The 42113-nt window shown below is 62.1% G+C and carries 35 protein-coding genes; 3 read left to right on the forward strand and 32 right to left on the reverse strand.

Annotated elements, in window-relative coordinates:
* Positions 1-156 precede the first annotated feature (156 nt).
* Both AWB68_RS24690 and putA read right to left on the reverse strand, forming a co-directional pair.
* Positions 157-1305 (reverse strand): branched-chain amino acid ABC transporter substrate-binding protein, encoded by a 1149-nt coding sequence (locus tag AWB68_RS24690; RefSeq protein WP_087646976.1) that lies wholly within the window; start codon positions 1303-1305, stop codon positions 157-159.
* Between the two features lie 91 nt (positions 1306-1396).
* The gene (gene putA / locus AWB68_RS24695; protein WP_087646977.1) at positions 1397-5347 is read right to left on the reverse strand and encodes a trifunctional transcriptional regulator/proline dehydrogenase/L-glutamate gamma-semialdehyde dehydrogenase; all 3951 of its coding nucleotides are present in this window, start codon (positions 5345-5347) and stop codon (positions 1397-1399) included.
* Positions 5348-5646: 299 nt separating this feature from the next.
* Between putA and AWB68_RS48330 the strand changes: the two genes are divergently transcribed.
* On the forward strand, positions 5647-5805 hold the full coding sequence (locus AWB68_RS48330; protein ID WP_160110058.1) for a hypothetical protein: 159 nt from the start codon (positions 5647-5649) through the stop codon (positions 5803-5805).
* 22 nt (positions 5806-5827) lie between these two features.
* Here AWB68_RS48330 and AWB68_RS24700 read toward each other — a convergent pair whose 3' ends face one another.
* Positions 5828-8071, reverse strand: a complete 2244-nt coding sequence (locus AWB68_RS24700; protein ID WP_087647005.1) for a primosomal protein N' — start codon at positions 8069-8071, stop codon at positions 5828-5830.
* A gap of 454 nt (positions 8072-8525) precedes the next feature.
* Entirely contained in the window at positions 8526-9620 is a 1095-nt protein-coding gene (hemE, locus tag AWB68_RS24705) for a uroporphyrinogen decarboxylase (RefSeq protein WP_087646978.1), read from the reverse strand.
* A 167-nt stretch (positions 9621-9787) separates the two neighbouring features.
* Here hemE and AWB68_RS24710 point away from each other — a divergent pair, with 167 nt between their 5' ends.
* Entirely contained in the window at positions 9788-10603 is an 816-nt protein-coding gene (locus AWB68_RS24710; RefSeq protein WP_087646979.1) for a transporter substrate-binding domain-containing protein, read from the forward strand.
* A gap of 16 nt (positions 10604-10619) precedes the next feature.
* Here AWB68_RS24710 and AWB68_RS24715 read toward each other — a convergent pair whose 3' ends face one another.
* From AWB68_RS24715 to AWB68_RS24815, 21 genes are all read right to left on the reverse strand, one after another.
* Positions 10620-11567: an alpha/beta hydrolase gene (locus tag AWB68_RS24715; protein WP_087646980.1), complete on the reverse strand. Its 948-nt coding sequence runs from the start codon at positions 11565-11567 to the stop codon at positions 10620-10622.
* 631 nt (positions 11568-12198) lie between these two features.
* On the reverse strand, positions 12199-13938 hold the full coding sequence (locus AWB68_RS24720) for an AMP-binding protein (RefSeq protein WP_087647006.1): 1740 nt from the start codon (positions 13936-13938) through the stop codon (positions 12199-12201).
* 260 nt (positions 13939-14198) lie between these two features.
* Entirely contained in the window at positions 14199-14624 is a 426-nt protein-coding gene (locus tag AWB68_RS24725; protein WP_087646981.1) for a F0F1 ATP synthase subunit epsilon, read from the reverse strand.
* An 88-nt stretch (positions 14625-14712) separates the two neighbouring features.
* On the reverse strand, positions 14713-16107 hold the full coding sequence (atpD, locus tag AWB68_RS24730) for a F0F1 ATP synthase subunit beta (RefSeq protein WP_087646982.1): 1395 nt from the start codon (positions 16105-16107) through the stop codon (positions 14713-14715).
* A 42-nt stretch (positions 16108-16149) separates the two neighbouring features.
* Complete coding sequence (gene atpG, locus AWB68_RS24735) at positions 16150-17040, reverse strand: F0F1 ATP synthase subunit gamma (protein ID WP_087646983.1); 891 nt, start codon at positions 17038-17040, stop codon at positions 16150-16152.
* A gap of 149 nt (positions 17041-17189) precedes the next feature.
* Positions 17190-18731 (reverse strand): F0F1 ATP synthase subunit alpha, encoded by a 1542-nt coding sequence (atpA, locus tag AWB68_RS24740; RefSeq protein ID WP_087646984.1) that lies wholly within the window; start codon positions 18729-18731, stop codon positions 17190-17192.
* Between the two features lie 47 nt (positions 18732-18778).
* Positions 18779-19318: a F0F1 ATP synthase subunit delta gene (locus AWB68_RS24745; RefSeq protein ID WP_087646985.1), complete on the reverse strand. Its 540-nt coding sequence runs from the start codon at positions 19316-19318 to the stop codon at positions 18779-18781.
* Positions 19319-19320: 2 nt separating this feature from the next.
* Entirely contained in the window at positions 19321-19791 is a 471-nt protein-coding gene (locus AWB68_RS24750) for a F0F1 ATP synthase subunit B (RefSeq protein ID WP_087646986.1), read from the reverse strand.
* A gap of 137 nt (positions 19792-19928) precedes the next feature.
* A complete protein-coding gene (atpE, locus tag AWB68_RS24755; protein ID WP_007180033.1) occupies positions 19929-20198 on the reverse strand; it encodes a F0F1 ATP synthase subunit C in 270 nt (89 codons plus the stop codon).
* Between the two features lie 91 nt (positions 20199-20289).
* A complete protein-coding gene (gene atpB, locus AWB68_RS24760) occupies positions 20290-21141 on the reverse strand; it encodes a F0F1 ATP synthase subunit A (protein WP_087646987.1) in 852 nt (283 codons plus the stop codon).
* 199 nt (positions 21142-21340) lie between these two features.
* Positions 21341-21895: an ATP synthase subunit I gene (locus tag AWB68_RS24765; protein ID WP_087646988.1), complete on the reverse strand. Its 555-nt coding sequence runs from the start codon at positions 21893-21895 to the stop codon at positions 21341-21343.
* Positions 21896-22127: 232 nt separating this feature from the next.
* The gene (locus AWB68_RS24770; protein WP_087646989.1) at positions 22128-23267 is read right to left on the reverse strand and encodes an SLC13 family permease; all 1140 of its coding nucleotides are present in this window, start codon (positions 23265-23267) and stop codon (positions 22128-22130) included.
* Between the two features lie 5 nt (positions 23268-23272).
* Positions 23273-24169: a ParB/RepB/Spo0J family partition protein gene (locus AWB68_RS24775; RefSeq protein ID WP_087646990.1), complete on the reverse strand. Its 897-nt coding sequence runs from the start codon at positions 24167-24169 to the stop codon at positions 23273-23275.
* A 48-nt stretch (positions 24170-24217) separates the two neighbouring features.
* Positions 24218-24988: a ParA family protein gene (locus AWB68_RS24780; RefSeq protein ID WP_087646991.1), complete on the reverse strand. Its 771-nt coding sequence runs from the start codon at positions 24986-24988 to the stop codon at positions 24218-24220.
* 84 nt (positions 24989-25072) lie between these two features.
* Positions 25073-25756 carry a 16S rRNA (guanine(527)-N(7))-methyltransferase RsmG gene (gene rsmG / locus AWB68_RS24785; protein ID WP_087646992.1) on the reverse strand — a complete coding sequence of 228 codons (684 nt, stop codon included), beginning with the start codon at positions 25754-25756 and terminating at the stop codon, positions 25073-25075.
* Positions 25753-27714, reverse strand: a complete 1962-nt coding sequence (mnmG, locus tag AWB68_RS24790; protein ID WP_087646993.1) for a tRNA uridine-5-carboxymethylaminomethyl(34) synthesis enzyme MnmG — start codon at positions 27712-27714, stop codon at positions 25753-25755. Before mnmG ends, rsmG begins: the two co-directional genes overlap by 4 nt.
* A 154-nt stretch (positions 27715-27868) precedes the next feature.
* The gene (locus AWB68_RS24795) at positions 27869-28615 is read right to left on the reverse strand and encodes an ABC transporter ATP-binding protein (protein ID WP_087646994.1); all 747 of its coding nucleotides are present in this window, start codon (positions 28613-28615) and stop codon (positions 27869-27871) included.
* Between the two features lies 1 nt (position 28616).
* On the reverse strand, positions 28617-30401 hold the full coding sequence (locus AWB68_RS24800; RefSeq protein ID WP_087646995.1) for a branched-chain amino acid ABC transporter ATP-binding protein/permease: 1785 nt from the start codon (positions 30399-30401) through the stop codon (positions 28617-28619).
* Between the two features lie 4 nt (positions 30402-30405).
* Complete coding sequence (locus AWB68_RS24805; RefSeq protein WP_087646996.1) at positions 30406-31461, reverse strand: branched-chain amino acid ABC transporter permease; 1056 nt, start codon at positions 31459-31461, stop codon at positions 30406-30408.
* A gap of 130 nt (positions 31462-31591) precedes the next feature.
* Complete coding sequence (locus tag AWB68_RS24810; protein ID WP_087646997.1) at positions 31592-32764, reverse strand: ABC transporter substrate-binding protein; 1173 nt, start codon at positions 32762-32764, stop codon at positions 31592-31594.
* Between the two features lie 278 nt (positions 32765-33042).
* Positions 33043-34206: an ABC transporter substrate-binding protein gene (locus tag AWB68_RS24815; RefSeq protein WP_087646998.1), complete on the reverse strand. Its 1164-nt coding sequence runs from the start codon at positions 34204-34206 to the stop codon at positions 33043-33045.
* 120 nt (positions 34207-34326) lie between these two features.
* On the opposite strand from AWB68_RS24815, the gene AWB68_RS46815 reads away from it, so the two are divergent.
* Positions 34327-34713, forward strand: a complete 387-nt coding sequence (locus tag AWB68_RS46815) for a hypothetical protein (RefSeq protein ID WP_125483027.1) — start codon at positions 34327-34329, stop codon at positions 34711-34713.
* Here AWB68_RS46815 and AWB68_RS24820 read toward each other — a convergent pair.
* The 7 genes from AWB68_RS24820 to AWB68_RS24850 form a co-directional block, all read right to left on the reverse strand.
* A complete protein-coding gene (locus tag AWB68_RS24820) occupies positions 34710-35681 on the reverse strand; it encodes a branched-chain amino acid ABC transporter permease (RefSeq protein ID WP_200828786.1) in 972 nt (323 codons plus the stop codon). The two genes, AWB68_RS46815 and AWB68_RS24820, sit on opposite strands and share 4 nt — an antisense overlap.
* Positions 35681-36565, reverse strand: a complete 885-nt coding sequence (locus AWB68_RS24825; protein WP_087647000.1) for a branched-chain amino acid ABC transporter permease — start codon at positions 36563-36565, stop codon at positions 35681-35683. The genes AWB68_RS24820 and AWB68_RS24825 overlap by 1 nt, the downstream gene beginning before the upstream one ends.
* Positions 36566-36664: 99 nt before the next feature.
* Complete coding sequence (locus AWB68_RS24830; protein ID WP_087647001.1) at positions 36665-37885, reverse strand: ABC transporter substrate-binding protein; 1221 nt, start codon at positions 37883-37885, stop codon at positions 36665-36667.
* Between the two features lie 95 nt (positions 37886-37980).
* Positions 37981-38742, reverse strand: coding sequence for an ABC transporter ATP-binding protein (locus AWB68_RS24835; RefSeq protein WP_087647002.1), 762 nt, complete (start codon positions 38740-38742; stop codon positions 37981-37983).
* Positions 38739-39518, reverse strand: coding sequence for an ABC transporter ATP-binding protein (locus AWB68_RS24840; protein ID WP_087647003.1), 780 nt, complete (start codon positions 39516-39518; stop codon positions 38739-38741). Before AWB68_RS24840 ends, AWB68_RS24835 begins: the two co-directional genes overlap by 4 nt.
* A gap of 366 nt (positions 39519-39884) precedes the next feature.
* On the reverse strand, positions 39885-41561 hold the full coding sequence (locus tag AWB68_RS24845; protein WP_087647004.1) for a GMC family oxidoreductase: 1677 nt from the start codon (positions 41559-41561) through the stop codon (positions 39885-39887).
* 291 nt (positions 41562-41852) lie between these two features.
* Positions 41853-42113: aldehyde dehydrogenase family protein (locus AWB68_RS24850; protein WP_125483028.1), on the reverse strand; the 261-nt coding region annotated here is incomplete at its 5' end.

Raw genomic sequence — 42113 nt, forward strand, 5'->3', positions numbered from 1 at the left:
GCATCGCTCCGAAAAGTTAACAGCTCGGCGCAACGTTTACAACCACTTCCCGCACCAAAATTAAAATGCCGTCCAGTACTTAACTGAACGGCATTACCCGTAAAAACGGGGCCTTTTCTTTCAAGCGATCGAACGTAAAACGGAAAGCAAAACCGCTTACTTGCCGCCTACGCTTTGCAGCGTCGTCCACTTGCCGCCGACGACCTTGTACAGCGTGATGCCGCCGTTCTTCAGGTCGCCCTTCTGGTCGTACGCCAGCTTCGACGTCGTCACGCCCGGCATGTCGGTCTTCGCGAGGAACGGCAGGTACTTGGCCGGATCGGTCGAGTTCGCCTTCTTCATCGCATTGAACATCGCCATTGCGCCGTCGTAGGCGTACGGCGAGTACGTCTGCACGTCTTCGTTGAAGCGCTTCTTGTACTTCGCCGCGTAGTCCGCGCCGCCCGGCATCTGGTCCATCGGCAGGCCCGCGAGCGATGCGACGGTGCCGTCGGCTGCGTCGCCGGCGATCTTCACGAACGTGTCGGTCTTGACCATTTCGCCCGCCATCAACGGCGCGCGGAGGCCGAGCGTCTTCATCTGGCGGACCATCGGAGCGGCTTGCGAATCGGCGCCGCCGTAGTACACGAGGTCCGGATTCGACGACTTGATCTTGGTCAGAATCGCCTTGAAGTCGACGGCCTTGTCGTTCGTGTATTCACGATCGACGATCGTGCCGCCTGACGCCTTCGCCGCCTTTTCGAACTGGTCGGCGAGACCCTGGCCGTAGGCCGTGCGGTCATCGACGATCGCGATCTTCTTGACCTTCAGGTTCTTCACCGCGAACTCGCCCGCGACCGAACCTTGCTGCGTGTCCGACGTCATCATGCGGAACGTGGTCTTGTAGCCTTGCGTCGTGTACTCAGGCGCCGTTGCCATCGCGATCTCGGGGATGCCGGCGTTCGCGTAGATGCGCGAGGCGGGAATCGTCGTGCCCGAGTTGAAGTGGCCGAGCATGCCCTTGATGCCGTCGTCCACCAGCTTTTGCGCGACGGTCGTACCCGTGCGCGGGTCGGCCTGGTCGTCGGCTGCGTTCAGCACGATGCGAACCGGCTTGCCGCCGATCACCGGCTTCGTCGCGTTGAAGTCTTCGACGGCGAGCGTGATGCCGTTCTCGAAGTCCTTGCCGTAGTGGGCCTGCGCGCCCGTCATCGGCGCGGCGAAACCCACCTTCACGTCTTCTACCTGCTGCGCAACTGCGGTCCCCGCGAGCGACAGGCCGGCAACCGCCATCGCCGCCGCCAGCTTGTTCATCGTGTACGTCATAGCTTCTCCTCTAGTACCAGTGTGGATGGCAGCCTGTGCCGGGGTCGCCGTGCCCGCTGCCGTTTGCTTGAATCGAGCGCTCGAGGGTTGCTCAACCGATCGTCATCAAATTCGCATTGCCGCCCGCCGCCGCCGTGTTGACGCTCACCGAGCGTTCCGTCAGCAGCCGTTCGAGCGCGTAGTCTTCGCTGCCGTCGTGACTGCCGTCGGCGAACGTGCCCGCCGCTACGCCCTGCACCGATACGATCGGCCCCGGGCGTTTCGCGACTTCCTTCACCAGCGACAGCAGTTCGTCGCTGTCGCCTTCGAACAGCACGGCATCGAACGTGGCCGTTGCATCGCCGGTCTTGCGTGCGCTCGCATGCGCCTTGAGCGATGCCGGCAGCGACGCTACTAGTTGCTCGCCCGCCGCGCCGGAAAACAGCGCCGTGTTGCCGGTGGCGAGCACCGCCGCGAATTGCGCGCGCGCGCCGCTCGCCGTCGATGCCACGCACAGCACCGCGCCGCGTGCGCCAAGCGTGTACGTGTTGCGCTCGCCGGTCGGGCCGGGCAACACAGCGGTCGCGCCTGCGAGCACGTGCTGCAGATAGCCGTCGCAACGCGCCGCCGTCTGCGGATCACGCTCAGCGATCGACCAGTCGCGCAATGCGGTCAACGCGGCCGCCGGCTGGTCCTTCGATTCGGCCTGATCGACCACCAGCGCACTCGCGAGCGACTTCGGCAGGCCGGTCGGACGTTTCGCCAGCAGGCGCTGCAAATAGAGCGCGCCGCCCGCCTTCGGTCCCGTGCCCGACAAGCCTTCGCCGCCGAACGGCTGCACGCCGACCACCGCGCCGATCACGTTCCGGTTCACGTAGATGTTGCCGACGTGAGCGCGGGAAATCACGTGCGCGATGGTTTCATCGATACGCGTATGGATGCCGAGCGTGAGCCCGTAACCCGTCGTCCTGATCTGGTCGAGGAGTTTATCAAGCGACGCGCGACGATAGCGCACCACATGCAGCACCGGACCAAACACTTCGCGCTTCAGTTCGTCGATGGAATCGAGTTCGATCAGCGTCGGCGGCACGAACGTGCCTTGCGTGCAGCCTTCCGGCAGCGGCAATTGCACGACCTTGCGGCCCTTCTCGCGCATCGACGCGACGTGCGCATCGATGCCGCGCCTGGCGTCGGCGTCGATCACCGGGCCGACGTCCGTCGACAGGCGATCGGGATTGCCCACCGTGAGCTGCTTCATCGCGCCGGTCAGCATTTCGAGCGTGCGGTCGGCGACATCGTCCTGCAGACAGAGAACGCGCAACGCGGAACACCGTTGACCGGCCGAATCGAACGACGACTGCATGACGTCCGCAACCACTTGTTCAGCCAGCGCCGACGAATCGACGATCATCGCGTTTTGCCCGCCCGTTTCGGCGATCAGCGGAATCGGCCGGCCGTCCGGGTCGAGGCGCTCGGAGAGCGTCTTGTTGATCAGGCGTGCGACTTCGGTCGAACCGGTGAACATCACGGCGCGCGTGCGCGGATCGGCGACCAGCGCCGCGCCGACCGTCTCGCCGTTGCCCGGCAGCAATTGCACCGCGCCCGACGGCACGCCGGCTTCACGCAGGATGCGCACGGCTTGCGCCGCGATCAGCGGCGTCTGCTCGGCCGGCTTCGCGAGCACCGGATTACCGGCGGCGAGCGCTGCGGCAACCTGGCCCATGAAGATCGCCAGTGGGAAATTCCACGGGCTGATGCACACCACCGGACCCAGCGGACGATGCGTGTCGTTCGAGAATTCGCCGCGAATCTGCGCCGAGTAGTAGCGCAGGAAATCGATCGCTTCGCGGATCTCCGACACCGCGTTCGCCAGCGACTTGCCCGCTTCACGCACGACGAGGCCCATCAGCGTATGCATCTGCGCTTCGAGCAGGTCGGCGGCGCGGGCGAGGCAGTCGGCGCGATCGCCGACGGGCGTCGCCTGCCAGATTGGCGCTGCGGCAACGGCGTGCGCGATCGCGGCGCTCACCTGTTCCGGCGATGCCTCGACCACCGTGCCGACCACGTCGCGCAGATCGGCCGGATTGCGGACGTCGCGCGGCGCGCCGTTGCCGGCGAGCTCAGCCGACCCGTCGCCTTCGAGCATCGGGACCGCGCGCCACGGATTGTTCGCGCTCGCGAGCAACGCCGACGACAGCGACGCCAGCCGATGCTCGTTCGACAGGTCGAAGCCCATCGAATTGAGACGTTCGTTGCCGTACAACTGGCGCGGCAACGGGATCTTCGCGTGTGGCGCGCCGAGCGGCGTGAGCTTCGAGGCTTCGTCGATCGGGTCCTGCACCAGTTCGCTGACGGGAATGGTTTCGTCGGCGATACGGTTGACGAACGACGTGTTCGCGCCGTTTTCGAGCAAGCGCCGCACGAGATACGCGAGCAGCGTCTCATGCGTGCCGACCGGCGCATACACGCGACACGGCCGGTTCAGCTTGTCGCGCCCGGTGACTTCCTCGTAGAGCGGCTCGCCCATGCCGTGCAGGCACTGGAACTCGTACTGGCCGGGATAGTAGTTCTGGCCCGCGAGGTGATAGATCGCCGAGAGCGTGTACGCGTTGTGCGTCGCGAATTGCGGATAGACGGCATCCGGCGCGCCGAGCAGTTTCTTCGCGCAGGCGACGTAGGAAATGTCCGTGTAGATCTTGCGCGTGTAGACCGGATAGCCTTCGAGGCCATCGACTTGCGCGCGCTTGATCTCCGAATCCCAGTAGGCGCCCTTCACGAGCCGGATCATCAAACGATGGCGGCTGCGGCGCGCGAGATCGATGAGATAGTCGATCACGAACGGGCAGCGCTTTTGATAAGCCTGCACCACGAAGCCGATGCCGTTCCAGCCCGCGAGTTCGGGGTCGAAGCAAAGCGCTTCGAGCAGGTCGAGCGAGATTTCCAGACGGTCCGCTTCTTCCGCGTCGATGTTCAGGCCGATGTCGTAGCGGCGTGCAAGCTGCGCGAGCGAACGCACGCGCGGCAGCAGTTCCGTCATCGCGCGTTCCTGCTGCGAGCGCGAATAACGCGGATGCAGCGCCGAAAGCTTGATCGAGATGCCCGGGCCTTCGTAGATGCCGCGCCCGGCCGCCGCCTTGCCGATCGCGTGGATCGCCTGCTCGTACGACGCGTAGTAGCGCTGCGCGTCTTCTTCGGTCGTCGCCGCTTCGCCGAGCATGTCGTAGGAATAGCGGAAGCCGCGCGCCTCGAACTTGCGGCTGTTCGCCAGCGCTTCGGAAATCGTCTCGCCGGTGACGAACTGCTCGCCCATCAGGCGCATCGCCATGTCGACGCCCTTCCTGATTAGCGGCTCGCCGCCGCGTCCGATCAAACGCGTCAACGCCGACGACAGCCCCGTCTCGCTGTTCGTCGTCACGAGCTTGCCGGTGATCATCAGGCCCCAGGTCGCGGCGTTCACGAACAGCGACGGCGCCTGGCCCATGTGCGAGCGCCAGTCGCCCTTGCTGATCTTGTCGCGGATGAGCGCGTCGCGGGTTGCGCGATCGGGGATGCGCAACAGCGCTTCGGCGAGGCACATCAGCGCGACGCCTTCCTGGCTGGAGAGCGAGAACTCGTGGATCAGCCCTTCGACGCCGCCGCCCGTGTGCTTCGCGCGCAACGATTCGACGAGCGTCGTCGCCAGCGCTTGCGCTTCGGTGGCGATGCTCGCGGGCAGGCGCGCCTGGCCGACGAGAAACGGCACGCACTCCGGCTCGGGACGCCGGTAGGCGGCGGTGATCGCCGCGCGCAGCACCGATTGCGGCTGCACGTTCTGCGCGAAATCGAGGAATGGATGCGCGGCGCCGTCTTCGTCGCTTTCGACGGGTGGCACTTCGCCCAGCTCCGCCGTCCCGTTCGCGCCCGACAGCTCGGGCGGCAACTGGCCGTGCTCGATACGCTCCAGATACGCGAAGATCGCCTGCTTGATGAGCCAGTGGGGAGTGCGCTCCAGACGCGTCGCGGCATCTTTCAGCCGGGAGCGCAGCAGATCGTCGACTTTGACACCAAGAGTAGTGCTCGCCATATTTCCTTCGTTTGGCCGCGGGGAATCGGCCGATGACTAAAAAGTTGGCGAATCGTACTCCGTCGCAAAAAAAGGTGCAACCTACTTTTCAAGATGGTTGCACCTCTTTGGGGCCCTTATCCCGCAAGGCTTTGACGGATACGGGCAGTGACCGGAGATGGCGTCGTTCGCCTAGTATTTTCCCTAGTCTCGATATTCTGGGCATTGCCCTAATCAAAACCGGTTTTCCCGCCGATATAACTGCCATGCGCGCCGGGTCGGCAAGCGCGAGAAAACAGCGGTTTCGGGGAGAAACGGATATGAGCACGTGGATGGTTGTCGGCTGCATCTGGGCGATGTGTGCGGTTTGCGCCGTGCTGTTCATTCGCGGTGCGAAGCCCCACATCGACCGCAGCAAGGACGACGCGCATGAGCCGTCGCACGCACCGGCCGATGAAGCGACGCGCGAGAACGTCTGATCGATGAGACGCGCCGCGCGCTTCAGATATCCAGCGGATCGACTTCGACGGCCCAGCGCAACACGCCCTTCAGGCTGCGCAGCGCCGGTTGCCACGCGCGAAGGGCCGTCTGCAGGGCCGCGCGCGACGCGCATTCCAGCAGCAACTGCGCACGGTGCACGTTGAACACCTTGACGACGGTGAGCGGCACGGCGTCATAGACCGTGACCCGATCCGCGCCCGGCAGCGGCGCGAGTGCGGCCGCCGCCTGCTGCAAGAACGCCAGCGCCGCCTCCAGCGTGCGCCCTTCCGCTCGCAACAGCGCCTGATAGACGAACGGCGGCAACTGCGCGTCGCGCCGTTCCGCCAGCGTCGAATTGGCGAAGCCGACGTAGTCGTGCCGCGCGAGCGCGTGATACAGCGCGTGGCGCGGATAACGCGTCTGGATCATCACTTCGCCGGGCAAGCCGGAGCGTCCGGCCCGGCCGCTCACCTGCATCAACTGCGCGAAAAGCCGTTCGCTCGCCCGGAAATCGTGGGAAAAGAGCGCGGTATCGGCGTTCAGCACGCCGACCAGCGTCACGCGCTGGAAATCGTGCCCTTTCGCGATCATCTGCGTGCCGACCAGAATATCCACCTCGCCCGCGTGGACGTCCGAAAACAACGCCTGCGCGCTGCCTTTGCGGCGCGTGCTGTCGGCATCGATGCGCAGCACGCGCGCACCGGGCACCGCGCTCGCGAGGGTCTCCTCGACGCGCTGCGTGCCGCGTCCCATCGGCGCGATGTCGACGTTGCCGCAATCCGGACACGACTTCGGAATCCGCGATTCCCAGCCGCAATGGTGACAACGCAAGGTCCGCTCGGGCTTGTGCAGCACGACATACGCGCTGCAACGCGGACAGCCAGCGACCCAGCCGCAGGCATCGCACGACAGGATCGGCGCGTAGCCACGCCGGTTCAGGAATACGAGGCTCTGCTCGCTCCGTTCGAGGCGCGCTTTCAGCGCCGTGACGAGCGGCCCCGACAAGCCTTCGATCGATGCCCGGCCCCGCCTGCGCTCCTCTTCGAGGTCGATGAGCTTGACGCTCGGCAGCACCGCGTCGGCGACGGCGCGGCGCGACAGCGTCAAGCGCGTGTAGCGGCCCTGGTCGGCCTGCCACCAGCTTTCGAGCGACGGCGTCGCCGAGCCGAGCACGACCGGAATGGCAAGTTGCTTCGCCCGGTAGATCGCGAGATCGCGGGCGGAATAGCGCAGCCCTTCCTGCTGCTTGTAAGCGGGATCGTGCTCCTCGTCGACGACGATCAGCGCCAGCTTCGGCAACGACGCCAGGATCGCGAGCCGCGTACCGAGCACGATCCGCGCGCGGCCGGTATGCGCGGCGAGCCAGTTGCGCACGCGTTCGCCTTCCGCGAGTCCGCTGTGCATCGTGACGATCGCGTTTTCGGGAAGCGCGGCAAAGCGCGTGCGGAACGCGGCCTCGAATTGCGGCGTCAGGTTGATTTCCGGCACCAGCACGAGCGCCTGGGCATCCGGCCGCGCGTTGAGCAAACCGGCGAGCGCGTGCAGATAGACCTCGGTCTTGCCGCTACCCGTCACGCCGTGAAGCAGGAACGGCGCGAAATCCCGCGCGGCGGTGATCGAATCGACGGCTTGCTGCTGCTCCGGCGTGAGATGGGGGAGCAACGCGTCGTCGGTCAGTGCCGGCGGTTGCGCCAGATCCGGCGTCTCGGGACCCGTTTCAAGCGCGACCCAGCCCAGCGACCGCCATTCATCGAGCGTCGCGCTCGCCTTCGGATGCAGCGCGCGGGCCTCGGCGGCGGCGAGCGCCGGTTGCGCCGCGAGTGCATCGGCGAGCCGGCGCAGCGCGCTCGCGCGTGCCGGAAGCGCATCGGGCAGCGCGGCGCGTCCCGCCGGCAGCAACCGGTATCGTTCCTCGGGCGCGAACAGCCGCGCCCAGCGTGACGGATCGCGCAGTGCCTGCGGCAGCGCGGGCAGCGCGACTTCGCCCAACCCCCGCTGGTAATACTCTGCTGCAAATGCGGCGAGCGCGCGCCATTCGTCAGAAAGCGGTGCACACGAATCGCAGATTGCAGCGACTGCGCGCAGTTTGTCGGCCGGGACATCGCTTTGCGATGTGACTTCGCAGATCAGGCCCACCACGTCGCGGCGTCCGAACGGCACGCGCACGAGTAACCCCGGCGCCGGGACGGGCGCGAGTTCGTATCGATAGTCGAAGAGCGTCGGCAGCGGATGATCGAGTGCCACACGGACAAAAACTGCATTCATCCGCTGCGCCGCCCGCATCGACCAGCAGCACGGCACCTCGACGACAGCACAAGGCTTTCCGCGGCGCACTTAAAGTGAATCATCACAATCGGCGCTAAGTTCAGGATTATTTTTGAGATTTCGCGGCTTTCCACAGGCCTGTGGATAACTTTGTTGAGAACTCTAGTTGACAGTTCGAAAAAGAGGCACGCCCGGTCTCTTCGCACGCTCGCCCACATTTCGGGTACATGGCTAAATTTTTGTTTTAATTCAAGCACTTGGCCGACACATAGCCGGCCTTTATTGGGACTTTTTCGCCATACGTCTGATGGCGCGCCGCAACGTAAAAAATGTGCATAAGTCAAGCCTTGACAATCCCGGAATAGCTGAGCGGTGGGCGTTCGAGGCGCGCTCGGACGGCTACGTCCAAACCGTCGCGCCGGCCAGTTGTGCTGCGTCGCAGCACGCAAGCGGCTTATGCGTTGCCCTTCGCGCGGATCGCGCGGCTATGCCGATGCACTTCGTCGACCAGTTCGGCGACGTGCTCCGGTTGCGTGAACTGCGAGATGCCGTGGCCGAGGTTGAAAACATGCCCGGGGAAGTTGCCGTAGCTGTCGAGCACGGCGCGCGCTTCCATCCGGATCGCCGATGGCGGCGCAAACAGCACGCTCGGGTCGATATTGCCCTGCAAGGCCACGCGATCCCCGACTTTCGCCCGCGCCGCACCGAGGTTGACGGTCCAGTCGAGGCCGACCGCGTCGACACCGATCGACGCGATCTGTTCCAGCCACAATCCGCCGCCCTTCGTGAACGTGATGACGGGTACGCGAGCGCCGTCGTGCTCGCGCTTCAGCCCGGCGACTACCTTCGCGATGTAGTCGAGCGAGAAACGCTGGTAGGCGCCGTCGGCGAGCGCGCCGCCCCAGGTGTCGAAAATCATCACCGCTTGCGCGCCCGCTTCGATCTGCGCGTTCAGATATGCGATCACCGCTTGCGCGTTGATGTCGAGAATGCGGTGCATCAGGTCCGGCCGCGAGTAAGCCATCGACTTGACCGTGCGATGATCGTCCGAGCCGCCGCCTTCGACCATGTAGCACGCGAGCGTCCACGGACTGCCGGAAAAACCGATCAGCGGCACTTTCTGACGACCTTCGCCGTCGGTGAGCGCGCGGCGGATCTGCGTGACGGCGTCGGTGACATAGCGCAGCGTCGCGTCGATGTCCGGCACCGCCAGCCGCGCGACGTCCGCTTCGGTACGCACCGTGCGCTCGAAACGCGGACCTTCACCCTGCACGAAATTCAGGCCGAGCCCCATCGCGTCGGGGATGGTCAGGATGTCGGAAAACAGGATGGCGGCGTCGAGCGGAAAGCGCTCGAGCGGTTGCAGCGTGACTTCGGTCGCGTAATCGGGATTCTTCGCGAGGCCCAGGAAGCTTCCCGCGCGAGTGCGCGTGGCGTTGTACTCGGGCAGGTATCGGCCCGCCTGACGCATCAGCCAGATCGGCGTGTAGTCGGTGGGCTGACGCAGGAGCGCGCGCAGGAAGGTGTCGTTGAGAAGGGTATGGGCCACGTCGCTCGGTGCTGAAGGCAAAGGATCATTCTACCGGAGCGGCATCGGCTTTTTACGCGCGACGCAGCGCGAGAACCGGGCGCACGTGCCTTCGGGAACGCGTGCATTGTTCAAATGCGGCGAGGCTCGCTATGATCGACGGCCGTACCCATCGAACAAGAAAATTCATGAGAACCCTTATCGCCAGTCTCGCCGCGATCGCGGCAATTTCCTCGGCCAACGGCGCTCAGGCGCAGACGGTTCAGGCCGGCACCGTTTCGGGCGCGGCCGCTGCTCCGACGCCGTCGCGCCTCGACGAGGTGCTCGCGCGCCATACGCTGCGCGTCTGCACGACGGGCGATTACAAGCCGTACAGCTTCCTCAAGCCGGACGGACAATTCGAAGGCATCGACATCGATCTCGCCGGCAGTCTCGCCAAATCGCTCGGCGTGAAGGCGGAATACGTGAAAACGTCGTGGTCGAACCTGATGAACGACTTCGTCGCGAAGTGCGACGTCGCGGTCGGCGGTGTGTCGACCACGCTGGATCGCCAGAAGCGCGCGTTCTTCACGGAGCCGTACATGGTCGACGGCAAGACGCCGATCGTGCGCTGCGACGACGTCGACAAGTATCAGACCGTCGCGCAGATCGACCAGCCGAACGTGCGGACGATCGTGAACCCGGGCGGCACCAACGAGCGCTTCGCGAAGCAATACTTCACGCACGCGCAACTGATCGAATACCCGGACAACGTGACGATCTTCAAGCAGATTCTCGACGGCCATGCCGACGTGATGGTCACCGACGCCTCCGAAACGCTGCTCCAGCAGAAGCTCAATCCGGGCCTGTGCTCGGTGCACCCGGACAGGCCGTTCCAGTTCGGCGAAAAGGCGTATCTCGTGCCGCGCGGCGACGTGACGTTCCAGCAATACGTCGACCAATGGTTGCACCTGGCGCGATCGACCGGCGAGTTCCAGGCGGTCGTCGACAAGTGGCTGAAGTGAGGTTCGCCGTGCCGGGCTAGCGCAGCATTTCGCCGACGCGCACCGCCGCGCGCTTCATCCACGCGGCTGCCGCCGGCGAGTGCGCCTGGATCCGGCCAAAGCCGTGGGTCATGTCGTGCGCGTCGATCAGTTCGACGCGGCCGCCGTTGCTTTCCAGAAAGCGCGCGAGTTCGAAGGCGTCGTCGTAGAGCGGATCGTGCGCGGCCGCGACGATCAGCGCGGGCGACGGCGTCCGCTCATACGGTTCGGCGAGCGGAAACGCGCGGATGTCGTCGGCTGCGGGTCCGGCGCCCGAGAGGAAATGGCTCCAGTACCACTTCATTTCGTCGTTCGTCAGGCCGGGGCCGGCCGCGTTGGCGATACAGCTCGCGCTTTCGAACTGCCGGCGCATCACCGGATAGAGCAGCAGTTGCGCGCTGACGAGACCCGCAACGCGTTCATTGGCGCCGCGCGCGGCGACCGCCGCGAGATGCGCGCCCGCGCTGTCGCCGCCGACTGCGAGCCGGCCCGTCGCGAAGCCCAGCCGCGACCGATGCTCGGCGAACCACAGCAGCGCATCGAGCGCGTCTTCGCACGGCGCCGGAAACGGATGCTCGGGCGCAAGCCGGTAGTCGACGCTCGCGACGGCACAATTCGCATCGATGGCAAGACGCTCGGCGAGTGCGTCATGCGTGTCGAGATCGCCGACGACCCATCCGCCGCCGTGGAAGTACACGAGCAAGGGCAGCGCCCCGTTCGTTCCTTTCGATGCCACCGGACGATAAATCCGCGCGCCGAGTTCGCGCCCTTTTAGCGGTGCCGTCGTCTCCGTGACGATCACGTCCGACCCGCGCGGCCGTGCAAACGCTTGCGCCATATCGTGGAAACGCTGACGGACGGCCTGTGCGTCGGCGTCGGCGGGAAGGGGTGGAAACGCCTCCGCTGATGCGCGGTAATAGCTCAGAAGGTCTGCGTCGATGGTCACTTTTATCTCCGGAAAATTTTGCGCCGTGGTCGATTTATTCCCTTCCCTCGCAAAATGCTTTTCGATTTCATTGGGAACAGGCGTTCTATTTTCCCGAAAATCTAGAGTATTTTCACTAGGCGTTAAAGCAGCGATCGGCGGATTAGTCCCAATCGGTCGATAATAAACACCGCGTGCCAAACAATTTATCTTCAAAAATACGATAAAAGCCGCTCGGAAATTTCTCGCTTACCCCAAGCGACGCTCGTTACAACCTGAAACACTTTGTTACGGCGACTCGGGATCAATTCGCCCACAATCTGTTCAAACGGTTTCAACACGGATGTGTTGGGTGCGGTGTGTAAGCAGATACCACGCGCCTGATAGTCGGCACTAGCCGAAACCCTTATCTGGGACATCTTTGCTGGGGTCGTTCTTCGGTGCGCACGCGTATCGAAGTTGTTCCCACCTTTGGTCTCCTCGCGCTAACCCCGTAGCGTGTGGTTTTTAGCGGGCTCCAGGCCCGCTTTTTTTTCGCCCGGACAAACGTTTGCGCGATCTGAGAAACAGATCGCATAATCGTTTCTTCGATAGAAACAAACGGGAGAACCTGCTGCGTTCTCCCGTGTCGTCCCGTGTCGCGGCACTCAATTCACGCCGTTTTCGCTTCCGACACCTTCAATTCCTCGATCATCCGCGCGCGCATGACGAACTTCTGCGCCTTGCCGGTAACCGTCATCGGCAATTCGTCGACGAAACGGATATAGCGGGGGATTTTGTAATGCGCGATCTGCCCCTGGCAGAATTCGCGGATTTCCTCGGCAGAAGCCTGCTCGCCCGGCCGCAGCACGATCCACGCGCACACTTCCTCGCCGTACTTCTGGTCGGGTACGCCGAACACCTGCACCGACTGCACCTTCGGATGCCGGAACAGGAATTCCTCGATTTCGCGCGGATAGACGTTCTCGCCGCCGCGAATCAGCATGTCCTTCAGGCGGCCGACAATGTTGCAATGCCCTTCGGCGTCGATGGTTGCGAGGTCGCCGGTATGCATCCAGCCGTCGACGATCGACTCGCGGGTCTTTTCCTCATCGTCCCAGTAGCCCTTCATCACGGAGTAGCCGCGCGTACACAATTCGCCCGTCTCGCCGACCGGCACCACCTCGCCGAGCGGATCGATGACCTTCACTTCGAGATGCGGTTGAATGCGGCCGACCGTCGTGGTGCGCTTGTCGAGCGGGTCCGTGGTCGCGCTCTGGAACGACACCGGGCTGGTTTCCGTCATCCCGTAGGCGATCGTGATTTCCCGCAGATTCATCGTCGACACGACGCGCTTCATCGTCTCGATCGGGCACGGCGAGCCGGCCATGATGCCCGTGCGCAACCGGCTCAGATCGTACTTCGCGAAGTCGGGGTGGTCGAGTTCGGCGATGAACATCGTCGGCACGCCGTGCAGCGCCGTGCAGCGCTCTTCGTGGACAGCGGCGAGCGTCGCGGCGGGATCGAAGGCTTCGCCGGGGAAGACCATCGCGCAGCCCGTCGAGACGCACGCGAGCACCGCCAGCACCATGCCGAAGCAGTGATAGAGCGGCACCGGGATGCAAAGCGAGTCGTTCTCGCTCAGGCGCATCGCCATCGCGATGTAGCGCGCGTTGTTCACGACGTTGTGATGCGTGAGGGTCGCGCCTTTCGGATTGCCGGTCGTGCCGCTCGTGAACTGAATGTTGATCGCGTCGCGAGCGTCGAGCGTGGCTTCGAGCGCGTCGAGTTTTGCCGTGTCCCCTGTGTCCAATTGCTCGCGACCGCGCGCCATGACATCGCCGAAGTTGAGCATGCCGGGCGTTTTCGCGTCGCCCATGCGGATCAGCGTGCGCAGCTCCGGGAGCCGCGCTGCGTGGAGTGCGTTCGGCTCGGCATCCGCAAGTTCGGGCGCGAGCGTCTGCAGCATCTCCAGATATTTCGAGGTCTTGAACTGCTCCGCCGCGATCAGCGCCTTGCAGCCGACCTTGTTCAACGCATATTCGAGTTCGGCCAGCCGATAAGCCGGATTGATGTTGACGAGCACAGCGCCGATCCGCGCGGTGGCGAACTGCGTCAGCAACCATTCGGACCGGTTCGGCGACCAGATGCCGACGCGATCGCCGGCCTCCACACCCAGCGCGAGCAGCCCGCTCGCGAGAACGTCGACTTCATCGGCGAACTCTCGCCACGTCCAGCGGACATTCTGCTCGCGAAACGTGACCGCGGGACGGTCCGGAAACTGGGCGACCGTGCCGAGAAAAAAGCGCGAGATGGTGGCGTCGCTCAAGGGAATGTCGGTCGAGCCGCGGACGTAGGAAATACCGTCGCGTGGTTCGATTTGAGCGCCGGCTTGCGTCGGTTGAATTGCCATCGATGTCTCCGCCATGGAATTTCCGCCCGGATTGCAGGCGATTTGGAAGCCTATTCTGCACGGTAAGAGTAAGCGGCGGCATTGGTGTTACCCGCAACGGCTTTAGATGCTTGAAGCCCGACGCGCATTAAATCAGGGCTTCGGGCGCGCATCGCGACGGGCCGCATATCGGTTACGCAGATTTGCGCGGGTGTTTCGAATGCCCAAATAAAAAAGCAGCCCGGAGGCTGCTTTCTTATTTATGCCGTTGACGCCGACAGTCAGTGCTGCGCGCGAAGCTTCCGCAAACGCTGGATCGCCGCGATTTGAGCCGTCGCATAAGCCAGTTCCGCTTGCGCGGTGGCGTATTCGAGGTTCGAATCCGTGTTTTGCAGCGCCTCTTCTGCACGCTTCTTCGCTTGCTCGGCTTTCGCTTCGTCGAGATCCGCGCCGCGGATCGCCGTATCGGCGAGCACGGTCACGACGCCCGGCTGGATTTCAAGAATCCCGCCTGCGACGAACACGAACTCTTCCGAGCCGTCTTCCGTCTCGATGCGCACCGCGCCCGGACGAATGCGCGTGATGAGCGGCGTGTGGCCCGGCAGAATGCCGAGTTCACCCGCTTCGCCTGGCAGCGCGACGAACTTCGCCTGGCCCGAGAAGATCTGCTCTTCCGCGCTGACGACGTCTACTTTGATGGTTGCCATATCGACTCCTGTCGTCCCATGCAAGGCTGGGTGAGCGTAGTTCGAGGACGCCGGCACGCGCCAGCGTCCGTTTCATTACACCCGACCGTTACTGAATCTTCTTGGCCTTTTCGAAGGCTTCGTCGATCGTGCCGACCATGTAGAACGCCTGCTCCGGCAGATGATCGCACTCGCCTTCGACGATCATCTTGAAGCCGCGGATCGTTTCCTTCAGCGGCACGTACTTGCCCGGCGAGCCCGTGAACACTTCAGCGACGTGGAACGGCTGCGACAGGAAACGCTGGATGCGGCGAGCGCGCGCCACCGACAGCTTGTCTTCCGGCGACAGTTCGTCCATGCCCAGAATCGCGATGATGTCGCGCAATTCCTTGTAGCGCTGCAGCGTCTGCTGCACGCCGCGCGTGATGTTGTAATGCTCTTCGCCGATCACGTGCGGGTCGATCTGACGCGAGGTCGAATCGAGCGGGTCCACGGCTGGGTAAATGCCCAGCGAAGCGATGTCACGCGACAGCACGACGGTTGCGTCCAGGTGGCCGAAGGTCGTAGCCGGCGACGGGTCGGTCAAGTCATCGGCAGGAACGTACACGGCCTGCACCGACGTGATCGAGCCGGTCTTGGTCGACGTGATGCGCTCTTGCAGCTTGCCCATTTCTTCAGCCAGCGTCGGCTGATAGCCCACTGCCGACGGCATACGGCCGAGCAGTGCCGACACTTCCGTGCCCGCCAGCGTGAAACGGTAGATGTTGTCGACGAAGAACAGCACGTCGAGGCCTTCGTCGCGGAAGTGCTCGGCCATCGTAAGGCCGGTCAGCGCCACGCGCAGACGGTTACCCGGCGGCTCGTTCATCTGGCCGTACACGAGCGCGACCTTGTCGAGAACGTTCGAGTCCTTCATTTCGTGATAGAAGTCGTTCCCTTCGCGGGTACGCTCGCCAACACCGGCGAACACGGAGTAACCGCCGTGTTCCTTCGCGATGTTGTTGATCAGTTCCATCATGTTCACGGTCTTGCCGACGCCGGCGCCACCGAAGAGACCCACCTTGCCGCCCTTTGCAAACGGGCAGATCAGGTCGATAACCTTGATGCCGGTTTCGAGCAGTTCCGTCGACGGCGACAGCTCGTCGAACTTCGGCGCCTTCTGGTGAATGCCGCGCGTCACATCCGAGTTGATCGGACCGGCTTCGTCGATCGGACGGCCGAGCACGTCCATGATCCGGCCGAGCGTCGGCTTGCCGACCGGCACGCTGATCGGCTTGCCCGTGTTCTTCACGATCGTGCCGCGACGCAGCCCGTCCGAAGCACCCAGGCAAATCGTGCGGACCACGCCGTCGCCCAGCTGTTGCTGGACTTCCAGCGTCAGTTCCGAGCCTTCCAGAACGAGTGCATCGTAGATGCCCGGCATAGCCGAGCGCGGGAATTCCACGTCGATCACCGCGCCGATGCACTGTACGATCTTGCCTTCTACCAAAGCAGTAGTACTCATCGCATTTCCTTTAGATACTGTTTGATTCAGCTCACGCGGTCATCAGACCGCAGCGGCGCCGCTGACGATTTCCGAGAGTTCCTTCGTAATCGCGGCCTGCCGGCTCTTGTTGTAGACGAGCTGCAATTCGCCGATCACGGTCTTCGCATTGTCCGACGCAGCCTTCATCGCGACCATCCGGGCCGATTGCTCCGATGCCATGTTCTCCGCGACCGCCTGGTAGACGAGCGCTTCCACATAACGCACGAGCAGTTCATCGACGACGGTCTGCGCATCCGGTTCGTAGATGTAATCCCATGAGGTCTTCGGCGTGACGGAACCTGCTTCGTCGGCGCGATCCTTGAAGTCTTCCGCTGTCAGCGGCAGCAACTGCTCGATCACCGCTTCCTGCTTCATCGTGTTGACGAAGCGCGTGTACGCCAGGTACACCGCGTTGATCTTGCCTTCCGAATACAGGTCGAGCTGCACCTTCACCGCGCCGATCAGCTTTTCCAGATGCGGCGTGTCGCCGAGATGCGTGACTTCCGACACGACCTTCGCGCGCAGACGATTCAGGAAGCCGAGACCCTTGCCGCCGATCGCCGATGCTTCGATCGTCGTGCCTTGCTGCTCCAGTTCCTTGAACTTCAGAACCGATGCACGCAGGATGTTCGTGTTCATGCCGCCGCACAGACCCTTGTCGGTCGTGACGAGGATGATGCCGGCCACTTTCGCGCCGTCGTTCTTCACCATGAACGGATGGCGGTACTCGGGCGTGGCTGCGCTCATGTGCGCCGCGATGTCGCGAACCTTGTCCGCGTACGGACGCGCGGCGCGCATGCGTTCCTGCGCGCGGCGCATCTTCGACGCGGCGACCATCTCCATCGCTTTCGTGATCTTGCGCGTGTTCTGAACGCTCTTGATCTTGCCGCGAATTTCCTTCATTCCAGCCATTGCTTACTCCTTTGTCGGTCCGAGTTGGCGCTTTAGCGGTTACTCGGAGCCCATGCAAAGCTATCGAAGTGGCGCGGGGTGCTTCTTGCCTGCGTGCCCTGAGGCTCGAAGCGGCCCGCGCCGCTCCAAAGTCCCGATCAATCTTGAGATCAGTAAGCGCCCGACTTCTTGAAGTCCTTCAGCGCGGCATGCAAGGCGCCTTCGTCGTCCTTCGACAAGTCTTTGTTGTCTTCGATGCGCTTGACCATGTCGGCGTGGCTCGACTTCAGGTATTCGCGCAGGCCCTTTTCGAACGGCAGCACCTGGTTGACTTCGAGGTCGTCGAGATAACCGTTGTTCGCCGCGAACAGCGCCACAGCCAGTTCCCACACCTGCAGCGGCTGATATTGCGGCTGCTTGAGCAGTTCCGTCACGCGGCGGCCGCGCTCGAGCTGCTTGCGGGTGGCTTCGTCGAGGTCCGATGCGAACTGCGCGAATGCGGCCAGTTCACGATACTGCGCCAAGTCGGTACGAATACCGCCCGACAGCTTCTTCACGACCTTCGTCTGCGCCGCACCACCGACGCGCGACACCGACACGCCCGCGTTGATGGCGGGGCGGATACCGGCGTTGAACAGGTCGGTTTCAAGGAAGATCTGGCCGTCGGTAATCGAGATCACGTTCGTCGGAACGAACGCGGTCACGTCGCCGGCTTGCGTTTCGATGACCGGCAATGCCGTCAGCGAACCACTCTTGCCCTTCACTTCACCATTGGTGAACTTCTCGACGTAGTCTTCCGACACGCGAGCCGCACGTTCCAGCAGACGCGAGTGGAGATAGAACACGTCGCCCGGATACGCTTCACGACCCGGCGGACGGCGCAGCAGCAGCGAAATCTGACGATACGCCCAGGCTTGCTTGGTCAAGTCGTCGAACACGATCAGCGCATCTTGCCCGCGATCGCGGAAGTATTCGCCCATCGAGCAGCCGGCGTACGGCGAGAGGTATTGCATCGCAGCCGATTCGGAAGCCGAAGCCGCGACGACGATCGTGTATTCCAACGCGCCGGTTTCTTCGAGCTTGCGCACCACGTTCACGATCGACGAAGCCTTCTGGCCGATAGCGACGTAAATACAGAAGAGGTTCTTGCCCTTCTGGTTGATGATCGTGTCGATCGCGACGGCGGTCTTGCCGCACTGGCGGTCGCCGATGATCAGCTCGCGCTGGCCACGGCCGATCGGCACCATCGCGTCGATCGACTTCAGGCCGGTCTGGACCGGCTCGGAAACCGACTTGCGCCAGATCACGCCCGGCGCAATCTTTTCGACTGCGTCGGTCATCTTTGCGTTGATCGGGCCCTTGCCGTCAATCGGGTTGCCGAGCGCATCGACCACGCGGCCGAGCAGTTCGGGGCCCACCGGCACTTCGAGAATGCGGCCCGTCGTCTTGACGATGTCGCCTTCCGAAATGTGTTCGTACTCACCCAGAATCACGGCGCCGACCGAATCGCGCTCGAGGTTCAGCGCGAGGCCGAACGTGTTGCCCGGGAATTCGAGCATTTCGCCCTGCATCACGTCCGACAGGCCGTGAATACGCACGATACCGTCGGTCACGGAGATCACGGTGCCCTGGTTGCGAACGTCCGCGCTCGCTTCAAGGCCCTGGATCCGGCTCTTGATCAGCTCGCTGATCTCAGAGGGATTGAGTTGCATTATTCGCTCCTGATAGTCAATTCTGTTGCGTGCCAGCTTCTAGCGCGTCAGGCGGTCAGAGCCGTCTGCATGCTGGCGAGGCGCGCGCGGACCGAGGTATCGAGCACTTCGTCGCCGACCGTCACGCGCACGCCGCCGATCAGCGACGGGTCGATTTCGACGGTGGCTTTCAGCTTGCGCTGGAACTTGCGTTCGAGACTTGCGACGAGGTCGTTCAACTGTTCGCCTTCGAGCGGAAACGCGCTGACGATCAGCGCGTCGGCCGCGCCTTCGCGAGCGTTTTTCAGCACGTCGAACTGCGTGGCGATTTCGGGCATCAGCGGCAGGCGATGGTTATCGACCAGCATGTGCACGAAGTTCTTCGCCTGGGCGTCGTCCTTGAGCGGCGACTTCACCGCGATGAGCAGCAGATCGCTGACTTGTTCGCGGCTCACCTTCGGGCTCGTGGCGACCGACAGCAGTTCGGGCAGACGCGCAACCTGAGCCAGCTCCTCGACGAAGTTGGACCAGGCCCCGAGATCACCGGCTTCGGCCACGCGGAACAGCGCTTCTGCGTAAGGACGGGCGATGGTTGCAAGTTCGGCCATGATCAGAGCTCGGTTTTGAGTTGATTCAGCAGATCGGAGTGCGCCTTCTGGTCGACTTCGCGCTTCAGGATTTGCTCGGCGCCCTTCACAGCCAGAGCAGCGACTTCGGCGCGCAGTGCTTCGCGGGCCTTCACGACTTGCTGGTCCGCGTCGGCCTTCGCTTGCGCAATGATGCGCGCAGCTTCGGCTTGTGCGTTAGCCTTGATTTCGTCGGCGACAGCGACCGCGCGCTTTTCAGCGTCGGCAACACGTTGCTGGCCGTCGGTGCGGGCTTGTGCGAGCTCCTGGTCGACGCGCTTGTGCGCGGCTTCGAGTTCCGACTTGCCCTTTTCGGCGGCTGCCAGTCCGTCGGCGATCTTTTTTGCGCGTTCGTCGAGGGCGTTGATCAACGGCGGCCACACGAACTTCATCGTGAACCACGCGAGGATCAGAAACACGACCATTTGCGCAAACAGGGTTGCGTTGAGATTCACGGTGTTTCCTTAAACGTTGCTTTTTCGGGAGAGTGAAACGGTAAGGCGCTCATCGACTGGAACATCGATTAAGCGCCCTCGCTCGTTCCGTCCTGCGTCGTCACGATGGTTGTTCAGACGCACACTTCCGAGGAACCTCAGCCTGCGAGCTTCGAGAGCAGCGGGTTCGCGAACGCAAACAGCATTGCCACACCAACGCCAATCAGGAACGCCGCGTCGATCAGACCAGCCAAGAGGAACATCTTGGTTTGCAGCGGGTTCATCAGTTCCGGCTGACGGGCGCACGCTTCAATGTACTTGCCGCCCATCAGACCAATACCGATACAGGCGCCGATTGCACCCAGGCCGATGATGATGCCGATACCGATGGCGGTCAGACCCTGGATGTTGGCGATGAAAGCTTGCATGATCACTCCTTTGAATTAAAGACTTTGGAACTGGATTTATAAAAGACGAAAACGTGAAACCTGAAACGATTCTGGAACTACTTAAAGCGCATTAATGGGTGTCATGTGCCTGGCCGATGTACACCAGCGTCAGCATCATGAAAATGAACGCTTGCAGCAGAACGATCAGAATGTGGAAGATCGCCCAGACCGTACCCGCGACCACATGGCCGAGAAAGCCAAGTACAGAGGCATCCGCGCCGAAAGTCCACATGCTGCCGAGCAACGCGATCAGCAGGAACAACAGTTCGCCGGCGTACATGTTGCCGAACAGCCGCATGCCGAGCGAAACCGTCTTGGCGACGAACTCGATGATGTTCAGTGCAAGGTTCGGGATCCAGAGGAGCGGATGCGCGCCGAACGGAGCGGACAGCAGCTCGTGTGCAAAGCCGCCCGCGCCCTTGATCTTGACGTTGTAGAAGATCATCAGCGCGAAGACGCCGAGCGCGATGCCGAGCGTGCCGTTCAGGTCGGCCGTCGGCACGATGCGATGATGAGGAATGGCTTCCGACAGACCGAGCCAGCCGATCACGCGGCCCGGCAGGTCGACGGGGATGAAGTCGAGCGAATTCATCAGGAAGACCCAGACGAATACGGTCAGCGCGAGCGGGGCGATGAAACGGCGGTTGCCGTGAATCATCGACTTCGATTGATCCTCGACCATCTCGACCAGCATCTCGATTGCGCCCTGGAAGCGGCCCGGAACACCGGACGTCGCCTTGCGGGCGGCAATGCCGAGGATCAGGATCGTGGCCAGGCCGCAGACGATCGACCAGAACAGCGTATCGAGATTCCACACGTGGATGTCGAAGATCGACGTCTGCGCGTGAGTGGAGAGATTCTGCAAGTGGTGCGCAATGTACTCGGACGGATCCAGAGCGCGCGTTCCTTCGCTAGCTGCCATATCGTTAAAGCCACCCAAATTGTCAAAAATCTTTCCGCCGCCCGCTGATTCCTCGAGCCGCCGCGTTAGCTTTGCGACTCGCAGGGCACGGGCCCGCGTGCAGGACATGGAATCCGCACGTATGTATTTGCTTTGATACTGTCTGCTCTACAGCCAGCGCGCTCATGTGACCACTGCGTCGACACAGCGTCAGCAGGGGTCAGCGCCACACCATCGCGATCCAGTACGTCTTCAGCGCAATCAGATAGGTGACCAGCAGCGGCACCCACAGCGCACCCTTGTACCAGTACGCGATCGCGACGAACATAGCAACCGTCGCACCCATCTTCAGCGCCTCGCCGATCATCCAGCTCATGATGGTCTCGGCGCCGCTCTTCGCTTTCAGGCGTGCCGCGAACAATGCGCTCGGCACCCAGCAGATCGCTCCTCCCAGAAAGGCGGACAGCGCGGCATCACGCGGTGGACTGTAGAACAGCCACCAGACCAGCGTCGCACCCAGGGACAAAACCATTTGCGCCGCCACGACCTTGTACGGCGTGACACGCGATGGACGACTCACTTCGGGACCAAACAGCGTTTCCGCCTGAGCCCGCGTGAGCGGAACGATATTCTTATCTTGTGCTTCTGCGTCCCACGAATCGTCGAATCGACCGTGCGGTTCATGGCCGGATGCGTCCGGCGTGTTGACCTGGGAGTGCGAGCGGCGCCCGTCTGGTTCGCCTTGCGGCGCTCGATTCTGCTCTCGCACCGTCATCACGCTATCTGCCCAAAGTGCCGGTTATCACCGTCCATCACCCGCGCGCTTACGTCGCGCTTTCGGGGTCGCCAAGCTGATAAATCCGGGGGATTGTAAGCGATTGTTGTCACAGATTCAATAGTTTAGGTGCGTCAAAAAACAACCAGACACGGCCCAAAATTGAGGTCGTAAATTGAGATGTTTCTTGCGTTTTCGACGAGTTCGTGAAGGGCTGCCGATGGCCTTTCGATTACACCAGCATTGCGCCGATCAGCGTTGCCACGATCCAGAACGGGATCGACACAATGTGAAATGGCGTCCACATGTTTTTCTCGCCGGCGAGCCGCACGGCAATCAAATTAGCCAGCGATCCGATCGCGATGCCAAAGCCGCCGACACTCACGCCGAACGCGAGCGCGCGCCAGTCCTTGGAGAACTCCGCGAGCATGATCGCCGCAGGAACGTTACTGATGCCCTGGGAAAGCACCGCGCCCGCGCCGTATGCTCGCAGCGGCGTGCCAAGGCCAATACGGGCGATCGTATCGTGGACCCACGGCAACGCCGCGGCGCTCCGCAGCACGATGAACATCAGCACGAAGATGAGCAGCAGCAACCAGTCGATTTTCAGCACGACTTGCCGTCGCCACACGATGAACCCGAGCGCCAGTGCGCCCAGGCCCGGTGCGGCGTGATGCGCGTCAGCAAGCGCGACAAAAGCAATGAACGCCAGCGCCGCGACGATACACAGTGTGCGATCAACGCGATGTTCCTCGACGTCGCCGGAAAGATCGAGTGGCTCGGCGCGAAACATCAGCGCTGTCAGCGCGTACAACATCGCCATCAACGCCGCGCAGAGCGGCGCGAGCGCCCAGACGAACGCGCCGAAGGACACGCCGCTCGTTTGCCACAGGAACAGATTCTGAGGATTCCCAAGCGGTGTGAGGATCGATCCGGCGTTGACCGCCAGCGCGATGAAGATCACGAGCCGCTTGATCGGAAGCGGCGCGAGCTTGTGCAGCGACAGCGCGAGCGGTACAACGGCAAACAGCGCGACATCATTGGTGAGGAGCGTCGAGAGTCCCGCCGCCAAACCGATCAGCAGGAAAGCGAGCGCCCGCTCGCTATGAATGCGGTGTACGACCCGATGCGCCATCCACATCAGGAATCCTGACAATTCGACGGCCTTCGTCACCATCAGAAGGCCCGCGAGCGTCAGAACCGTTTGCCAATCGATGAGCGCCGGCAGTGAAGCCCACGGGCGCGGATGCAGAAGTTGCAGACCCAGCAGCGCGACCACGAGGATCGCGAGCACCGGCTCCTTGCTGACGAGCGCCCATATGCGCGCGAGTGCACTCGTCGCGGTGAGTCGCGTTACCTTGGTGCTCGACAAAGCGCTTAGACGCGCGTTGTGTCGACACTGCCGCGCAGGCGGCCAAGAATACCTTCGAGCGAATCGAGGTCACCGAAATCGATGGTCACCTTGCCCCGCCCTCGTCCGCCGAGTTTGATCTTGACGTTCGCCGACAACAGGTCCGACAGTTCTTCCTCCAGCCTGCGCGTGTCACGTCCGCCGTCGTTCGCTGCGCGCGCTTTTGTCGCAGGCACTTCCGTCGTCGTCGACGTGACCAGCTTTTCGGTCTCGCGTACCGACATCCGCTTGTTCACGACCTGGTTGGCCAGTTGAATTTGAGTCGCGGCATCGACTGCGAGCAGCGCGCGCGCGTGTCCCATGTCGAGATCGCCGGCGAGCAGCATGGTCTGGACGGGCGTCGCGAGATTCAAGAGGCGCAGCAGGTTGGACACCGCACTACGCGAGCGTCCCACCGATTCGGCGGCCTGCTCGTGGGTGAAATTGAACTCGTCGAGGAGACGCTGGATGCCCTGTGCTTCTTCTAGCGGGTTCAGATCCTCGCGCTGGATGTTTTCGATCAGTGCCATCGCGGCGGCTGCCTGATCCGGCACGTTTTTCACCAGGACCGGCACTTCATCGAGCCCCGCGATGCGTGCGGCGCGAAAGCGGCGCTCACCCGCGATGATTTCATACTGGTCGGGACCGATCGAGCGCACGAGAATCGGCTGCATCAGTCCCTGCGCACGGATACTCGCGGCAAGTTCCTGAAGGCCGCCTTCGTCCATGCGAGTGCGCGGCTGATACTTGCCCGCCTGCATTTTTGAAAGCGCAAGCACGGTCGGCAGGCCTTCGCTGCGCACGGCTTCCGTGATATCGACGCTCCCGCCCAACAACGCATCGAGCCCGCGGCCCAAGCCCTTCTTCTTCATTACAGCGCTCATCTTGGTTCCTCCGGCAGCCGTCTCGTGCCGCGTCGAATGTGTGTTGGGTTAGAGCGCGCGCACGCGCTCCATCATTTCCGTGCCGAACTGGATATACGCCTGCGCCCCGCGCGACGACTTGTCGAAAACGACACCCGGCAAACCGTAACTCGGCGCTTCCGCAAGGCGCACGTTGCGCGGGATCACCACGTCGAACACTTTGCCGCCGAAGTGTTCCTTCAATTGGTCGGACACTTGTTGTTGCAGCGTGATGCGCGGATCGAACATGACGCGCAGCAGGCCGATCACCTTCAAGTCCCGGTTGAGATTTGCATGGACCTGCTTGATGGTGTTGACGAGATCCGACAGGCCTTCCAGTGCGAAGTATTCGCATTGCATCGGGATGATCACGCCGTCCGCCGAGCACAGACCGTTCAACGTCAGCAACGACAGCGCCGGCGGACAGTCGATCAGCACGAAATCGTAGTCTTCGATGACTTCTGCCAGCGCCCCGCGCAACACATGCTCGCGATTTTCCACGCCGACCAGCTCGACTTCCGCGCCGGCCAACTCACGGTTTGCCGGGAGGACGTCGTAGTCGACGGCTTCCGGGCGCTTGCGCGCGTCGCGCAAGGTGACGCCGTCCACCAGCACTTCATAGATCGTGTGCTCGCACGCCGCCTTGTCGATTCCGCTCCCCATCGTGGCGTTGCCCTGCGGATCCAAATCGATCAGCAGAACCCGCTGATCGAGCGCCGCAAGGCTCGCCGCGAGGTTGACTGCCGTCGTCGTCTTTCCAACGCCGCCCTTCTGATTCGCGACGCAGAAGATTTTTGCCATCGTTTAGTGTCCTCGTTTCTTCGCTGCCAGAAGATCAGCGTTGGTTCAGGCGTGCGTGAAATGCTTCAATACGTTTTGCGGTGCTCATTCGGGTGCGACGGCAATTTCGATCAGGTGCCGTTCGGCGTCGAGCATAGGCACACGCAGGCGTTCAATCCCAAGTACGGTCGCGCCTGCGGGAAGGCGCCCAATCTCGGCGTCTGGGCGAACACCCTTCATCGCGAAGATGCGTCCGTTGTCGGCGACCAGGTGACGCGCAAGTGTAACGAAATCGGAGAGCTCTGCGAACGCGCGCGACACGATTACGTCGAATTTAGCTGGCACCTCGGCACCGGGCCGCAAATTTTCCACGCGCCCCGTAACCACCGTGAGATTCGTCAGGCCAAGTTGCACTTTGGCCTGCGACTGGAAAGCGGTTTTCTTGTGAACGATGTCGTTCAGGGTGACCTGCCAGTCCGGCAGCACGATCGCCATGACGATTCCAGGCAATCCACCGCCCGAGCCGACGTCGAGAGCGGATGATGGGCCCCGCTTCGCCAGCGTGGGAACGATCGAGAGAGAATCGAGAATATGCTGGATCAACATCTGACCTGGATCGCGAATGGCCGTCAGGTTATAGACGGTGTTCCATTTGGCGAGCAATGCCACGTAGTCCAGCAACTTGTTGCAGGCCGCATCGGACAAAGCCAGCCCGAGTTCGGTAGCGCCGCTTCGAAGAAGCGGCGCTAGATCGTCGCGGCCGGACGCGCCGGCGGAGCGGCCCGTCACTGGATCGCCGACGCGTTGCCGCTGCCGGTGTCACTCTTGCTTGCTGCGGCGCGTCGGCCGAGCCCGCGTTTCAGGTGCACCATCAGCAAGGAGATTGCAGCTGGCGTAATTCCGGAAATCCGTGAAGCCTGCCCGATCGTCTCCGGCCGATGCTGCGTCAGCTTTTGCCGTGCCTCGAATGACAGCCCTCTTACCTGCGCGTAGTCGATGCCCTCGGGCAGACGCGTGTTCTCCTGCGACTCGTTTCGCTCTATCTCGCCTGCCTGACGATCAATGTAACCTTGGTATTTGACGCCGATCTCGATTTGCTCTTTGATTTGCGCGAGCATGACCGGGTCTTCTGCAAGCACTGTCTCCGGCCCACAGGCCCCCTGCCGCAGCCCGCATATTCCCTCATATGAAACCCCCGGGCGGCGCAGCAGGTCGGCGAGGCTGTATTCGTGGTCGATCGGCTTGCCGAGCAGCGCTGTGGCCTCATCGGCGGGAAGCGTTTTCGGATTCACCCATGTGGATCGCAGACGCTCTGTTTCACGTGAAACAGCATCTCGCTTACGGCTGAATGCGTCCCAACGAACGTCATCCACCAACCCCAACTCGCGGCCGATCTCGGTCAGGCGCATGTCTGCATTGTCTTCACGGAGCGAAAGCCGATATTCCGCGCGACTCGTGAACATCCGATACGGCTCGGAAACGCCCTGAGTCACCAGATCGTCGACCAGCACGCCAAGGTAGGCTTGGTCTCGGCGCGGCGTCCATGCGTCCTTTCCTTGCACCTGCAACCCTGCGTTAATACCAGCCAACAAGCCCTGCGCGGCCGCTTCTTCGTACCCGGTCGTCCCGTTAATCTGCCCGGCAAAAAACAGACCGCCGATGGCCTTGGTCTCGAGCGACGCCTTCAACGCTCGCGGATCGAAATAATCGTATTCGATCGCATAACCTGGACGGAGGATATGAGCGTGTTCCAGACCGACCATCGATCGCACGAGTTCCAGTTGCACGTCGAACGGCAAGCTCGTCGAGATACCGTTCGGGTAAACCTCATTCGTGGTGAGACCTTCGGGTTCGAGAAAGATCTGGTGCGCGTCCTTCGATGCAAAGCGGTGAATCTTGTCCTCGATTGACGGACAGTAGCGGGGCCCGACGCCTTCGATCACTCCGGTATACATAGGCGACCGATCGAGCCCAGAGCGGATGATCTCGTGTGTTCGAGCGTTCGTATGCGTTACCCAGCAAGGCACCTGCCGCGGATGCTGCTCCACCCGACCCAAAAACGAGAAAACAGGGATTGGATCCAGGTCGCCCGGTTGTTCTTCGAGCTTCGAGTAATCGATCGTCCGCCCGTCGATACGCGGTGGCGTGCCCGTCTTGAGCCGGCCCTGCGGCAATTTCAGTTCTTTCAGACGGCTGGAAAGCGAAACAGCCGCTGGATCGCCGGCCCGGCCACCCGTGTAGTTGTTCAGCCCAACGTGAATTTTTCCGTCAAGGAACGTCCCCGCAGTCAACACCACGGCGCGCGAGCGAAAACGGACGCCAACCTGCGTAACCGCGCCGACAACACGGTCGCCCTCGACGATCAGATCGTCGACCGCCTGCTGAAACAGCCAAAGATTCGGCTGGTTCTCCAGCCGATGCCGGATCGCCTGCTTGTAAAGCAAGCGATCAGCTTGCGCCCGCGTGGCGCGTACAGCCGGCCCTTTCGATGAGTTCAAAATCCGGAATTGAATGCCACCTTCGTCGGTCGCGGCCGCCATGGCGCCGCCCAGCGCATCCACTTCCTTGACGAGATGGCCTTTGCCAATGCCGCCAACCGATGGATTGCAGCTCATCTGACCGAGCGTCTCGATATTGTGCGTAAGGAGCAGCGTCTTGGAGCCCATGCGAGCCGAGGCCAGCGCGGCTTCAGTGCCAGCATGACCGCCGCCAACGACGATCACATCAAATTCTGTCGGAAAAAGCATCGGAATTTCGCGTGCGAACGACGCGAGCCTTGAGAGGAATATCGCAGAATTATATCGCTTAAGCTTTCGGCTCGAATTCAGGCCGAACGGCTAACGATAAAAAAACGGCGTGTTTCACGTGAAACACGCCGTCTTCAACTCCAGCAACGCGAATTTACGCGACCTTCTTCGCCAACCCCAGATACGTTTCGATAACTCGAGGATTGTGGGCCAAATCACTCGCTGCACCTTCCAGAGCGAATTCGCCTGTTTCGAGCACGTATCCGTAGTCGGAAATTTGCAATGCCGCCCTCGCGTTTTGCTCAATCAGCAACGTCGCGACGCCCGTCTCGCGCAATGCGCTAATGATGTGAAATATCTCCTTTACGATCAAGGGAGCGAGGCCAAGGCTGGGCTCGTCCAGCATGAGCAGTTGCGGTTTGCCCATCAGCGCGCGCCCCACCGCCAACATCTGGCGCTCGCCCCCTGACAGAGTGCCCGCCGCTTGCTTCCGGCGTTCCTTCAGACGCGGAAAGAGTTCGAAAACATGTGGCAACTGATCGAGATAGTCTCGCTCGCGCGCCCGCTTCCTCCGATAAGCGCCCAAAACGAGATTGTCCTCCACGGTCATGCTTGCAAAAAGCTCGCGCTTCTCCGGCACAAGACACATTCCACGTGAAACACGTCGCTCAATGGCAAGCGACGAGATATCGTCGCCGAGATATTGAACAATTCCCTTCGAATGACCATTGGAAGGCAACGCACCCATGATCGCGTTGAGCAGCGTGGATTTTCCCGCGCCATTCGGACCAATCACCGACACGATCTGGCCCGCCCCGACGGAGAGCTTGCCCTGATGCAAAGCTTCGACCTTTCCATAACGCACCGACAAATCGCTGACTTGCAAGATCGGTTGTTTCATTTCACTCCACCCCGCCCAAGTACGCTTCAAGAACGGCCGGATTCTTTTGCACATCCTCCGGCAGCCCTTCGGCAATCCACGTGCCAAATTCCATCACGACGAGCCGATCGGTCAGGTTCATCACGAAATCCATGTCGTGTTCAACGAGCAGGATGCTCATGCCTTCCGCCCTAAGCTTGCGAAGCAGCTCGGCGAGTTGCAATTTCTCCTGATAGCGCAAGCCAGCCGCAGGTTCGTCAAGCAATAGCAAAGTCGGATCGCAGCACAGAGCCCGCGCAATCTCCAAAATCCGCTGTTGACCCAGCGCGAGGCTCCCGGCTTCATCGTAGAGATGCTTTTCCAGCCCCACGCGCGCGATCTGCCGGGCCGCTTCCGCCATCAGTCGCGCTTCCTCGGCCGCATTGAGCTTCGCGATGCTCCGCCACACACCCGTTTTGCCGCGCAAATGCGCACCGATGGCGACGTTCTCCAGCACCGTCATGCCCGGTAGCAATTTGACGTGCTGGAAGGTTCGGCCGATGCCGCGCTTCACGATCTCTCGCGAAGTCAGCGAATCGATTCGCTCGCCGTGGAAAGTTATCGAACCGCTCGTCGCCTGGAGCACGCCGGTGACGAGATTGAACGTCGTGGATTTACCTGCGCCGTTCGGCCCGATCAAGCCGATGATCTCCCCCGCTTTCACCTCGAAGCTCACGTCGTTGACTGCGACCAGACCCCCGAACTCCTTGCGCGCCTTATCGACGATCAACAGACGCTCGCCCGCGCCGGGCTTGCTGCGCTGCGGCAACGCCTCGGCATGCTTTGGAACCTGGGCGCGCGGCCCACGTGGAAAGATCCGCGACACGAACGGCCACACGCCTTGTCGGGCGTACTGCAACAGCAAGACCATCAACACGCCGAACACGATGATTTCAAAATTGCCGTTCGCGCCCAAGAGCTTGGGCAGCAGCGTCTGAAGATAATCCTGAAGGACGGTGAGGATCGTGGCGCCAAGCACCGCACCCCAAACATGTGACACTCCGCCGACCACCGCCATGAACAGGAACTCGATACCGTGATTCAAGCCGAACGGCGTCGGGTTCACCGCTCGCTGCAAATGCGCGTAGAGGAAGCCCGAAATAGCCGCGAGAACCGCCGCGTAAACGAAAATCACGACCCGCATCCACGCCGTATTGACGCCCATCGCCTCGGCCATCGTGCCGCCTCCGCGCAGCGCACGAATGGCGCGTCCCGGACGGCTATTAAGCAAGTTCTGAACAGACACCACCGACAACAGCACGATGACCCAGATCAGGTAATAGATGCTACGCCCCGATTCCAGGTGCCAGCCGAACAGGTTCAGCACGGGAATCCCGTTGATGCCGTCGTACTTGCCGAGCATTTCGAGATTGCCGAACAGAAAGAACAGCGAAAGCCCCCAAGCGATCGTCCCGAGCGGCAGGAAGTGCCCGGAGAGCCGCATCGTCACCATGCCGAGCAGCAACGCGACCAACGCCGTGAGCACGATGCCTGCAAGCAACGCGAGCCACGGCGACACCCCGAACTGCGTCGTGAGATAGGCCGTCGTATAGGCGCCGACGCCGACGAATGCCGCCTGCCCGAAGCTCGTCATTCCGCCGATGCCGGTCAGCAGCACCAGACCGATCGCGACGATCGAATACAAGCCGATGTAATTGAGCAGCGTGACCCAGTATTCCGGCACGCGGACAGGCGAAGGCAGAATCGGAAGCGCGAAAACGACCAGCAGGAAAACCCAAAAGAATTTGTTCTGGACCAGGAATTTCATCGCGTCACTCCTCTTCTTCATCCGAATGCGGGCTCGCCAGACTCCGCCACAGCAGCACCGGAATGATCAGCGTGAAGACGATGACCTCCTTATACGCACTCGCCCAGAACGACGAATAGGATTCCAGCAAGCCGACGAGCAGCGAACCTGCGGCGGCGAGCGGATAACTCACGAGACCGCCGACAATGGCACCGACAAAGCCCTTCAAGCCGATCAGGAACCCGGAGTCGTAATAAATCGTTGTAATCGGCGCAACCAGGACGCCGCACAGCGCGCCGAGTCCGGCCGCGAGCGTGAACGCGAGGCGCCCCGCTTGCGTCGTGCCGATGCCGACGAGCCGCGCGCCCAGCCGGTTCACCGATGTCGCCCGCAATGCCTTGCCGGAGATGGAACGGTCGAAATAGACATACAGCGCGACGATCAGCACCGCCGCCGTGCCCACGACCCAAACGCTTTGCCCCGAAATCGATACGGTGCCGAGCGTGAAGTTCGCCTCGGAGAAGGCGGTCGTGCGCGAGCCCTCCGCGCCGAACATCACGAGACCGAGGCCGACCATCGCGAAATGCACCGCCACCGCGACGATCAGCAGCAAGAGCGTGCTCGCCTCCGCGATCGGTTCGTAGGCGAGGCGATACACGAACGGTCCCATCGGCACGACGATGAGCAACGTCAGTGCGATCTGCGCGATCATCGGCAGCGTCTGCATGAAGACGCCCTGGGTGAGCGCGTAGACAGCGATCGGGAACAGCAGATACTTGCCGGCGAGCGCGACGAGCGTACGCGCAACCTGTCGGTATCGCGAAGGATGCCGCACGATGCCGGCCAGTTCGGCAACGAAACAACCGGCGCCCATCGCCATCAGCAAGTAGCACGTCGCGGGAAACTTCTGGGTTTGCAGCGCGGCGAGCGTGAGCGCGCCGTACGCGACAAACTCCCCCTGGGGAATGAAGATGACGCGTGTCACGGAAAATACGAGCACCAGCGCGAGCGCGAGCAACGCGTAGATCGCGCCCGTGGTGATCCCGTCTTGCGCGAGAATCGCCGCAATCGATAAGTCCATACATCCTCTTCGAAATCAGCCGGCTGCGGAATCAGTCCGGCAAAACCATGTTAAAGCGGCGCGCCGGTTTTCCGGGGCGCCGCTTTGCACATCGAATCGCGCCCGTTTCGAGGGCGCGTCGAGAAATGCGTCAGTCGTTCTGCAGCTTCCACTTGCCGTCGACGATCTGCACCATCACGCGCGCACGATTGTCGAAGCCGTTGTGATCGGCGGGGGTCGTGTTCATGATGCCGTGTGCGACTGGCAGGTCCTTCATGTTTTCCAGCGCGGCGCGCAGTGCTTCGCGGAACGCTTCCGTGCCCGGCTGACCCTTCTTCAGCGCCTCGGGAATCGCGCGCTGGAGCATCTGGCCGGCGTCCCACGCATGGCCGCCAAACGTCGACAGCGAACCCGCCCCATACGCCTTCTCATAAGCGTTCTTATAGGCAGCCGACGACTTCTTCACCGGATTGCTGTCCGGCAATTGATCGGTGACGAGAACCGGACCCGCCGGCAGCAGTTCACCTTCGCAATCCTTGCCGCAGACGCGCAGGAAGTCGTTGTTCGCGACGCCGTGCGTCTGGTAGATCTTGCCCTTGTAGCCGCGCTCCCTGAGCACCTTCGCCGGCAGCGCCGACGGCGTGCCCGCCCCCGCGATCAGCACCGCGTCGGGGTCCGCGCCCATCGTCTTCAGCACCTGGCCGGTCACCGACGTGTCGGTGCGGTTATAGCGCTCGTTCGTGACGATCTTCAGTTGGTGCGATCCGGCCGCCGCGCTGAACACCTTGTACCAGCCGTCGCCATACGCATCGGCGAAACCGATGAAGCCGACCGTCTTCACACCGCGCTTTTCCATGTAGCTCGCGATGGCGTCGGCCATCAGCGCATCGTTTTGCGGCGTCTTGAAGACCCATGCCTTCTTCGCGTCCATCGGCGAGATGATCGCCGCCGATGCCGCCATCGAGATCATCGGCGTCTTCGCAGCCGATGCCGCGTCGATCATCGCAAGCGAATTCGGCGTGACTGTCGAGCCGATGATCGCGTCGACGTGATCCTCGTCGATCAGCTTGCGCGTGTTCTGCACGGCGCGGCTCGTGTCGGAGCCATCGTCGAGCACGATATATTCGATCGACTTGCCACCGATTTCCTTGGGCAACAGCGCGATCGTATTTTTCTCGGGAATCCCAAGCGATGCCGCCGGCCCCGTCGCCGACAGCGTGACGCCGATCTTCACCTGCGCGAACGCGGCGCTCGCGCCGCACAGCGCGCTGCCCGCGATCGCGAGCGCGATCCCCGTGCGTACCCATTGTTTTGTGTTTTTCATGACCTGTCTCCGAACGCGAATTGCTGACGCGCACCGGTCGGTGCGCTGCTGCGAGTTGTTGTCGATTTGCCGCTCATGCCGCTGCGTCAATCTATGTAGCGCGTGAACACGTGCCTAGCATCGTTTTCCCTGACCGTGCACGCGCCGTTGCTTGCTCTCTTCTCTCATCATGTCCCGCTTCATGTCCCGCTCAGTGCGGGCTTCTTATATGCAGAAAAAAAGGCGCGTATCGAGCAACGCGCCTTTTTCTCCTGGTTCAGTTCACATAGGTTTCGATGTCAGTTGCTAACGAGCTTCCACTTCCCGCCGACGATCTCGACCATCACGCGTGCGCGCTGATCCAGGCCGGAGTGATCGCTCGCGCTCATGTTGACGATGCCGTGCGAAACGGGAAGATCCTTCGTGCTTTCGATGGCCGCGCGCAATGCTTCGCGAAACGCCGGCGTGCCGGGCTGGCCTTTCTTCAGCGCGATCGGAATCGCACGTTGCAGGATGAGGCCCGCGTCCCACGCGTGGCCGCCGAACGTCGATACCGAGCCCGCACCGTATGCGGCTTCATAGGCCTTCTTATAAGTCAGCGCCGCGCTCTTGACCGGATTCGAATCGGGCAGTTGCTCCGCGACCAGGAGCGGACCGGCCGGCAGGAAAGTCCCGTCGCAATCCTTGCCGCATACGCGCAGGAAGTCGTTATTGGCGACGCCGTGCGTCTGGTAGAACTTGCCCTTGTAGCCGCGCTCCTTCAGCGTCTTCTGCGGCAAGGCGGCCGGCGTGCCCGCACCTGCGATCAGCACCGCGTCGGGATTCTGCGACATCATCTTCAACACCTGTCCCGTCACCGACGCATCGTTGCGCGCGAAGCGCTCGTTCGCGACGACCTTGATCTTCGCGAGGTCGGCGGCCTTGCCGAATTCCTTGAACCAGCTTTCGCCATACGCATCGCTGAAGCCGATGAAGGCCACCGTCTTCACGCCGTGATTGGACATGTGCTGCGCAATGGCGGTCGCCATCAGGATGTCGTTCTGCGGCGTCTTGAAGACCCACGCGCGCTTCGCATCCATCGGTTCGACGATCGTGGCGGCAGCGGCCATCGAGATCATCGGCGTGGTCGTGTCGGCGGCGATATCGATCATCGCGAGCGAATTGGGCACGATGGTCGAGCCGATCAAAGCGTCGACGTGGTCTTCGCTCGTCAGCTTGCGCCCGTTCTTGACGGCTTGCGTGGAATCGGTGGCGTCGTCGAGGACGATGTATTGAACCTTCTGCCCCGCGATTTCCTTCGGCAATAGCGCGATGGTATTTTTCTCGGGAATGCCCAGCGACGCCGCCGGACCCGTCGCGGAAACGGTCACTCCAACTTTCACATCTGCCAAAACCTGATTGCTTGCGAATACCGACGCGCCCGCGACGATTGCCGCCGCGGTCCAGCGCAATGCCAATTTCATGCCTTTTTCTGCCCGTGATTTTGTTCGTCTGATTAACGATGGATTCAGCGCTTTCAATCACCGACCGAATGGTCGGTGATTGGCGAGTGTAGCGGACTTGAGCCACGCATAGCAAGCGTCTTGAAGGGTTTCACGACTCTCGCGATAGCATCGAAAATAGCGGTTAAATCGGACGAAATAATAAGGGAAAACGCGCATGAATCGGCATTGATTCCAGCCGATATTAAAGAAGCGAAAAACTCAAAAACAAATAAAAAAGCGCTGTTGGAATCATCCAACAGCGCTTTCGGTCGGGCACTTAGTGCCTCGTTGTCTCCTCGTTCTCCACCTCAAAAATTCGGTGCAACAGAACTAGGACGCATATTAAATTGCGAAACAGCTCATAACAACCTAGCATTTACCCTAGTGGTGCATAAAAGCACCTTTAGAGGGCGACGGTTTATCGGCGACTTGATAAAACTCCTGCACAAACTGACCGTTGATTCGGATCGCCGAATGTTTTTCTAGCCCTGCAAAGGCCGCACGCGCGCGATCACCTCGCCGACGATGCCGCGCCGGAACGCCAGCACGCACGCGATGAATATCAGCCCCGTCACGATCGTCACCGATTCGCCGAGCGAGTTGAACCAGTCCACGCCCGTGATCCTGGCAACCGCGGTGCCGATATCGCCGAGCCGGTTTTCGAGCGCCACGATGATCGCCGCGCCGAGCAGTGGCCCGAACATCGTGCTCATGCCGCCGACGAGCGTCATCAGCACGACCAGGCCCGACATGGTCCAGTAGGCGTCGCCGAGCGTTTCGAAGCCGAGCACGACGACCTTCAGCGATCCGGCCAGCCCCGCCAGACCCGCCGACAAAACGAACGCCAGCAACTTGAAGCGCGAGGTGTCGTAGCCGAGCGAGATCGCGCGCGGCTCGTTCTCCTTGATCGCGATCAGCACCTGCCCGAACGGCGAGTGCACGATGCGCACGATCAGCGCGAACGCCAGCACCATCACGACGAGCACGACATAGTAGAGCGTGAGGTCCGGGCCGAGATCGATCACGCCGAACAGCTTGCCGCGCGGCACGCCTTGCAGGCCATCCTCGCCATGCGTGAACGGCGCCTGCAGGAACACGAAGTACACCATCTGCGCGAGCGCGAGCGTGACCATCGCGAAGTAGATGCCCTGGCGCCGGATTGCGAACAGACCGACCACGAGCCCGAGCGCCGTCGCGACCGCCGTTCCCGCGATCACACCGACTTCCGGCGTAAAGCCGAGCGTCTGGATCGCATAGCCGGTCGTGTAGCCCGCGCTTGCAAGGAACATCGCGTGACCGAACGAGAGCAGGCCCGTGTATCCGATCAGCAGGTTGAACGCCGCCGCGAACAGCGCGAAGCACAACACCTTCATCATGAATACCGGGTACACACCGGCGAACGGTGCCGCGATCAAGCCGATCAGCAACAGGAAGTAAAGCGCTTTTCTCTGCATCATTTTTCCTTGCCGAAGAGTCCTGCCGGGCGCACCAGCAGCACGAGCGCCATGATGACGAAGACGACCGTCGCGGACGCTTCCGGATAGAACACGCGCGTGAGCCCTTCGATGATGCCGAGCATGAGCCCCGTCAGGATCGAGCCCATGATCGAACCCATGCCGCCGATCACGACCACCGCGAACACGGTGATGATCATCGATTGCCCCATCAGCGGCGACACCTGGATCACGGGCGCCGCGAGCACGCCCGCGAAGGCCGCGAGTGCGACGCCGAAGCCATAGGTGAGCGTGACCATCAGTGGCACGTTGATGCCGAACGCCTCGACCAGTTTCGGGTTTTCCGTCCCCGCGCGCAGATAGGCGCCGAGACGCGTCTTCTCGATCACGAACCAGGTCGCGAAGCAGACGACGAGCGATGCCGCCACCACCCACGCGCGATAGTTCGGCAGGAACATGAAGCCGAGGTTGGTCGCGCCGGAAAGCTGGGCGGGCACGTCGTAGGGCTGGCCCGACGAGCCGTAGATCGAGCGGAACACGCCTTCGATCACGAGCGTGAGGCCGAAGGTCAACAAGAGACCGTAGAGGTGGTCGAGCTTGTAGAGCCAGCGCAGCATCGTGCGTTCGATCACGACGCCGAACAAGCCGACGATCAGCGGCGCCAGGACGAGCATCGCCCAGTACGGCACGTTGAAATACGAGAAGCCCATCCATGCGAGCATCGCGCCCAGCATGAACAACGCGCCGTGCGCGAAATTGATCACGTTGAGCAAGCCGAAGATCACCGCGAGCCCAAGACTGAGGATCGCGTAGAACGAGCCGTTGACCAGCCCGAGCAGCAACTGGCTCATCATCGCGGCGAGCGGAATGCCGAAAATTTCCATCGAATCTGCCGTCAGAGTGATTTTGGCGCAAGGACGCGGCACGCCGCCCTTGCGAGCCGCGTGTCGTCCTGACCTGCTTTTGCACTACCTAACGATGTCTTACTTCCACAGCTTGCAGCGCGACTCCGCCTTCGTTCCGAAGGCCTGGTCGCCCGGAATGGTCGCGGTGATCTTGTAGTAGTCCCACGGCTCCTTCGATTCCGACGGCTTCTTCACTTCCATCAGGTACATGTCGTGGATCATGCTGCCGTCTTCGCGGATGTAGCCCTTCGCGTAGAAGTCGTCGATCTTCGCCTTGTGAAGCTGCGCCATGACCTTGTCGCTGTCGGTCGTGCCCGCTGCCTGGACCGCCTTCAGATAAGTCGTGACGGCCGAGTAATCGGCGGCCTGCAGGCTCGTCGGCATCTTCTTCATCTTGGCGAAGTAGCGCTGCGCCCACTTGCGCGTCGTCTCGTCCTTGTTCCAGTACCAGCTGTCCGTCGCGACGAGGCCCTGCGTCGTTTCGAGTCCGAGGCTGTGGATGTCGGTCAGGAAGATCAGCAGCGCCGCGAGCTTCATCGTCTTCGTGACGCCAAATTCCTTGGCGGCCTTGATCGAGTTGATCGTATCGCCACCCGCGTTCGCGAGGCCGAGCACCTGCGCCTTCGACCCTTGCGCCTGCAACAGGAACGACGAGAAGTCCGATGCCGACAGCGGATGGCGGACCGCGCCGAGCACCTGTCCGCCATTGGCCTTCACCACATCCGACGTGTTCTTTTCCAGCGCCTTGCCGAACGCGTAGTCGGCGGTGAGGAAGTACCACGTCTTGCCGCCCTGCTTCGTCACGGCGGAACCCGTGCCCTTCGCGAGCGCCATCGTGTCGTACGCGTAGTGGACCGTGTACGGCGTGCACTGCTCGTTGGTCAGGTTGTCCGCGCCCGCGCCGATGTTGATGTACGGGATCTTCTTCTCGCCGGCGACCTGGTTGGTCGAGAGCGCGGTCGCCGAATTCGTTCCGCCGATGATCACGTTCACGCCGTCGCGGTCGATCCATTCACGCGCGCGCGATGCTGCGATGTCCGCCTTGTTCTGATGGTCCGCGTAGACGAGTTCGACCGGCTTGCCGTTCACCTTGCCGCCAAAATCGGCGATCGCCATGCGGATCGCTTCCAGGCCGCCCTGCCCGTCGATGTCGGCATACAGGCCCGACAAGTCAGTGACGAAACCGATCTTCACCGTATTGCCGTCGGCGGCGTTCGCGCTGCCGGCGGTCAATGCAACGCCCGCAGCGGCCGCCGCAAAGCAAAATGACGAGAGGCGTGCGAGTGTCTTCTTTTTCATTCCAGTCTCCATGAGTTTATGGTTGTTGCTTATCTGCTGTTGCGCGCGCAAAGCCTCACGCACGCGCATGCCGCATCGCGACGAACGCCGAACGATCACACCCCGAGAAGTTCGTGCAGCACCGGCATCTTCGCTTCGAGTTCCCCTGCGTTGAAATGCTCGACGATATTCCCGTGCTCCATCACATAGAAGCGATCGGCGAGCGGCGCCGCAAAGCGAAAATTCTGTTCCACCATCACGATCGTGTAGCCGCGCGACTTGAGCATCAGGATCATGCGCGCGAGCGTCTGCACGATAACGGGCGCGAGCCCTTCCGAGATTTCATCGAGCAGCAACAGGTTCGCCCCGGTGCGCAGGATGCGCGCGACCGCGAGCATCTGCTGTTCCCCGCCCGAGAGCCGCGTGCCCTGGCTGCTGCGGCGTTCCTTCAGGTTCGGGAACATCGAATAGATCTCGTCGAGCGACATCGCCTCTTTCGCGCTGCCGACGAGCGGCGGCAGCATCAGGTTCTCTTCGCACGAGAGGCTCGAAAAAATACCGCGCTCTTCCGGGCAATAGCCGACACCGCAATGCGCGATCTTGTGCGTCGACATGCCGATGGTCTCGCGTCCGCCGACGCGGATCGATCCGGTGCGCCGGCCGGTCAACCCCATGATCGCGCGCAGCGTGGTCGTGCGCCCGGCGCCGTTGCGTCCGAGCAGCGTGACGACTTCGCCGCGGTTCACCTTGAGATCGACGCCATGCAGGATGTGCGACTCGCCGTACCACGCCTTCAGGCCGCTGATTTCGAGCGCGGGTTCGCTGCCCGTGGTGCCGCGCGCATCGACCGGGCGCCGTTCCTCAACCGTCGTGCTCATGCGTGCGCTCCCGCCAGCGCGGCATCGGCGCTGCCCATGTAGGCTTCCATCACGAGCGGATTCTTCGATACCTCCGCATAGCTTCCTTCGGCCAGCACCTCGCCGCGCTGAAGCACGGTGATGGTGTCGGAGATGCCCGCGATCACGTTCATGTTGTGTTCGACCATCAGGATCGTGCGGCCCACCGATACCTTCTTGATCAGCGCCGTCACGCGATCGACATCTTCGTGGCCCATGCCTTGCGTCGGTTCGTCGAGCAGCATCAGTTCGGGCTCCATCGAAAGCGTCGTGGCGATTTCGAGCGCGCGTTTGCGTCCATACGACAATTCGACCGTCTTCGTATCGGCGAAGTCGGTAAGACCGACTTGCGTGAGCAGATCCATGGCGCGATCGTTGAGCGTATCGAGCGAGCGCTCGCTGCGCCAGAAATGAAACGACGTGCCGAGTTGCCGTTGCAATCCGATGCGCACGTTTTGGAGGACCGTCAGATGTGGAAATACAGCGGAAATCTGAAACGAGCGGATCACGCCGCGCCGCGCGATATGCGCGGGACGTTCACGCGTGATGTCCGTGCCGTTGAAGACGATTTGTCCCGCCGTGGGTTCGAGAAATTTCGTGAGCAGGTTGAAGCAGGTGGTCTTGCCGGCGCCGTTCGGTCCGATCAGCGCATGGATCGAACCGCGGCGCACGCGCAGATTCACGCCATTCACGGCGGTGAAGCCTTTGAATTCCTTGGTGAGGCCACGCGTTTCCAGAATCGTGTCGCCGAGAATCATGTCCCCTTCCATGCGAAATGAGGCGCTAAGCAAGTTGCTCGCCCGCGCATTATTTTGGTTTGGTTCGCGCGAACCCGAGTATGGATGACTTCAGGATCGTCGGTGCTTTCGCTGCGGATTGCGTGCTGCACAAACAATGCACGCGATAAACCGGGTATGCATTGGCTCGATGCCATTGTCGCGCCAATGATGCACCGCAATCATCGGGATTTGCACTTAGTAATCTTGGCGGGTCCGACGTCATAAAGTGTCATGTGATGCAATTTTCACCACGCACCGCGGATGTGCGAACGGCCCCATGTGGGGCCGTTCTTCAACCAGCGCGACAAATGCTGACGCGAACCGGTCAGCGGGCTGACATGCGCGTCATGCAAGCGCCGTCGCGATCACTTCCTGCAGTTCGATATTGCGTCGATCCGCGCGAATCATCTCGCTCGCGCGTTCCGCGATCATCAGCGTCGGCGAGTTGGTGTTGCCCGACGTGATGGTCGGCATGACCGATGCATCGACGATGCGCAGCCCGCGCAGGCCGATGACGCGCAGCCGGCTGTCGACCACGGCGCCGGGATCGTTGTCCGTGCCCATGCGGCACGTGCCGACCGGATGGAAAATCGTCGTGCCGATATTGCCCGCCGCCTGCGCGAGTTCCTCGTCGGTCTGGAATGAGACGCCCGGCAGGATCTCCTGCGGCGCGTAGCGCGCGAGCGCCGGCGCCGCGGCGATGCGACGCGTGAGCCGCATCGCGTTGGCGGCGACCTCACGGTCGCGTTCCGTCGACAGGTAGTTCGGCGCGATCAGCGGCGCCGCGTGCGCATCGGGCGATCCGATATGCACGCTGCCGCGCGAGGTCGGCCGAAGCGGACACACCGATGCCGTGAACGCATTGAACGCGTGCAGCGGATCGCCGAAGCGATCGAGCGACAGCGGCTGCACGTGATATTCGAGGTCGGGACGCGTGATGGATGCATCGTCGGGATTGGACTTCGCGAACGCACCGAGTTGCGAAGGCGCCATCGACATCGGACCGCTGCGCATCAACGCGTATTGCAGCCCGATGAACAGCTTGCCCCACCAGTGTGCGGACAGCGTGTTGAGCGTGCGCACGCCGTTCACCTTGTAGGCCATGCGCAATTGCAGGTGATCCTGCAGGTTTTCGCCGACGCCGCGCAAATCCCGCACGACGTCGATGCCAAGGCGCTGCAGGCGCGCGCCATTGCCGATGCCCGACAGTTCGAGGATTTGCGGCGAGTTCACCGCGCCCGCGCTCAGGATCACTTCGCTGCGCGCCTTCGCGAGGTAGTCGACGTCGCCGCCGCGATATTCCACGCCGACGCACCGCTTGCCTTCGAACACGAGCCGCTGCGTGTGCGCGCCGGTGATGGTCGTGAGATTGGGACGCTTCATCGCGGCACGCAGGAACGCTTTCGATGCGTTCCATCGAATGCCGCTCTTCTGGTTGACGTCGAAATAGCCGACGCCGGCGTTGTCGCCGCGATTGAAATCGTCGGTGGCGCGGATGCCGGTTTGCTGCGCCGCCTGCGAAAACGTTTCGAGGATCTTCCACTTCAGGCGCTGCTTTTCGACACGCCATTCGCCACCCGCGCCGTGCCATTCGTTCGCGCCGCCGTGATGGTCTTCGCTGCGTCTGAAGACCGGCAGCACCGAGTCCCACGACCAGTTCGGGTCGCCGGTGATGTGCGCCCAGTCGTCGTAGTCTTCACGCTGGCCGCGCATGTAGATCATGCCGTTGATCGACGAGCAGCCGCCGAGCACGCGGCCGCGCGGATACGACAGCGCGCGGCCGTTCAGGCCCGGCTCGGCTTGCGTCTTGTAGAGCCAGTCGGTGCGTGGATTGCCGATGCAGTACAGGTATCCGACCGGTACGTGAATCCAGTGGTAGTCGTCCTTGCCGCCGGCTTCGAGCAGCAGCACGGTCACGTCCGGGTCTTCGGTGAGCCGGTTCGCGAGCACACAACCGGCCGTGCCCGCGCCGACAACGATGTAGTCGAATTCGCCTTCGAGCTTTCGCGCGTTCTGTTTCACCGCTGTCTCCTGTGTGTGTGTCGACCAGAGTTAGCGCTTTAGCGCCTTACTCTGGTCCCATGCAGAGCTCGACCAGAGTTGGCGCTTTAGCGTCTTACTCTGGTCCCATGCAGAGCTCGACCAGAGTTGGCGCTTTAGCGTCTTACTCTGGTCCCATGCAGAACTCGATCAGAGTTGGGGCTTTAGCGATACTCTGATCCCATGCTCCGTCATTGCTGACGAGCCACCGTGCGCCGCATGCGTGCAGTTCTACGCCCTTCGCCGTGTGCTCAAGCGAAGGGTTGCCTTCTTTCACTTCGCAACCGGCATCGTGAATTCCGCGCCCTTTGCGATGCTGTCCGGCCAGCGCTGCATCACGCTCTTATAGCGCGTATAGAAGCGAATACCTTCTTCACCGTAGGCATGATGATCGCCGAACAGCGAGCGCTTCCAGCCGCCGAACGAGTGCCACGCCATCGGCACCGGAATCGGCACGTTGATACCGACCATGCCGACCTTGATCTGCCGCGAGAACGCCCGCGCGACGCCACCATCCGATGTAAAGCACGACAC

Origin of the sequence: Caballeronia choica, assembly GCF_001544535.1 — a bacterium.
Lineage (GTDB): Bacteria > Pseudomonadota > Gammaproteobacteria > Burkholderiales > Burkholderiaceae > Caballeronia > Caballeronia choica.

Bases quoted from the DNA above. Each gene is read 5' to 3' on its own strand.
- AWB68_RS24835 (WP_087647002.1), bottom strand. From the start codon at position 38,742: ATGAGCACGACGGTTGAGGAACGGCGCCCGGTCGATGCGCGCGGCACC.
- AWB68_RS24830 (WP_087647001.1), bottom strand. From the start codon at position 37,885: ATGAAAAAGAAGACACTCGCACGCCTCTCGTCATTTTGCTTTGCGGCG.
- mnmG (WP_087646993.1), bottom strand. From the start codon at position 27,714: ATGCTTTTTCCGACAGAATTTGATGTGATCGTCGTTGGCGGCGGTCAT.
- AWB68_RS24720 (WP_087647006.1), bottom strand. From the start codon at position 13,938: ATGGCAATTCAACCGACGCAAGCCGGCGCTCAAATCGAACCACGCGAC.
- AWB68_RS24795 (WP_087646994.1), bottom strand. From the start codon at position 28,615: ATGAAACAACCGATCTTGCAAGTCAGCGATTTGTCGGTGCGTTATGGA.
- AWB68_RS24840 (WP_087647003.1), bottom strand. From the start codon at position 39,518: ATGATTCTCGGCGACACGATTCTGGAAACGCGTGGCCTCACCAAGGAA.
- AWB68_RS24820 (WP_200828786.1), bottom strand. From the start codon at position 35,681: ATGCAGAGAAAAGCGCTTTACTTCCTGTTGCTGATCGGCTTGATCGCG.
- AWB68_RS24690 (WP_087646976.1), bottom strand. From the start codon at position 1,305: ATGACGTACACGATGAACAAGCTGGCGGCGGCGATGGCGGTTGCCGGC.
- AWB68_RS48330 (WP_160110058.1), top strand. From the start codon at position 5,647: ATGAGCACGTGGATGGTTGTCGGCTGCATCTGGGCGATGTGTGCGGTT.
- AWB68_RS24780 (WP_087646991.1), bottom strand. From the start codon at position 24,988: ATGGCAAAAATCTTCTGCGTCGCGAATCAGAAGGGCGGCGTTGGAAAG.
- AWB68_RS24805 (WP_087646996.1), bottom strand. From the start codon at position 31,461: ATGGACTTATCGATTGCGGCGATTCTCGCGCAAGACGGGATCACCACG.
- AWB68_RS24710 (WP_087646979.1), top strand. From the start codon at position 9,788: ATGAGAACCCTTATCGCCAGTCTCGCCGCGATCGCGGCAATTTCCTCG.
- atpG (WP_087646983.1), bottom strand. From the start codon at position 17,040: ATGGCTGGAATGAAGGAAATTCGCGGCAAGATCAAGAGCGTTCAGAAC.
- atpA (WP_087646984.1), bottom strand. From the start codon at position 18,731: ATGCAACTCAATCCCTCTGAGATCAGCGAGCTGATCAAGAGCCGGATC.
- AWB68_RS24810 (WP_087646997.1), bottom strand. From the start codon at position 32,764: ATGAAAAACACAAAACAATGGGTACGCACGGGGATCGCGCTCGCGATC.
- AWB68_RS24775 (WP_087646990.1), bottom strand. From the start codon at position 24,169: ATGAGCGCTGTAATGAAGAAGAAGGGCTTGGGCCGCGGGCTCGATGCG.
- AWB68_RS24700 (WP_087647005.1), bottom strand. From the start codon at position 8,071: ATGAATGCAGTTTTTGTCCGTGTGGCACTCGATCATCCGCTGCCGACG.
- atpE (WP_007180033.1), bottom strand. From the start codon at position 20,198: ATGCAAGCTTTCATCGCCAACATCCAGGGTCTGACCGCCATCGGTATC.
- putA (WP_087646977.1), bottom strand. From the start codon at position 5,347: ATGGCGAGCACTACTCTTGGTGTCAAAGTCGACGATCTGCTGCGCTCC.
- atpD (WP_087646982.1), bottom strand. From the start codon at position 16,107: ATGAGTACTACTGCTTTGGTAGAAGGCAAGATCGTACAGTGCATCGGC.
- AWB68_RS24745 (WP_087646985.1), bottom strand. From the start codon at position 19,318: ATGGCCGAACTTGCAACCATCGCCCGTCCTTACGCAGAAGCGCTGTTC.
- AWB68_RS24765 (WP_087646988.1), bottom strand. From the start codon at position 21,895: ATGACGGTGCGAGAGCAGAATCGAGCGCCGCAAGGCGAACCAGACGGG.
- AWB68_RS24815 (WP_087646998.1), bottom strand. From the start codon at position 34,206: ATGAAATTGGCATTGCGCTGGACCGCGGCGGCAATCGTCGCGGGCGCG.
- AWB68_RS24725 (WP_087646981.1), bottom strand. From the start codon at position 14,624: ATGGCAACCATCAAAGTAGACGTCGTCAGCGCGGAAGAGCAGATCTTC.
- AWB68_RS24800 (WP_087646995.1), bottom strand. From the start codon at position 30,401: ATGAAATTCCTGGTCCAGAACAAATTCTTTTGGGTTTTCCTGCTGGTC.
- atpB (WP_087646987.1), bottom strand. From the start codon at position 21,141: ATGGCAGCTAGCGAAGGAACGCGCGCTCTGGATCCGTCCGAGTACATT.
- AWB68_RS24825 (WP_087647000.1), bottom strand. From the start codon at position 36,565: ATGGAAATTTTCGGCATTCCGCTCGCCGCGATGATGAGCCAGTTGCTG.